Annotated in this window: 51 protein-coding genes and 15 pseudogenes; 44 read left to right on the forward strand and 22 right to left on the reverse strand. The window is 55.8% G+C overall.

Features of this window, described 5'->3' with window-relative positions:
* Positions 1-358 (forward strand): serine hydrolase (locus JCM13995_RS02150; RefSeq protein ID WP_156314285.1); only part of this gene is annotated, 358 nt, incomplete at its 5' end.
* Positions 359-426: 68 nt separating this feature from the next.
* Positions 427-1,398: pseudogene (gene manA / locus JCM13995_RS02155) on the forward strand (mannose-6-phosphate isomerase, class I).
* An 89-nt stretch (positions 1,399-1,487) separates the two neighbouring features.
* On the opposite strand, the pseudogene JCM13995_RS02160 reads toward manA, so the two are convergent.
* A pseudogene (locus JCM13995_RS02160) lies at positions 1,488-2,840 on the reverse strand (MurT ligase domain-containing protein).
* A gap of 153 nt (positions 2,841-2,993) precedes the next feature.
* Here JCM13995_RS02160 and JCM13995_RS02165 point away from each other — a divergent pair.
* The 31 genes and pseudogenes from JCM13995_RS02165 to JCM13995_RS02310 all read left to right on the forward strand — a co-directional run bounded on the left by JCM13995_RS02165 (position 2,994) and on the right by JCM13995_RS02310 (position 29,616).
* Positions 2,994-3,577, forward strand: a pseudogene (locus JCM13995_RS02165) (thymidine kinase).
* A 51-nt stretch (positions 3,578-3,628) separates the two neighbouring features.
* On the forward strand, positions 3,629-4,708 hold the full coding sequence (prfA, locus tag JCM13995_RS02170) for a peptide chain release factor 1 (protein ID WP_054662004.1): 1,080 nt from the start codon (positions 3,629-3,631) through the stop codon (positions 4,706-4,708).
* Positions 4,701-5,533, forward strand: a pseudogene (prmC, locus tag JCM13995_RS02175) (peptide chain release factor N(5)-glutamine methyltransferase). Before prfA ends, prmC begins: the two are co-directional and overlap by 8 nt.
* A gap of 22 nt (positions 5,534-5,555) precedes the next feature.
* Positions 5,556-6,571 (forward strand): annotated as a pseudogene (locus tag JCM13995_RS02180) (L-threonylcarbamoyladenylate synthase).
* A 175-nt stretch (positions 6,572-6,746) separates the two neighbouring features.
* Positions 6,747-7,977, forward strand: a pseudogene (gene glyA / locus JCM13995_RS02185) (serine hydroxymethyltransferase).
* Between the two features lie 118 nt (positions 7,978-8,095).
* On the forward strand, positions 8,096-8,725 hold the full coding sequence (gene upp, locus JCM13995_RS02190; RefSeq protein ID WP_054662007.1) for a uracil phosphoribosyltransferase: 630 nt from the start codon (positions 8,096-8,098) through the stop codon (positions 8,723-8,725).
* A gap of 352 nt (positions 8,726-9,077) precedes the next feature.
* On the forward strand, positions 9,078-9,800 hold the full coding sequence (atpB, locus tag JCM13995_RS02195) for a F0F1 ATP synthase subunit A (RefSeq protein WP_054662010.1): 723 nt from the start codon (positions 9,078-9,080) through the stop codon (positions 9,798-9,800).
* A gap of 14 nt (positions 9,801-9,814) precedes the next feature.
* On the forward strand, positions 9,815-10,027 hold the full coding sequence (atpE, locus tag JCM13995_RS02200) for a F0F1 ATP synthase subunit C (RefSeq protein WP_054662014.1): 213 nt from the start codon (positions 9,815-9,817) through the stop codon (positions 10,025-10,027).
* Between the two features lie 33 nt (positions 10,028-10,060).
* Positions 10,061-10,552, forward strand: a complete 492-nt coding sequence (atpF, locus tag JCM13995_RS02205) for a F0F1 ATP synthase subunit B (RefSeq protein WP_054662017.1) — start codon at positions 10,061-10,063, stop codon at positions 10,550-10,552.
* Positions 10,539-11,084: an ATP synthase F1 subunit delta gene (gene atpH / locus JCM13995_RS02210; protein WP_054662020.1), complete on the forward strand. Its 546-nt coding sequence runs from the start codon at positions 10,539-10,541 to the stop codon at positions 11,082-11,084. The genes atpF and atpH overlap by 14 nt, the downstream gene beginning before the upstream one ends.
* An 18-nt stretch (positions 11,085-11,102) precedes the next feature.
* Positions 11,103-12,617 carry a F0F1 ATP synthase subunit alpha gene (gene atpA, locus JCM13995_RS02215; protein ID WP_054662023.1) on the forward strand — a complete coding sequence of 505 codons (1,515 nt, stop codon included), beginning with the start codon at positions 11,103-11,105 and terminating at the stop codon, positions 12,615-12,617.
* Positions 12,618-12,628: 11 nt separating this feature from the next.
* Positions 12,629-13,559: pseudogene (locus tag JCM13995_RS02220) on the forward strand (F0F1 ATP synthase subunit gamma).
* Between the two features lie 24 nt (positions 13,560-13,583).
* Positions 13,584-15,086: a F0F1 ATP synthase subunit beta gene (gene atpD / locus JCM13995_RS02225; protein WP_225350652.1), complete on the forward strand. Its 1,503-nt coding sequence runs from the start codon at positions 13,584-13,586 to the stop codon at positions 15,084-15,086.
* Positions 15,062-15,502, forward strand: coding sequence for a F0F1 ATP synthase subunit epsilon (locus JCM13995_RS02230; RefSeq protein WP_420843305.1), 441 nt, complete (start codon positions 15,062-15,064; stop codon positions 15,500-15,502). The genes atpD and JCM13995_RS02230 overlap by 25 nt, the downstream gene beginning before the upstream one ends.
* Positions 15,503-15,651: 149 nt before the next feature.
* Positions 15,652-15,882 carry a DUF1146 family protein gene (locus JCM13995_RS02235; RefSeq protein WP_054662028.1) on the forward strand — a complete coding sequence of 77 codons (231 nt, stop codon included), beginning with the start codon at positions 15,652-15,654 and terminating at the stop codon, positions 15,880-15,882.
* A gap of 60 nt (positions 15,883-15,942) precedes the next feature.
* The gene (locus tag JCM13995_RS02240) at positions 15,943-16,932 is read left to right on the forward strand and encodes a rod shape-determining protein (protein WP_054662031.1); all 990 of its coding nucleotides are present in this window, start codon (positions 15,943-15,945) and stop codon (positions 16,930-16,932) included.
* Positions 16,933-17,025: 93 nt separating this feature from the next.
* Positions 17,026-17,112, forward strand: a complete 87-nt coding sequence (locus JCM13995_RS15470; RefSeq protein ID WP_082397673.1) for a DNA-directed RNA polymerase subunit beta — start codon at positions 17,026-17,028, stop codon at positions 17,110-17,112.
* Between the two features lie 24 nt (positions 17,113-17,136).
* A complete protein-coding gene (yidD, locus tag JCM13995_RS02245; RefSeq protein ID WP_420843304.1) occupies positions 17,137-17,406 on the forward strand; it encodes a membrane protein insertion efficiency factor YidD in 270 nt (89 codons plus the stop codon).
* Positions 17,407-17,415: 9 nt separating this feature from the next.
* A pseudogene (locus JCM13995_RS02250) lies at positions 17,416-17,644 on the forward strand (DUF2969 family protein).
* Positions 17,645-17,698: 54 nt separating this feature from the next.
* Positions 17,699-18,913: an FtsW/RodA/SpoVE family cell cycle protein gene (locus JCM13995_RS02255; RefSeq protein WP_054662037.1), complete on the forward strand. Its 1,215-nt coding sequence runs from the start codon at positions 17,699-17,701 to the stop codon at positions 18,911-18,913.
* Positions 18,914-19,309: 396 nt separating this feature from the next.
* Positions 19,310-20,146 carry a MetQ/NlpA family ABC transporter substrate-binding protein gene (locus tag JCM13995_RS02260; RefSeq protein ID WP_054662039.1) on the forward strand — a complete coding sequence of 279 codons (837 nt, stop codon included), beginning with the start codon at positions 19,310-19,312 and terminating at the stop codon, positions 20,144-20,146.
* A 26-nt stretch (positions 20,147-20,172) separates the two neighbouring features.
* Complete coding sequence (locus tag JCM13995_RS02265) at positions 20,173-21,285, forward strand: methionine ABC transporter ATP-binding protein (protein WP_054662042.1); 1,113 nt, start codon at positions 20,173-20,175, stop codon at positions 21,283-21,285.
* Positions 21,282-21,968, forward strand: a complete 687-nt coding sequence (locus tag JCM13995_RS02270; RefSeq protein WP_054662045.1) for a methionine ABC transporter permease — start codon at positions 21,282-21,284, stop codon at positions 21,966-21,968. The genes JCM13995_RS02265 and JCM13995_RS02270 overlap by 4 nt, the downstream gene beginning before the upstream one ends.
* A gap of 179 nt (positions 21,969-22,147) precedes the next feature.
* A pseudogene (gene sufC / locus JCM13995_RS02275) lies at positions 22,148-22,914 on the forward strand (Fe-S cluster assembly ATPase SufC).
* Positions 22,907-23,928: pseudogene (locus tag JCM13995_RS02280) on the forward strand (SufD family Fe-S cluster assembly protein). The pseudogenes sufC and JCM13995_RS02280 overlap by 8 nt, the downstream one beginning before the upstream one ends.
* Positions 23,921-25,117, forward strand: coding sequence for an aminotransferase class V-fold PLP-dependent enzyme (locus JCM13995_RS02285; protein ID WP_054662048.1), 1,197 nt, complete (start codon positions 23,921-23,923; stop codon positions 25,115-25,117). Before JCM13995_RS02280 ends, JCM13995_RS02285 begins: the two are co-directional and overlap by 8 nt.
* Complete coding sequence (gene sufU, locus JCM13995_RS02290; protein WP_054662051.1) at positions 25,104-25,547, forward strand: Fe-S cluster assembly sulfur transfer protein SufU; 444 nt, start codon at positions 25,104-25,106, stop codon at positions 25,545-25,547. The genes JCM13995_RS02285 and sufU overlap by 14 nt, the downstream gene beginning before the upstream one ends.
* Positions 25,540-26,976 (forward strand): Fe-S cluster assembly protein SufB, encoded by a 1,437-nt coding sequence (sufB, locus tag JCM13995_RS02295; RefSeq protein ID WP_054662054.1) that lies wholly within the window; start codon positions 25,540-25,542, stop codon positions 26,974-26,976. The genes sufU and sufB overlap by 8 nt, the downstream gene beginning before the upstream one ends.
* A gap of 133 nt (positions 26,977-27,109) precedes the next feature.
* Positions 27,110-27,492: pseudogene (locus JCM13995_RS02300) on the forward strand (DUF1694 domain-containing protein).
* A gap of 80 nt (positions 27,493-27,572) precedes the next feature.
* Positions 27,573-28,466, forward strand: a complete 894-nt coding sequence (locus tag JCM13995_RS02305) for a DUF2785 domain-containing protein (RefSeq protein WP_225350654.1) — start codon at positions 27,573-27,575, stop codon at positions 28,464-28,466.
* Between the two features lie 277 nt (positions 28,467-28,743).
* Entirely contained in the window at positions 28,744-29,616 is an 873-nt protein-coding gene (locus JCM13995_RS02310) for a helix-turn-helix domain-containing protein (RefSeq protein ID WP_054662057.1), read from the forward strand.
* Positions 29,617-29,674: 58 nt separating this feature from the next.
* On the opposite strand, the gene JCM13995_RS02315 is transcribed toward JCM13995_RS02310, so the two are convergent.
* The 6 genes and pseudogenes from JCM13995_RS02315 to JCM13995_RS02340 form a co-directional block, all read right to left on the reverse strand.
* Positions 29,675-30,175, reverse strand: a complete 501-nt coding sequence (locus JCM13995_RS02315) for a universal stress protein (protein ID WP_054662060.1) — start codon at positions 30,173-30,175, stop codon at positions 29,675-29,677.
* Between the two features lie 74 nt (positions 30,176-30,249).
* The gene (locus JCM13995_RS02320) at positions 30,250-30,528 is read right to left on the reverse strand and encodes a hypothetical protein (RefSeq protein WP_054662063.1); all 279 of its coding nucleotides are present in this window, start codon (positions 30,526-30,528) and stop codon (positions 30,250-30,252) included.
* A 421-nt stretch (positions 30,529-30,949) separates the two neighbouring features.
* Positions 30,950-32,231, reverse strand: a pseudogene (locus JCM13995_RS02325) (replication-associated recombination protein A).
* 78 nt (positions 32,232-32,309) lie between these two features.
* A complete protein-coding gene (locus tag JCM13995_RS02330; protein ID WP_054662066.1) occupies positions 32,310-32,768 on the reverse strand; it encodes a hypothetical protein in 459 nt (152 codons plus the stop codon).
* A gap of 115 nt (positions 32,769-32,883) precedes the next feature.
* Entirely contained in the window at positions 32,884-33,345 is a 462-nt protein-coding gene (locus tag JCM13995_RS02335; protein ID WP_054662069.1) for a TMEM175 family protein, read from the reverse strand.
* A 183-nt stretch (positions 33,346-33,528) separates the two neighbouring features.
* Positions 33,529-33,984: a YueI family protein gene (locus JCM13995_RS02340; RefSeq protein WP_054662072.1), complete on the reverse strand. Its 456-nt coding sequence runs from the start codon at positions 33,982-33,984 to the stop codon at positions 33,529-33,531.
* A 65-nt stretch (positions 33,985-34,049) separates the two neighbouring features.
* On the opposite strand from JCM13995_RS02340, the gene JCM13995_RS02345 reads away from it, so the two are divergent.
* Complete coding sequence (locus tag JCM13995_RS02345; protein ID WP_054662075.1) at positions 34,050-34,661, forward strand: DUF1054 family protein; 612 nt, start codon at positions 34,050-34,052, stop codon at positions 34,659-34,661.
* A 100-nt stretch (positions 34,662-34,761) separates the two neighbouring features.
* Here JCM13995_RS02345 and JCM13995_RS02350 read toward each other — a convergent pair whose 3' ends face one another.
* Both JCM13995_RS02350 and JCM13995_RS02355 read right to left on the reverse strand, forming a co-directional pair.
* The gene (locus JCM13995_RS02350) at positions 34,762-35,778 is read right to left on the reverse strand and encodes a helix-turn-helix domain-containing protein (RefSeq protein ID WP_156314287.1); all 1,017 of its coding nucleotides are present in this window, start codon (positions 35,776-35,778) and stop codon (positions 34,762-34,764) included.
* Positions 35,709-36,461: a hypothetical protein gene (locus tag JCM13995_RS02355; RefSeq protein ID WP_156314288.1), complete on the reverse strand. Its 753-nt coding sequence runs from the start codon at positions 36,459-36,461 to the stop codon at positions 35,709-35,711. Before JCM13995_RS02355 ends, JCM13995_RS02350 begins: the two co-directional genes overlap by 70 nt.
* A gap of 323 nt (positions 36,462-36,784) precedes the next feature.
* Between JCM13995_RS02355 and arsC the strand changes: the two genes are divergently transcribed.
* Positions 36,785-37,198, forward strand: coding sequence for an arsenate reductase (thioredoxin) (arsC, locus tag JCM13995_RS02360; protein ID WP_054662084.1), 414 nt, complete (start codon positions 36,785-36,787; stop codon positions 37,196-37,198).
* A gap of 462 nt (positions 37,199-37,660) precedes the next feature.
* Here arsC and JCM13995_RS02365 read toward each other — a convergent pair whose 3' ends face one another.
* The 3 genes and pseudogenes from JCM13995_RS02365 to JCM13995_RS02375 all read right to left on the reverse strand — a co-directional run bounded on the left by JCM13995_RS02365 (position 37,661) and on the right by JCM13995_RS02375 (position 39,634).
* A complete protein-coding gene (locus JCM13995_RS02365) occupies positions 37,661-37,993 on the reverse strand; it encodes a hypothetical protein (RefSeq protein WP_054662087.1) in 333 nt (110 codons plus the stop codon).
* Positions 37,994-38,103: 110 nt separating this feature from the next.
* Positions 38,104-38,882, reverse strand: a pseudogene (locus tag JCM13995_RS02370) (gamma-glutamyl-gamma-aminobutyrate hydrolase family protein).
* Between the two features lie 131 nt (positions 38,883-39,013).
* A complete protein-coding gene (locus JCM13995_RS02375; RefSeq protein ID WP_054662090.1) occupies positions 39,014-39,634 on the reverse strand; it encodes a hydrolase in 621 nt (206 codons plus the stop codon).
* 103 nt (positions 39,635-39,737) lie between these two features.
* Here JCM13995_RS02375 and JCM13995_RS14255 point away from each other — a divergent pair, with 103 nt between their 5' ends.
* From JCM13995_RS14255 to JCM13995_RS02390, 4 genes are all read left to right on the forward strand, one after another.
* Entirely contained in the window at positions 39,738-39,884 is a 147-nt protein-coding gene (locus JCM13995_RS14255; protein ID WP_156314289.1) for a hypothetical protein, read from the forward strand.
* Between the two features lie 45 nt (positions 39,885-39,929).
* The gene (locus tag JCM13995_RS14260) at positions 39,930-40,328 is read left to right on the forward strand and encodes a hypothetical protein (RefSeq protein ID WP_156314290.1); all 399 of its coding nucleotides are present in this window, start codon (positions 39,930-39,932) and stop codon (positions 40,326-40,328) included.
* Complete coding sequence (locus JCM13995_RS02385) at positions 40,285-40,596, forward strand: hypothetical protein (protein WP_054662096.1); 312 nt, start codon at positions 40,285-40,287, stop codon at positions 40,594-40,596. The genes JCM13995_RS14260 and JCM13995_RS02385 overlap by 44 nt, the downstream gene beginning before the upstream one ends.
* 130 nt (positions 40,597-40,726) lie before the next feature.
* Positions 40,727-41,362 (forward strand): NAD(P)-dependent oxidoreductase, encoded by a 636-nt coding sequence (locus JCM13995_RS02390; RefSeq protein WP_054662099.1) that lies wholly within the window; start codon positions 40,727-40,729, stop codon positions 41,360-41,362.
* A gap of 147 nt (positions 41,363-41,509) precedes the next feature.
* On the opposite strand, the pseudogene JCM13995_RS02395 reads toward JCM13995_RS02390, so the two are convergent.
* From JCM13995_RS02395 to JCM13995_RS14835, 4 genes and pseudogenes are all read right to left on the reverse strand, one after another.
* A pseudogene (locus JCM13995_RS02395) lies at positions 41,510-42,503 on the reverse strand (aldo/keto reductase).
* A gap of 124 nt (positions 42,504-42,627) precedes the next feature.
* On the reverse strand, positions 42,628-43,473 hold the full coding sequence (locus JCM13995_RS02400; protein ID WP_225350655.1) for an alpha/beta fold hydrolase: 846 nt from the start codon (positions 43,471-43,473) through the stop codon (positions 42,628-42,630).
* Between the two features lie 36 nt (positions 43,474-43,509).
* Positions 43,510-44,319, reverse strand: coding sequence for an acyltransferase family protein (locus JCM13995_RS02405; protein ID WP_156314291.1), 810 nt, complete (start codon positions 44,317-44,319; stop codon positions 43,510-43,512).
* On the reverse strand, positions 44,240-44,437 hold the full coding sequence (locus tag JCM13995_RS14835) for a hypothetical protein (protein WP_162230896.1): 198 nt from the start codon (positions 44,435-44,437) through the stop codon (positions 44,240-44,242). The genes JCM13995_RS02405 and JCM13995_RS14835 overlap by 80 nt, the downstream gene beginning before the upstream one ends.
* Positions 44,438-44,688: 251 nt before the next feature.
* Here JCM13995_RS14835 and JCM13995_RS02410 point away from each other — a divergent pair, with 251 nt between their 5' ends.
* Positions 44,689-45,138, forward strand: a complete 450-nt coding sequence (locus tag JCM13995_RS02410; protein WP_054662105.1) for an NUDIX hydrolase — start codon at positions 44,689-44,691, stop codon at positions 45,136-45,138.
* A 96-nt stretch (positions 45,139-45,234) separates the two neighbouring features.
* Here the strand turns inward: JCM13995_RS02410 and JCM13995_RS02415 are convergent, their stop codons facing one another.
* The 3 genes from JCM13995_RS02415 to JCM13995_RS02425 form a co-directional block, all read right to left on the reverse strand.
* Positions 45,235-46,368, reverse strand: a complete 1,134-nt coding sequence (locus JCM13995_RS02415) for an NADH-dependent flavin oxidoreductase (RefSeq protein ID WP_054662108.1) — start codon at positions 46,366-46,368, stop codon at positions 45,235-45,237.
* Positions 46,369-46,598: 230 nt separating this feature from the next.
* Entirely contained in the window at positions 46,599-47,045 is a 447-nt protein-coding gene (locus tag JCM13995_RS02420; RefSeq protein ID WP_054662110.1) for a hypothetical protein, read from the reverse strand.
* A 69-nt stretch (positions 47,046-47,114) separates the two neighbouring features.
* Positions 47,115-47,504, reverse strand: coding sequence for a DUF3232 domain-containing protein (locus tag JCM13995_RS02425; RefSeq protein WP_054662113.1), 390 nt, complete (start codon positions 47,502-47,504; stop codon positions 47,115-47,117).
* Positions 47,505-47,723: 219 nt separating this feature from the next.
* On the opposite strand from JCM13995_RS02425, the gene yaaA reads away from it, so the two are divergent.
* Positions 47,724-48,386, forward strand: coding sequence for a peroxide stress protein YaaA (yaaA, locus tag JCM13995_RS02430; protein ID WP_369385586.1), 663 nt, complete (start codon positions 47,724-47,726; stop codon positions 48,384-48,386).
* 255 nt (positions 48,387-48,641) lie between these two features.
* Here the strand turns inward: yaaA and JCM13995_RS02435 are convergent, their stop codons facing one another.
* Together JCM13995_RS02435 and JCM13995_RS02440 are read right to left on the reverse strand one after the other, a co-directional pair.
* Complete coding sequence (locus JCM13995_RS02435) at positions 48,642-49,163, reverse strand: hypothetical protein (protein ID WP_054662116.1); 522 nt, start codon at positions 49,161-49,163, stop codon at positions 48,642-48,644.
* A 27-nt stretch (positions 49,164-49,190) separates the two neighbouring features.
* Positions 49,191-49,988, reverse strand: a complete 798-nt coding sequence (locus JCM13995_RS02440) for an SDR family NAD(P)-dependent oxidoreductase (protein WP_082397676.1) — start codon at positions 49,986-49,988, stop codon at positions 49,191-49,193.
* A gap of 173 nt (positions 49,989-50,161) precedes the next feature.
* Between JCM13995_RS02440 and JCM13995_RS02445 the strand changes: the two are divergent.
* Both JCM13995_RS02445 and JCM13995_RS02450 read left to right on the forward strand, forming a co-directional pair.
* Positions 50,162-52,337: pseudogene (locus JCM13995_RS02445) on the forward strand (Tex family protein).
* A 111-nt stretch (positions 52,338-52,448) separates the two neighbouring features.
* Positions 52,449-53,468: an LLM class flavin-dependent oxidoreductase gene (locus JCM13995_RS02450; RefSeq protein ID WP_054662119.1), complete on the forward strand. Its 1,020-nt coding sequence runs from the start codon at positions 52,449-52,451 to the stop codon at positions 53,466-53,468.
* 639 nt (positions 53,469-54,107) lie between these two features.
* Here the strand turns inward: JCM13995_RS02450 and JCM13995_RS02455 are convergent.
* The gene (locus JCM13995_RS02455; RefSeq protein WP_054662122.1) at positions 54,108-54,479 is read right to left on the reverse strand and encodes a hypothetical protein; all 372 of its coding nucleotides are present in this window, start codon (positions 54,477-54,479) and stop codon (positions 54,108-54,110) included.
* A 446-nt stretch (positions 54,480-54,925) separates the two neighbouring features.
* On the opposite strand from JCM13995_RS02455, the gene JCM13995_RS02465 reads away from it, so the two are divergent.
* Positions 54,926-56,047, forward strand: coding sequence for a glycosyltransferase (locus tag JCM13995_RS02465; RefSeq protein WP_054662127.1), 1,122 nt, complete (start codon positions 54,926-54,928; stop codon positions 56,045-56,047).
* Positions 56,048-56,172: the final 125 nt, after the last annotated feature.

The raw sequence follows: 56,172 nt of genomic DNA on the forward strand, positions 1-56,172 counted from the left end.
CCTGCGCGAGCACAGTGGCGCCGCCGGGTTGTTTGCGGGCTTGGATGACCTGATCTGCTTCAGTGAATTTGCCTTTGCCCGGCGCCACGCCGATGCCTGGCCTCAAAGCTTTGCCACAATTTTGCGGGATGAAACGACCAATCAGTTGGGCCGCAGCCTTGGGTGGGACCTGCGCCGCGATGCTGGTGGCCGGCTGTGGCTTTATCACACCGGGTACACCGGGACGTTCTGGCTGATCCAACCGCAACTGCAGGAATCCCTGATCGTGTTGACCAACCGCGTGCACCCCAAACCGAATATGGCATTTTTGGCCAAGCGCGACGAATTGATCACGAATTTCATGGCGGCGCATTCATGACCCTGGCGGCTGTGTTAAACTTGATTCGATAAATGGATCTATAGAAAAGTAATGGGGAGGAAATTTCATTGACGGAACCAATTTTTTCTGGAACCCGTATTTCACGAAAAGATCTGGGGCGGCCGTAAGCTCGAAACCGAGTTCGGTTACAAGATCCCGGACGGTAGGATCGGCGAGCTGTGGGCCATTTCGGCGCACCCGAACGGTCCTGATGTCATCGCCAACGGGCCGCTGAAGGGCAAGACCCTGGATGTCGCCTGGAAGGAAGACCAGGACTACTTCGGTCATCAAAAGGCCAAGGTCTTTCCGCTGCTGACCAAGATCTTGGATGCCAACGACAGTCTGTCGGTGCAGGTGCACCCGGACGATGCCTACGCCGCAGCGCATGAGCGTCCCGGTGAGCTGGGCAAGACGGAGTGCTGGTATGTGATTTCCGCGGAACCTGGTTCCTATCTGATTTACGGCCACCACGCCAAGACGCGTGAAGAGCTTGCGACATGATCCACAAGGGTGAGTGGGACAAGTTACTCCGGAAGGTACCAGTCAAAACCGGCGACTTTGTTTACGTGCCAAGTGGCACCATTCACGCGCTGAACAAGGGCATCATGGTCCTTGAAACCCAGCAAAGCTCCGACACGACATACCGGCTGTATGACTATGACCGGGTCGGCAAGGACGGCAAGAAGCGCGAACTGCACCTGCAGCAAAGCATTGACACCACGACGGTGCCGAGCCAGGATCCTAAGCTCAATATCACCAGCGAGCAAAAGGATGACGCCACTATCACGACATTCGTGACAGCCCCGATTTCCAAGTTCTTCTCGGTTTACAAGATCGATTTGGACGGCAAGCTGACTCAGACGCCAACCGCACCGTACACGCTGGTTTCGGTGCTGGACGGCGAAGGGACGATCGAAGCGGATGGCCAGTCCTATCCGATCAAGAAGGGGACTCACTTCATCATTCCTAACCAGATCAAGTCTTGGACCTTCACCGGCAAGATGATGATGATCACCTCGACCCCAGGTGACGAAGAATAACTGAAACTAAAATAACCCGCTGGCTCATCGTTTCTCAGTTGAGAAATGGTCAGTCAGCGGGTTTTCTGTTCCCTTGAATGGTGATCAGTCTAGAAACCGGCTTTAATGAATCCGGCCTGACTGAATTTTTGGCGCATCTGGAGGACCGCAGTGTACGTGGCCAGCAGGTAGATCTGGTCTTCTTGGACGCCCTTGAGGTAGGGGATCACATCGTCAAGGTTGGGCTTAGTGGCCAAATCGCTTTGCGGCACACCGGCCACCTGCATGCGGAAGGCGATATCTTTGTAGCGCTCGCCGCCCACCATGTACGACGTGGCCAGGCCGCTTTGAACCAGTTGCTCCAAGTTGCCGTCCCAGATCCATGACGTGTCCGTTCCGTCTGCGTAGTTGGCGTTCAGCAGCATTGCGAAGGCAAACGGCTGCTTTTGGCGCTGGATCATGCTGAGGACCTCGTTGAGACCGACCGGGTTTTTGACCAGGATCAAGGTGACGTTCTTGGTGCCGATCTTGATTTGTTCCTGGCGCCCGAAGACCTTTTCATCATAGCTGAAGGCCTTGGCGATCTGCTCAGGCGTGATGCCGAACTCCGCGCCCACCGCGTAGGCTGCTAAGGCGTTGTAAATGTTGTAAGTGCCGCCGACCGACAGGCTGTAGGGATGGCCGTCGATTTCAAACCTGGATGAAGTCGGGGTCTGCTCGGTGACGCTGGTGACCTGATGATTCAGGACCGGCCGCTTGAACCCACAATTCGGGCAGAAGAAGCTGCGAGGTTTGAGTAAGTGATGCCGTGGTAGTGGAGGATGTGCTCACACACTGGGCACAGCACGCCGTCCGTGTTCGCCGGGGCCTTGATGTCGTTGCCCGCCTCCGCCGCTAAGGCAAAACCGTAGTATCGCAGCGGATTTTTCAGCTCACGCGAAGAGAAAATCGGGGCGTCCCCGTTGGCGATGACCAGCGCGTCTGGGTTGCTTTGACGCCGCGCAGGATTTTGGCATAGGTGGTGTAAAACTCGCCGTAGCGGTCCATTTGGTCGCGGAAAATGTTGGTCATCACAAAGGCCTTGGGGTGCAGGTAGCGCGCCACCGGCGCGACATTGGCCTCGTCGACCTCGAGCACGGCGATCTTGCGCTTGGCGCCTGGCTTGGTCTTGTGCGCGAAGTAGCGCCGATGATGCCCTGAAGCATGTTGGACCGGTGGGGTTGGTCAGAATATCGTCGTACTGCTGGGCCAAGACTTTGACGATCAGTGCGGTGGTCAGGGTCTTGCCGTTGGTGCCGGTGACGATGATGGTATCGCGGTCCTGGCCCAGGCTGGCAAGCACGTCGTCGATTTTTTTCCGCCAGCTTGCCCGGGTAGGCGGAGCCGCCGTGGCGGAACTTGTGCAGGTACCAGTAACTTAAGCGCCCGGCTGCGATGGCGAATTGGCTTTTCAAAGATGGCATGTAAACGGCCTCTCTCTATTAGTTTTGCAGCTACTATCATAGCATAGCCGCTCCGCGTTTCTGACCGGGAGCATGTTATTATGGTAAAGATTCCGTTATACTGGATAAGGTGAATTTTTTGCGGCAAGGCGCTTCTTGCCGAAGGAGGCCCTTATGGCACAATTGTTTTTCCGCTACGGCGCGATGAATTCGGGTAAAAGTATCGAGATCCTGAAGGTCGCGCATAATTACGAAGAGCAGCACAAGAACGTCATCATTTTGACCAGTGCGGTGGACGACCGCTCAGGGGTGGGCGTCATTTCCAGCCGCATCGGGCTGGAGCGGCCGGCCAAGGCCATCGATGATGAGACGAATATTTTCGATTTGGTGTCCAAGCTTGATCCGCATGCTTACTGCGTGCTGATCGACGAGGCGCAGTTTTTGAAGAAGCACCACGTCTTCGAGTGCGCGCGGGTGGTCGACGAGCTGCACATTCCGGTGATGGCGTTCGGCCTGAAGAATGATTTTCGCAATGAGCTTTTCGAGGGTTCGAAGTACCTGCTGACGTATGCGGACAAGATTGAGGAAATGAAAACAATCTGCTGGTTCTGCGCGAAAAAAAAGCGACGATGAATCTGCGGGTTCACGATGGCAAGCCCGTTTATGAAGGCGAGCAGATCATGATCGGCGGCAATGAGGCTTATTTTCCCGTTTGCCGGCATCATTACTACTTCCCGCCTAAACGCTTAAAGGCTTGATAGTCTCTGCGGGTGTGCGGCAGTTAACGGCAACATTAATGGAGGATTTTTATGGATAAGATTTTTACCCAGTTAGACGGGCTGATCGGTCGCTATGAGGAGCTGGAAGAGCTGCTCTCCGACCCTGAGGTCATCAACGACACCAAGCGTTACCTTGAGCTTTCCAAAGAGGAAGGCGGCATGCGCGACGTGGTGGCGGCCTACAAGAAGTACAAGCAAGTGAAGCAGGACATCAGCGAAAGCGAGGAAGTGCTGCGCGAAAGCAAGGACGACGACCTCACGGAGCTGGCCAAAGAGGATCTGAACAATCTTAATCCCCAGCTGGATCAGCTTGAGACCGAGATCAAAAAGCTGATGCTGCCGAAGGACCCCAATGACGACAAGAACATCATCATGGAGATCCGCGGGGCCGCCGGCGGGGATGAGGCGAGCCTGTTCGCCGGCGACCTGCTGTCCATGTACATGAAGTACGCCGAGCGGCAGGGTTGGACCACCGAAATTATCGACGAGAACCCTACCGAAGTCGGCGGCTACAAGGAAGTCTCCGTGCTGATCCAGGGGCAAAGCGTGTACTCAAAGCTGAAGTACGAAAACGGGGCGCACCGCGTGCAGCGGGTGCCCGTGACCGAAAGCGCCGGCCGGGTCCACACCTCGACGGCGACCGTGGGGGTCATGCCCGAGTACGATGAAGTCGACCTCGAGATTGACCCGAAGGACATTCGCACCGACGTCTACCGGTCCAGTGGTGCCGGTGGTCAGCACATTAACAAGACCAGTTCCGCGGTGCGCATGACGCATTTGCCGACCGGGATCGTGGTGACGATGCAGGATCAGCGCAGTCAGCAGCAAAACCGCGTCAAGGCCATGCAGATCCTGCGCTCACGGGTTTACGACTACTACGAAAGCCAAAACGAAAGCGAGTACGCCGCCAAACGTAAAACGGCGATTGGCTCCGGCGACCGGTCCGAACGCATTCGCACGTATAACTACCCGCAAAACCGCGTTACCGACCACCGCATCGGGCTGACCTTGAACAAGCTGGACCGGATCATGAACGGTGAGCTTGACGAGATCATCGATGCCCTGATCGTGCAGGATCAGACGAACAAGATGGAACAAATCGATGAGTAAGACTTACGGGGAGGCGCTCAGGTGGGCGTCTTCAGTGCTTTCACCGCTTGGGGTGGACCCGGACGGGGCGCGGTACGTCCTCGAAATGCGGGCAGACTTCACGCCCAGTCAGCTTCGACTGCATGACCGCGACGTGATGCCCGATTCGGCGTTGACTCAGTTTGAGCAAGACGTTGCGCGGCTTTCACACCATGAACCGGCCCAGTACATTGTGGGGGTTGCGCCATTTTACGGCGATCTGTTCAAAGTGACGCCGGCTGTCCTGATTCCCCGGTTTGAAACGGAGGAGCTGGTCGCCTGGGCGGCGGCGGAACAACCGGCCGCCCAAACCGGCCTGGATCTGGGCACGGGCTCTGGTGCCATCGGCCTGACGCTGGCCAAGCAGCTGCCAAGCACGGCAATGACGCTCAGCGATGTGTCGGCGGCGGCGCTGGCAGTCGCGCGGGAAAACGCCCGCCGGCTGGACCGGCGCGCGACGTTTGTCGAAAGTGATTTATTCGCGGCGATTCCCCAGCGCTTTGATTTCATCATCAGCAATCTGCCATACATCAGTAAGGCGGAAACCGACGTGATGGATGAAAGTACCCTGACCTATGAGCCGCCTCTCGCACTTTTTTGCGGCGCACGACGGGCTGGCACTTTTTTCAGCGCTTTGCCGCTGGCGTCGCCGCGCACGTGAATACTGGTGGTGCCGTGTACCTGGAGTTCGGCTACCGCCAGCAGCCTGCCTTGGCGAGGCTGTTTGCTGAGGCGCTGCCCCAAGCGCAAGTGACGTTTAAACGGGACATGGCAGATCACCCGCGCATGGTGAAGCTTCAATTTTAATTGGGATTAAAGGAGCACAAATATGGAAACCAAAGTGTTTAACAAGGATGAAGTCGCGCAGGCCGCTGCGCTGATCAAGGCTGGCGAGGTCGTGGCCTTTCCCACGGAGACCGTGTACGGACTTGGCGCTGACGCCACTGATCCCAAGGCCGCGGAAAAGGTGTTTCAGGCCAAGCACCGGCCGGCGGACAACCCGCTGATCGTCACGGTGGCAGGCCCGGACATGGTGGCTCAGTTTGCGACCATTACGCCTGCCGCGAAAAAGCTCATGGATGCCTTTTGGCCTGGCCCTTTGACCATCATTTTGAACATTTTACCCGGTAAACTTTCAATGGTGGTCACAGGCGGGCTGCAGACAGCGGCGTTTCGGATGCCGGCCAACTCGTTGACGCGGCAAATGATCAGCCTGGCGGGGCGGCCGATTGTCGGCCCTTCGGCGAATATTTCCGGCAAGCCCAGCGGCACGCGGCCGGAGCATGTGCTGCACGACTTTGACGGCGCCATTGCCGGGATTTTAGACGACGGGCCGACCACGGTCGCGTCGAGTCCACCGTGATCGACATGACGGTGACACCGCCGGCCATTTTACGGCCTGGCAAGATCACGCCGAAGCTGCTTGCGCCGGTGATCGGCGAGGTCCAGTCCGACCATCACAAAGTGGGCGCCAAGGAGACCCCGAAGGCGCCAGGCATGAAGTACAAGCATTACGCCCCTAGCGCACAAGTCGTCATCGTTGATCACCCGGCTGATTTTCCGGCCGCGCTGAAGTGGGCTGAGCAGAATGGGCAGCCGTTCGGGGTCTTAGCGACTGATGACCTGTTGACTGATGTCCCGTCTGCTGTGCCAACTTACAGTCTTGGCCGGGACCTCACGTCGGCCACTCACAACTTGTTCGCTGGGCTGCGCTGGTTCGACCTTCACCCAACCGTCACGGTCATCTTGGCCGAAGCGTTTGCGCAAGAAGGGCTGGGCGTCGCCTACATGAACCGGTTGAACAAGTCGGCCGGCAATGACCATTTTGATCCGGATCAGCACTGAGTTTGCAGCCGCTGCGTGCGGCTGTTTTGATATTCGGCTTTTTTTTGGCGAAACAACCATGAAAATTTCGAAATAGGCGGATTAAAGCTTAGGGCCCGAATGTTTACGGGCTGCTTTGGGGTTGGTATACTGGTCTTGACCAATCGCCGCTGACGCAATAAGGAGGATCCGCCACATGGATTTCAAGCAGTATGACCCCGCCGTTTTTGGTGCCATCGAAAATGAAGAACGGCGCCAACAACAAAACATTGAACTGATCGCCTCTGAAAATATTGTCAGCCCGGCCGTGCGCGCGGCCCAGGGCAGTGTGCTGACCAACAAGTACTCCGAAGTACCCAAAGCACCGCTATTACGGCGGAAATCAATACATCGATGAAATCGAGCAGTTGGCGATCGACCGCGCCAAGGAATTATTCGGCGCCGAATACGCCAACGTCCAGCCTCACTCCGGGTCGGGCGCCAACATGGCCGCTTACCGCGCGTTTCTAAAAGACGGTGATAAGGTGCTGGCGATGGATCTGACTGACGGCGGTCATTTGACTCACGGCAGTCCGGTCAGTTTCTCGGGGCAAACTTACCATTTTTATCACTATGGCTTGGATCCGGAAACCGAGCGCCTGAATTACGACCAGATTCTCGCTCAGGCCGAGGCGGTGCACCCGCGCCTGATCGTTGCCGGTGCGAGTGCGTACAGCCGGGCGATCGACTTTGCCAAGTTCCGGGACATCGCCGATCACGTGGGGGCGTTTCTCATGGTCGACATGGCCCACATCGCGGGCCTGGTGGCCGGTGGGGCGCACATGAATCCCGTCCCGTACGCGGACGTCGTGACGACGACCACGCACAAGACGCTGCGCGGACCGCGCGGCGGGATGATCCTCGCCAAGGCCGAGTACGGCAAGGCCATCAATTCCGCGGTGTTCCCGGGGATTCAGGGCGGCCCACTTGACCACGTGATTGCCGCCAAAGCGGTCGCGCTAGGGGAGGCGCTGCAGCCCGACTTCAAGCATTACGCGGCTCAGATCGTCAAGAATATGCAGGCGATGTGCGCCGGCTTTGCGGAAGATCCGCGGCTGAAAATGATCTCCGGCGGCTCGGACAACCACATGGTGCTGCTCGATGTTACCGGCTATGGCGTCACCGGCCGGGATGTGCAGGACCTGCTGGATGCCGTGATGATCACGGCTAACAAGAACCAGGTGCCAGGCGAGCAAAACGGGCCCTTCAAAACCTCTGGGCTACGGGTCGGCACGGCCGCGATCACCACGCGCGGCTTCAACGAGGAAGACTGCCGGGAGGTGGCGCATTTGATTTCCAGTGCCATCGCCAATCGGCACGACGAAGAAAAACTTGATGAGATTCGCCAATCTACCCTTGCACTAACAGGGCGTCATCCCTTATCATAGGAAAGGTTACGGCGAAAGCCGGAAAGCAAGCGGACAGCACTGTAATCACGACTCTATGAGTCGTGATTTTTTTAGGCAAGCAGCCGCCTGCGCCACATCAAAAGGAGGGCCTTTCTGCATGGGCAAATTTACTGTTTTGAATCACCCGTTGATTCAACACAAGCTGACCTTGATCCGCGATAAGAACGCGGGGACCAAGGAGTTCCGGGAGATCGCAAACGAGATCGCCGAACTGATGGTTTACGAGATCACACGTGACTTACCAATGAAGGACGTCGAGATCGAAACGCCAATGGGTAAGACAACACAAAAGGAACTGGCTGGCAAGAAGCTGGTCGTCGTGCCGATCCTGCGTGCGGGGTTGGGCATGGTTGATGGCGTCTTGCGCCTGATCCCTGCGGCCAAGGTTGGCCACGTCGGGATGTACCGCGATGAGAAGACCCTAAAGCCGCATGAATACTTCGTTAAAATGCCAGACGGGATCGACCAGCGCGACATGATCATTGTCGATCCGATGCTCGCCACCGGCGGTTCCGCCAACATGGCCATTGAGGCGTTGAAGAAGCGCGGTGCCCAAAGCATTCGGCTGGTTGTCCTGGTTGCTGCACCAGAAGGCGTCAAGGCGGTCCAAGAGGCCAACCCGGACGTTGACATTTACGCCGCGGCGCTTGATGATCACTTGAATGAAAATGGTTATATCGTGCCAGGGCTCGGCGATGCCGGGGACCGGTTGTTTGGCACAAAATAAGTTTTTCTAAAGGCGGCCACTAATGGGGGTCGCCCTTTTTGACTGTTCGGTTGTAAGACCGTGCCGGTCAGGCTGAAAAGTTTACTCAGTTGCCTGAGCGATCCGCGCTGACAAATTGGCAAATGTGGCAAAAATGAGACATGGCGGCGCTTTCCGTTTAAAAAAAATTATGAAAAACGGGTGTGAAAAGTCATGAAAAGTCTCGTTCTCTTTTTGTCTTTTGGGGGTAAAGGTGATAGAGTTATCTGTGTGTTTTGAAGGATGAGTATCCGGCAATTCCACATATTAGGCCCGCCTAATCCGCATGCATTCATACATACGTCTTTTTGCGAGTTGTAAGGAGGTGAATTCTGTGAACGAAAGCTATCCCATAGTAAGTTTCATGGGGCTGCGCTTTAACCCGGCGAATGACCTGGCAATCTTGGTTTCTTGCGTGATCATCTTTTTCCTCGTGTACTGGTTAGCTCGCAAGCCGTCAATTCGGCCGAACGGGCGTCAGAACGCGCTGGAGTACTTGATCGATTTCACCAACGGCATTGTCAAATCGGCAATGCCAGGCAAGGAAGGCAAGCGGTTTGGGCTGTTCGCTTTTACCTTGTTCCTATTCGTGTTTGTGAATAACCAGCTCGGACTGTTCTTTCAACTTGATATCGGGGGCAAAACATGGTTCCGGTCCGCGACCGCGGATCCAATTATTACCATGAGCCTGGCGATGATGATATTACTGATTTCTCACTTCTTTGGGGTCGTGTTTAACGGCTTCAAAGGCTACATGAAAGAGTACATCTCGCCAGTGTCGTTTCTGCTGCCAATCAATTTGATTGAGAACATTACGAACTTTGTGACATTAGCGCTACGGCTTTACGGGAACATCTATGCTGGTGAAGTGTTACTTCTGTTGATTAGAGAGTTGGCCTTTTCGGGTCACGGCTTACTTGGTGGGGTTTCCTTTATTGGGGGCTTCGCGATTGAAGTCATTTGGCAAGGGTTCTCAGTCTTCATTGGTACGATCCAAGCGTATATTTTTGTTACCTTGTCCTCAGTTTACATTTCGGAAAAGGTTATATCTGACTAATAGGAGGAAATATCATGCAATACATCGCTGCATCTATCGCCGCGGGGCTCGCCGCGCTGGCTGCTTCATACGGTAACGGTCAAGTTATTTCAAAGACTCTGGAAGGCATGGCTCGTCAGCCGGAAGCCTCAGGTACTCTGCGTTCGACCATGTTCATTGGTGTCGGCTTGATCGAAGCGGTTCCAATCATGTCAATCGTTGTTGCCTTCATGCTTGTCCTGAGCTAATCAGCACCAATATTAAAGAAGGGAGTGGCTTGAATGGCTACTTTTGGTGATACGCTCTTTCTTCTCGCCGCCTTCGCTGTTTTAGTGGTGCTCGTTGGGAAGTTTGCCTGGAAACCGGTCACGAAAATTATGGCCGATCGTCAGAACAAGATCGACTCCGACCTGGATTACGCCGATAACAAGCGTCAAGAGGCGCAAAAAATGGCGGACCAGCGCGAAGCCGAGCTGAAGAGTTCAAAGGAAGACGCTGTGAACATCGTCAACTCCGCCAAGGAGAACGGTGAAAAGCAGCGGGCCACGCTCGTCGCGCAGGCCCAATGCGAGGTCGCAACTTTAAAGGCGAACGCGAATAAGGACATCGCACAGCAACGTGCCGATGCCCTGGCGGCCGCGAAAAACGACGTTGCTGACCTTTCGTTGACAATCGCTGAAAAGCTGATTGCCAAGGAACTCGATCCCAGCACACAGCAGAACTTGATTGACCAGTACATCAACGAATTAGGTGACGCCAATGGCAGTCACTGATCGTGATGCGGCGCCGCGCTACGGCAAAGCCCTGTTCGAGGCGGCTCAAGACCAACAGGCCCTGAGCGCAGTTTCCGAACAGCTGGCCCAGGTCAACGCTGTGATCAAAGCAACGCCTGAGTTAATGCCGGCATTAGCCAGCAACAACCTGACCGAAGCGGATAAAACCGATTTAATGGGTCTGCTGACAAAAGACTCTGGTGAGTTGGTCAAAAATCTGGTCCAGATCCTGATGGCAAATGGCCGCATTCTTGGCCTGCCAGCAGTGATCGAAGACTTTTCAGACCGTTTCGATGAGGCGACAAGCCACGTGGAGGCAACAGTCACCACTGCTGTGCCGCTGACCGAGGGCCAAACTCAGGCAATGAATCAAGCACTTGCCAAGCAACTGAACGCCAAAACCGTTGGGATCACCTGTGTGGTGGACCCTGCAGTGATCGGCGGCGTCAAGGTGCAGTCGAATGACCTGGTCATCGATGGCACCGTGAAGACGCGGCTGGCGAAGTTGCGGCAGCAACTGCTCACCAATTAGCGAATAGAGGTGAACCGGATGAGCACCAAGACAGAGGAAATTAGTTCTCTGATCAAAAAGCAACTTGAAAATTACAAAGATAATCTGAACGTGGACGAAGTCGGTACTGTCACCTACGTTGGTGATGGGATCGCGCGCGCCACGGGGTTAAAAAACGCCATGGCGAGCGAACTGCTCGAGTTCAGCAACGGCTCATACGGGATGGCGCAAAACCTTGAGAGTAATGATGTTGGTATCATTATTTTAGGGGATTTTGATGGCATTCGTGAAGGCGACACGGTCAAACGCACCGGTCGTATCATGGAAGTGCCAGTCGGTGAAAATATGATCGGCCGCGTGGTCAATGCCCTTGGGCAGCCCGTCGACGGCAACGGTCCAATCAAAACCGAGCACACCCGTCCCATTGAAGTTAAGGCACCTGGCGTTATGCAGCGCCAGTCGGTTACGCAGCCACTGCAAACCGGGCTTAAGGCGGTTGACGCCTTGGTCCCGATTGGCCGGGGGCAGCGTGAACTGATCATCGGCGATCGCAAGACAGGGAAGACCTCAATCGCGATCGATACGATCATCAACCAAAAAGATCAAGATATGATCTGTGTGTACGTTGCGATCGGCCAAAAAGAGTCGACTGTGCGCGCGCAGGTTGAAACCTTGAAGCAGTACGGTGCGATGGATTACACCATCGTTTTGACTGCCGGCCCGTCAGAGCCAGCACCAATGTTGTACATCGCGCCTTATGCCGGTGCGGCAATGGGCGAAGAGTTCATGTACAATGGCAAGCACGTTCTCATCGTTTATGATGACCTGTCCAAACAGGCGAACGCCTACCGTGAACTTTCCTTGCTGCTGCGGCGGGCGCCAGGTCGTGAAGCTTACCCTGGCGATATTTTCTACACCCACTCACGCCTCTTGGAGCGGGCGGCCAAGCTGTCCGACAAGCTGGGCGGCGGTTCAATGACGGCGCTGCCGGTTATTGAGACCCAGGCTGGTGACATTTCGGCCTACATCCCGACTAACGTGATTTCAATCACCGATGGTCAGATTTTCCTGCAAAGCGATATGTTCTACTCAGGGGATCGGCCAGCGATCGATGCCGGGGCGTCTGTTTCCCGGGTCGGTGGCGATGCGCAGATCAAAGCGATGAAGAAGGTTGCCGGGACGCTGCGGTTGGACCTTGCGTCCTATCGTGAGCTGGAAGCCTTCACGCAGTTTGGTTCTGACTTGGATGCCGCGACGCAGGCCAAGTTGAACCGTGGTCGCCGGACGGTTGAAGTCCTGAAGCAGCCGGTGCACAAGCCGCTGGCAGTGCAGTATCAGGTTTTGATCCTGTACGCACTGACGCACGGTTATCTGGATGCCATCGCAATCGATGATATCGCGCAGTTCCAGAAGGAGCTGTTCGACTACGCCGATTCCAATGGTGCCGAGCTGTTGAAGACCATCAAAGACACTGGCAACCTGCCAGATACTGACAAACTTGATGCACTCATCAAAGGCTTTGCCGATGGGTTCACCAGCAGCACCAAGAAATAGGGAGGTGCCGCATGGCTGAATCATTGATGGATATCAAGCGCCAGATCACCTCGACGAAAAAGACGGGTCAGATCACGCACGCCATGCAGATGGTTTCGGGGGCGAAGCTGACCCAGATTGAGCGGCGTGCCGGCGCCTATCAGATATACGCCGACCGCGTTCGCAAGATCGTGACTCACCTGGCTGCCGCTCAGCTCCTTGAGCTCGAACGGCAGCAGATGGCCGAAATCACCTCTGGTAACGTGGACAAGAAGCGGCTTCAGGTTGCTTCCTTGCTGCAGCAACGGCCAGTGAAGAAGACTGGGTACCTTGTCATCACCAGTGACCGGGGCTTAGTCGGTGGCTACAACAGCACCATCCTCAAGGCCATGATGCAGATGATCCAGCAAGACCATAAGGCCGATTCCGACTATGTGATCATGGCAGTTGGCGGCGTTGGGGCCGACTTCTTCAAGAAGCGCGGCATCAACCTCGCCTATGAGTACCGCGGGGTGTCTGATATTCCGACCTTTAACGAGGTGCGGGAAATCGTCAAGACAGCGGTGACCATGTTCGATAACAAAGTGTTTGATGAGCTGTATGTGTGCTATAACCACCATGTCAACTCACTGACTTCTGCGTTCCGAGCTGAAAAAATGCTGCCGATCTCCGACCTCGACGCGAGTGAGGTCGCGGATCACCCAATCGAGTACCTGACCGAACCGGATCCGGATGCCGTGCTTGAGGCAATTTTGCCGCAGTACGCGGAGAGTCTGATTTTCGGGGCGATCATGGACGCGAAGACAGCGGAACACGCCGCTTCCACAACGGCGATGAAGAGTGCGACAGACAATGCCAACGATTTGATCGACAAGATGTCCACGACCTATAACCGGGCGCGGGCAGGCGGCGATCACGACGGAAATCACCGAAATCGTTGGCGGGGCCAACGCACTTGAGTAGTAATCAACAGGGAGGACGATTTCATTGAGTAATTCTACTGGTAAAATCGTGCAAGTGATCGGCCCTGTTGTCGATGTCGAGTTCCCACTCGACAAGGATTTACCTGAAATTAACAACGCGCTGACCGTCGACAAAGGTGATGGCAAACGGGCCTTGGTGCTCGAAGTTACCCTTGAACTCGGCGACGGTGTGTTGCGCACCATCGCGATGGACTCAACTGACGGGTTGCAGCGTGGGATGGTCGCCAAAGATACCGGCGGCTCCATCTCCGTTCCTGTTGGCAAGGATACATTGGGACGTGTGTTTAACGTTTTAGGCGATCCGATCGACGACGGTCCAGCTTTTGGACCCGATCATCGGCGCGACAGCATCCACAGAGATGCGCCTAAGTTCGAAGACCTGAGCACCAGTTCAGAGATCCTCGAAACCGGGATCAAAGTCATCGACCTGCTTGAACCCTACCTACGTGGGGGGAAAGTTGGGCTGTTCGGTGGTGCCGGGGTCGGCAAAACCGTTCTGATCCAGGAACTGATCCACAACATTGCCGAGGAACACGGCGGCATTTCAGTCTTCACCGGTGTCGGTGAACGGACCCGTGAAGGGAACGACCTGTACTTTGAAATGAAGGAGTCGGGCGTTCTGAAGAACACCGCCATGGTGTTTGGTCAGATGAACGAGCCGCCTGGTGCCCGGATGCGTGTGGCGCTGACCGGACTGACGATTGCGGAGTACTTCCGTGACGTCGAAGGTCAAGATGTGCTGCTCTTTATCGACAACATCTTCCGCTTCACGCAGGCTGGTTCTGAAGTTTCCGCGCTGCTTGGCCGGATTCCTTCTGCCGTTGGTTACCAGCCAACGCTGGCGACTGAAATGGGTCAGTTGCAGGAACGGATCACCTCGACTAAGAAGGGCTCTGTCACGTCAATTCAGGCCGTTTACGTGCCTGCCGATGACTACACTGACCCGGCGCCTGCCACGACCTTTGCCCATTTGGATGCCACCACTAACCTGGAGCGCAGCTTGACTGAGCAAGGCATTTACCCGGCCGTTGACCCGCTGGAATCTTCTTCCAGTGCCTTGACGCCGGAAATTGTTGGCGAAGAGCACTACGAAGTGGCGACCCACGTGCAGCAGATCCTGCAACGTTACCGTGAACTCCAAGACATCATTTCCATTCTTGGGATGGATGAGTTGTCCGACGACGAAAAGGTCACCGTTGCGCGTGCCCGGCGCATTCAGTTCTTCTTGTCTCAGAACTTCAGCGTGGCGGAACGGTTTACCGGGATGCCAGGGGCTTATGTCCCAGTTGAAGAGACGGTCAAGGGCTTCAAGATGATTTTGGACGGCAAGATGGATCAGTATCCAGAAGATGCGTTCCGTTCCGTTGGCAAGATCGAAGAAGTCGTTGAAAAGGCCAAGAAGATGGGTTTTGCTCCGGCAGATGACGCTTCTTCTGATGATGCTGCGCCGCTCAAGCCGCCGCAAACTAACAGAAGGGAGCGATCACCGTGGCAGACAATGTTCTGACGGTCAATATTGTGACCCCAGACGGGTTGGTCTATGATCACCATGCCACACTGGTCGTGGTCAAAACCACGACTGGCGATATGGGCCTCATGGCCAACCACGAACCCGTGGTCGCGCCTTTGATGATTGGGGAAGTGCGCGTTCGCCGCGTTGACAACCCTGGTCACGAAGACATGATCGCCGTTAACGGTGGGTTTATGGAGATGTCGGACAATACGTGTTCGATCGTCGCCGATTCCGCCGAACGTGCTCGCGACATCGACCTGACCCGGGCCGAAGCCGCTCGCAAGCGCGCCGAACGTCGAATCGAGGAAGCCAAGGCCAAACGTGACCAAGACGAACTCCAACGTGCTCAGGTCGCCTTGCAACGCGCGATCAACCGGATCAACGTCCGTCAGGGACGCTTCGGCAAGTAAGGGGTTTAAAAGCATCGCCGCTGGCGGTGCTTTTTTTGTACGGCGGACGGGGTGGCAGCCGCCACTGACAATAAACTGTTAATTTGCACTTAAGGCGCTCGCCGCTTTCAGTAAAAGCCGGTATAATTTAAATGCATGAGGAGGCCGCTATGACAGATTTAGGAATTACTGGCGCCGTAACGCTGGTTTCGCACTTTGTTTTTATCATGATCACTTTCAGGCTGCTGTTTGCGCTGCGCTTTGATAAGTTGCTCAAGGCGAACCACGTGCGCGACAGTCAGCTGCTGATGGTGTTTTTGGCAATCGCGATCGGCTACAACGTGAGTGAGTTCTTTCTGTCGTTGCTCACGGCCGCGCACAGTCTCACCTACCTTCTGTAAGCGGGGGCCTTGGCCCTGTGGTATAATCAATCGTTAGTAATCATTTGAGGAGAGAAATTCATGGCTAAAGATATTGGTATCGACCTCGGGACGGCCAACGTCCTGATCAACGTGAAAGGGAAGGGCATCGTGCTAAACGAACCTTCCGTCGTGGCGATCGATACGACCACTGGTAAGGTCCTCGCGGTTGGCACCGAGGCTTACAAGATGGTCGGCCGGACGCCGGGTAACATTAAGTCCATTCGGCCGCTCAAAGACGGGGTGATCGCCGACTTTGACATTACTGAAGCGATGCTTGAGTACTTCATCAACAAGCTTAACGTCAAGGGCTTCATGTCCAAACCGAACATTCTGATCTGCGCGCCGACCAACATTACGTCGATCGAGCAAAAGGCCATTATTGAGGCCGCTGAAAAGTCTGGCGGCGGCAAAGTTTACCTTGAGTTTGAGCCCAAGGTGGCCGCGGTTGGTGCGGGCCTCGACATCTTCCAACCGCAGGGCAACATGGTCATCGATATTGGCGGCGGCACGTCTGACGTTGCCGTGCTGTCGATGGGTGAAGTCGTCACCAGCCGCTCGCTGCGGCTCGCTGGCGACAAAATGGACGCGTCGATTGTTTCCTACGTCAAGAACAAGCACAAGCTGTTGATTGGCGAGCACACGGCCGAGCAGTTGAAGATCCAAATCGGTGCGGTTTACGAGGCTGATCCGAAGCAGACCATGGAAGTGCGCGGCCGTGATATTGCGACAGGGCTGCCACGCGAGGTCGAGGTCACCTCGGTCGAGGTCGAAGAGGCCTTGCACGACACCATGATGCAGGTGGTCGCCGCGGCCAAGGAAGTGTTGGAGAAAACACCTCCTGAGCTGTCTGCGGACATCATCGACCGCGGTGTGATGCTGACTGGTGGTGGTGCGCTGCTTAAGGGCATTAGCCAGCTGTTTGCCCATGAGTTGCGGGTGCCGGTCCTGCTGGCCGAAGAGCCGCTAGATGCCGTTGCCTTGGGTACAGGCGTCCTGCTCGACAACATTGCGCACCACAAGCAGTATTAGGAGGGTGCGCATGTCTTCCGAGTACGCCATGCGCGTGGTACGCAAGCTGCTGATCGGGTTGCTGCTAGTCATCGTGGCGCTGGTCGTTGGCGCATGGTGGGCTATGCGATCGATGGTGGTGACCCGCTGAGGGTGTTTTTGCCTTCCACGTGGACCCATATTTTTGATTTCTTGAAATAAGGTGACTTCTTGCGCAAAATCGCGATGTGGCTGGTCAAAGGGTACCAGCGCTTCATTTCGCCATTACTCCCGGCCAGTTGCCGGTATTACCCGACCTGTTCGACTTACATGATCCAGGCCTTGGCGAAACACGGCTTGATCAAGGGTCTGATCATGGGGGTGGCGCGGATCATTCGCTGCAACCCCTTCGTTAAAGGTGGGCTGGATCCGGTGCCTGACTTTTTTACGCTGCGGCGCAATCCGGATCCGCAGAAGAATCTTGACGAAAGTGCGCAGTTTGATTTTCATCGATAAGGAGAGAACATGCCAAAAGAACAGAAAATTACCGTTAATCAGGAGGACGTGACCCGCAACGGGCACACGGTGTCTGTCCTGACGCTGGGCAAAAACGAGATCGGCTACGTGGCCCCCGAGGAAGACGGCAAGCACTTCAATGCCTTTCTGGCCGGCGACGCGAAGCCGCACCGGCAAAAAAACCATGGATGCGGCGGTGGCCTTTCTCTTGTCTGAATATCATTTGCACCAAGGATAGGCCGCGCGCCACTTCGCACTTTGAAGTGGCGTTTTGACCAGTTAGGAGAGTTGTATGGCAAAAGACGTTTCGACGCGGCGCCGCAGTGAGGACCGCATCGACTACGGAATCATTTTGTCCGTGATGCTGCTGGCATTAATTGGCATGGCTGCGATCTATATGGCGGTTTCTCATGACACCAGTCCAAACGCCGGCAGCACGACGCACGCGCTATTCATGCAGGGCCTCTGGTACGTGATCGGGGGCATCGGAATCTTTGTGGTGATGCAGTTTGATGCTGAGCAGCTGTGGCGGGTGGCGCCGATTTTGTATGGCCTGGGCATTTTTCTGCTGATGGTCGTGCTCGTGGCGTATGATCGGTCGGTGTTCGTGAACACTGGGGCAAAAAGCTGGCTGGGGTTTGGCTCGTTCACCTTCCAGCCATCAGAAGTGATGAAGCCCGCCTACATTCTGATGCTGGGGCGGGTCGTGACCAACCACAACATTAAGTACACCCACAGCACCAGCAATGACTGGCACTTGATCGGCGAGATGTTCCTCTGGACGCTGCCGATCATTGTGCTGCTTAAGCTGCAGAATGACTTCGGGACGATGCTGGTCTTTCTGGCGATTTTTGCCGGGGTCGTACTGGTGTCGGGCATCACGTGGAAAATCATTGTCCCGATCGGCGCGGCGGCGGCGGCCCTGGGCAGTGCGGCCATTCTTCTGGTCACCCAGACTTGGGGGCGTGATCTGCTCGGCAAGCTAGGGTTTGCCGCGTACCAGTTCAAGCGGATCGACTCGTGGCTGAACCCGAGCGGGGCGGCGACGACGGATTCATACCAGCTGTGGCAGTCCATGAAAGCAATTGGGTCCGGCGAAATGACGGGCCGCGGGTTCAACAACCTGCACGTGACGGTGCCCGTGCGCGAATCCGACATGGCCTTTTCCACCATTGGCGAGGCGTTTGGCTTCATTGGTTGCGCAGTGGTGATCCTGCTCTACTTCCTGCTGATTTGGCAGATGTTGCGGGTCGTCTTTGACACGCAAAATGAGTTTTACGCGTACATTGCGACCGGCGTGATCATGATGATCGTCTTTCATATCTTCGAAAACATTGGGATGAACGTGGGCCTGCTGCCAATCACCGGGATCCCGCTGCCGTTCATCTCCCAAGGGGGGTCGTTCCTGCTGGCTGATATGCTGTCGGTGGGGATGATTCTGTCGATGCGGTACCACCACCAGTCCTACATGTTCAGCCAGGAAGGCGAGGAGTTCAACCAGCAGTAAGCTGACCAACCGGTGGCTTGCAGGTCATTGCCATCTCAATCTCATCTTTTTTTAACTTTAAGGGTTGACTTGGTTCGGCAAACTCGGTAGACTTGAGATAATTTAATTGAGCAAACGAACGATGTGAGAGAGAAATTGTTGCGGACTGCACAGAAAACCCGGTAAAGATGAGAGCGGGGTAGCAGCGACGATCGAGAATGGCTCACGGATCGGTGAGGCTGAGCTTCGGCAAGGCGTCAATGGCTGGCATCCATTATCTTGCACGCGGGTGATTGCCCGTTAGTGAGGCCGACGCGGTTGCGTTGGCGAATTAGAATGGTACCGCGGGATGACCGCTTCTAACTTAGGTTAGGAGCGGTTTTTGTTTGTTCAAGGAAAAAATTGGAGGGAATAGTTATGAAGTGGTTTAAGAAATTGGCTTTGACGGCAGCGTTGGCGTTGCCAGTCTTGGCGTTAGCGGCCTGTGGGAACAGCAGTAGCAGCGCGAGCACCGGCTCGGCCAGCAAGCCGGTCAAGGTCGGCATTATGAGTACCGATGTCGACATCTGGAAGGATATTCAAAAGCGCCTGAAGAAGGAAGACGTCAACATCAAGCTGGTTCAGTTCACCGATTACAACACCCCCAATAAGGCGCTGGAAGACGGTGACATCCAGCTGAACTCATTCCAGCACTACGAATTCTTGGGGACCTGGAACGAGAAGCACAACAACCACATTGTCTCCGTTGGGGATACTTATATCGGCCCAATGCGTGCCTACTCAAACAAAATCAAGTCCCTGAAGGACCTGAAGAAAGGCGACAGCGTCTCTCTGCCAAACGATGCGTCTAATGAAGGCCGGGCCCTAGATCTGCTAGCTGCCAATGGCATTATCAAGGTGAAGAACGTGGCCACCCCAACGATCCGTGACATCACGGCAAACAAGTTGAACCTCAAGTTCACCGAACTGGACGCGGCCCAAACCGCACGTTCTCTGAACGATGTGGACGCGGCGGTCGTCAACAACGACATTGCGGCGGCGGCGAACCTGAAGCCTAAGAACGCGATCGCAGTTGAAAAGATCGGCAAGAAGTCGCATCCTTGGATTAACATCATTGCCGCTAAGTCCAAGGCGGACAAAGACAACAAGACTTACAAGAAGATTGTGAAGGCTTACCAGAGCAAGCAAACCGAGAAACTGCTCAAGAAGGTTTACAAGGGTGCGGTCCTGCCGGCCTGGACGGGTAAGTACTAGAGGTTAAGAAAGAAAGGCGGTTGGTCATGGCAGAACCGGTGATCGAATTAAAACAGGTCGATGTGAACTTCAGTGAGAAGAACAAAAGTGTGCATGCGGTCGATCACGTTGACTTGACGGTTGAGCGCGGTGACATTTACGGGATCGTCGGTTATTCCGGCGCTGGTAAATCCACGCTGGTGCGGACTATCAACTTGCTGCAGCGCCCCACCAGCGGTCAGGTCACGGTCCTGGGCCAGGACATGCTCAGCCTCAGCGCTGCGGACCTGCGCGGCGAGCGGCGGCGGATCGGGATGATCTTTCAGCACTTTAACCTGATGAATTCGCTCACGATCGCAGGCAATGTCGCTTTTCCGTTGAAAGGCACTTATGTCAAGGATAAGGATAAGAACGGCAACGAGATCTCACGTAAAATCACCAAGCAGGAAATCAACAAAAAGGTTTCTGATCTGCTTGAACTGGTTGGGTTGAACGAGCGGGCCGCAGCTTACCCGACGGAATTGTCCGGCGGTCAAAAGCAGCGGGTCGGGATCGCGCGGGCGCTGGCTTCGGATCCCGAGATTCTCATTTCCGATGAAGCGACTTCTGCGCTGGATCCTAAAACCACCAGTTCGATCCTTGAACTGCTGGCCAGCTTGAACAAGCGGCTGGGCTTGACCATTGTCCTGATCACCCACGAAATGGAGGCCGTTAAACAGGTCTGCAACAAGGTGGCGGTCATGGACGACGGTCGCATCATCGAGCGCGGCGACCTGCTTCACATTTTTGCCGCCCCACAGCAGCAGCTGACCAAGGACTTCATCGACACGACGATTCAAATCGATGAGGCCATCGAAGCGGTACGGGATCAGCCGGCGGTCCGCAACTTGAAGGCGCCGGATCAGCTGGTGCGCCTGACTTATGTCGGGGCGTCCACCGATCAGCCGCTGGTCGCGACGCTGTTCAAGGAGTACAACGTCACGGCGAACATTTTGTTTGGCGACATTCAGATCCTGCAAGGCACGCCGTTTGGCAATTTGCTGGTCGTGCTGTCCGGAACCGCGGATGATTTAAACCGGGCGTTTGAGTATCTGAAGCAAAGCGACGTGACCGTTCAGCACCTGTCTGCGACCGCTGAGAAAGGAGCGACGAAAGCATGAATTTAATTGAAAAATTCTTCCCCAACGTTGTTCCGATTTGGAGTGGGGACGGCGGGGTCACCGAAGCCATCGGGCAAACGCTGTACATGACCTGGTGGACGACCGTGATCGCGTTTACCTTGGGTATCATCATCGGGATCGTCTTGGTGCTGACTGATGCACACGGGTTGACGGAGAACCATCCGGTGTACTGGGTCGTTGATAAGCTGGTCAACATCTTCCGAGCGATTCCCTTCATCATTTTGCTGGCCGTTCTGAATCCGGTGACGCGTGCCATTGTTGGCACTGGCATTGGGCCGCGTGCGGCCCTGGTGCCGTTGGTCCTTGGGACCACCCCGTTTTTTGCGCGGCAGGTGCAAAATGCGCTGCTCACCGTTGACCCAGGGGTGATCGAGGCGGCCGAGGCCATGGGCCTGTCGCCGCTGCAAATCGTTTTTCGCGTTTACTTGCGTGAAGGGCTCGGCGAGCTGGTTCGCGTTGGCGTTCTGACCATCATCTCGATCATCGGGTTGACCGCGATGGCCGGTGCGGTTGGCGGCGGCGGCCTGGGGAACCTGGCGATTGCCGTGGGGTACCAGCGCTTTGAAAACGATGTGATCTGGGTCGCGATGATCTTCATCCTGATCCTAGTGTTCATCGTTCAGTTTGTCGGTGACTGGCTGGCGCGGCGGCTGCAACACTAAACACTGACTCGAACAATTGGCCGGCGGCTCTTCATGAGGCGCCGGCTTTGTTGACCCTCGCCGGCGGTTGGCAATCCAGTTTGAAGTCGGCAGGGCCCAATTAGGTTGCATGAAAGCGGTTTGCGAGGGGCCGGCTCCTGCCGTACAATGGGAGTAGACAAAGTCCAGGAGGCGCTATCTTGAGCACACTAGAAATCAAAGATCTGCACGTTAAGGTAAAGGCTGAACCCGAGCATCCCGAAATTCTGAAGGGGGTCGATTTGACCATTCATGCCGGGGAGATCCACGCGCTGATGGGGCCTAACGGCAACGGCAAGTCCACCCTGGCCGAAACCATCATGGGCAATCCGCGGTACGTGGTCAGCAAGGGGACATTTTGATCGACGGGCAAAGCATTGTCGGCATGGCAGTCGATGAGCGCGCCCGCCTCGGCCTGTTTCTGGGCATGCAGTACCCAGCGGAAATCAACGGGGTCACCAACGCGGAATTCATTCGCGCGGCGATCAACGCGCGGCGGCCGGACGATGATCAGATCCCAATCATGGATTTTCTCCAACAGCTCGATGACACCATGGCCCAGCTGAAAATGCCCGAGGACATGGCCGACCGCTACCTGAACCAAGGCTTTTCAGGCGGTGAAAAAAAGCGCAATGAGATCCTGCAGCTGATGATGATCCACCCCCACTGGGCGCTGCTGGACGAAATTGACTCCGGCCTCGACATTGACGCCTTGCGCATTGTTGCCGACGGCGTGAATTCGATGCGGGGGGCCGACTTCTCCTCGCTGATCATCACCCATTACGAGCGGTTGCTGGATTACATCACCCCTGACGTGGTGCACGTCATGAAGGACGGCCGCATCATCGAATCCGGTGGGCCGGAGCTGGCGCACACCTTGGAAAAGACCGGTTATGAGCACCTCAAGGCGGGTGACGGGAATGATTAAACGGCTGCCTTTGGCCAACACGCCGAAAATCCCGCTTGCGCGCTACATGAAGGCGGCAAAGGACAGTACCCCGGTTGCTGGCATGACCGTGAACGCGCCAAGCGCGATCACGGTTTCGCACCCGACAGACGCCAACGCCTTTCCACGCCGCATTTCGCTGGACGAGTGGCTGACGGAAGCACCTCAGCAGATCACCGAAGTCACGGTACCGGCCGGTTATGCCAGTATGAGCCGTTTCGTCTCACCGGCCCGACTGACGGCGGCGGCCTGCTGCTCATTCATGTCGGTGCGCGGGCTCACGTGGCGTTTCAGGAGCGCTGGGCCAGCACCGGCACCTCGCTTGGCGTTGGCGTGCTGGTGGATATTGGTGAAGACGCGCAGGTCGACTGGCTCACATACGATGGCTTTCAGGCAGAGATGGTGCTGGCGTCGCGAACCGCAGAGCTGGCCGACCGTGCCACGCTGAATTGGACCTTGGCCGGGTTTGCTCAGAACTCAGGCGCCACGTTGATAAATGTCAACTTGCGCGGCACCGGCGCTTCGGCCACGGTCAACGTCGGCGTCCTGGCCAGTGGCCGGCAGCACGTCGGCTACACCACTGCCATGACGAATTACGGCCGCAAGACCCGTGGGCACATCAATCAGCGCGGCGTCATCGTCGGCAAGGCCCACCTGATCTTTAACGGGATCGGCCACATTATCAAAGGCGCGCGCGGCAGTGACAATCAGCAGGAAAATCGGGTGCTGATGCTTGGCAAGGATTCCCGCGGCGATGCGGATCCGATTTTGCTGATCGATGAAAACGACGTAACGGCTGGGCACGCGGCGTCTGTGACCCGGGTCGACAAGGCGCAGATGTACTACCTGATGAGTCGCGGCCTGCCAGAGGCGCTGGCGCAGCGGTTAGTGATCCGGGGCTTTCTTGAGGCCGGTCTGCTGGAAATTACGGACAAGGATCTGAAGGCAGATCTGTTTAAGCAGATCGATGAAACTTTGGTGAACACAGATGAATGATGAGTTTCCCTTTTTTAAGCGGCATCCAGCGTTGACTTATCTGGACAGTGCCGCCACTTCGCAAAAACCGCAGTCGGTGATCGACGCAGTCGTGGCGTACTACACGGAAGACAATGCGAATGTGCACCGCGGGCTATACAAACTTGCCTACAACACCACGGAGACCTATGAGGCGGTGCGCGCGCAGGCGGCGCGCTTCATCAACGCGCTGGCGGCTTCGCAAATCGTGTTCACCCGCAGCACGACCGACGGGTTGAACCTGGTGGCTTCAGGCTTTGGGCCCTTGGTCGTGCACGCCGGCGATGAGATTCTGGTGTCTGGCGCCGAGCATCACAGCAACTTCATTCCCTGGCAGCAGCTGGCCAAGCGCACCGGTGCCAAGTTTGTGGTTGCCCCAGTGACACAAGCCGGCAACACGGATCCGGCCGCCATCGGCAAACTCCTGACGCCTCGCACCAAGATCCTGGCCCTTGCGCAGGTGACCAACGTGGCCGGCGGCTCAGTTGACATTCGCCCGCTGGCGGACGAAGTGCATGCCAATGGCGGGTATATGGTCGTCGACGGCGCGCAGGCCGTGGCCCACATGAAGGTGGACGTGCAGGCGCTCGGTGCGGATTTTTACGCCTTCTCCGGCCACAAAATGTATGGGCCGACCGGCATCGGTGTGCTGTACGGCCGCTCTGAACTGCTCGCGCAAATGCCACCGGTGCAGTTTGGCGGCGAGATGATCGATGAGGTGCAGGACCAGTCAGCGACTTGGGCAGAAGTACCGCTCAAGTTTGAGGCAGGTACGCCGAACATTGCCGGGGTGTTCGGCCTGAAAGCTGCGCTGGATTATGTTTCAAGTCTGGACATGGCGGCGGTCGCCGACCATGACCACGCCCTGGTGACACAGCTGCGCACCGGGCTGGCCAAGATTCCTGGAATAACGCTGTACGGCGATGACCAAAGCATCGGGATTGTCTCGTTTAACCTGGCCGGGGTCCATCCGCACGACTTGGCCACCGTGCTCGACGAAGCCGATATCGCGGTCCGGGCGGGGCATCACTGCGCGCAGCCGCTGATGGCCCGGCTGGGGGTCCCGGCGACCGTGCGGGCCAGCTTTGGGGTGTATAATACCCCGCAAGACGTCGCCAAACTGATTGCCGGCGTCGATGAGGCAAGGAGGTTTTTCCATGAGTCTGACTAAGCTGGATCAGTTGTATCGTCAGGTGATCTTGGACGAGGCGAACCACCCGCGGCACCACGGCGTGCTGGCCAGTCCAACCAGCCAGGTGACGCTGCGCAATCCGAGCTGTGGGGATGTGCTGAAACTCCAGCTGCAGCTCAAGGATGGCAAGGTCGCAGACGCGGCGTTTTCCGGTTCCGGCTGCACGATTTCGCAGGCCTCCGGCAGTCTGATGACCGATCAGATCATCGGCAAAACGCCTGGCGAGGTTGAAACCATGGTTGAGACTTTTTCCGACTTGGTGATCAGCGGCAGCGTGCCAGACGAAAAAGTGCTGGGGCCGGCTGCGATCCTCAAGGGAGTCCACCAGTTCCCGGCGCGCATCAAGTGTGCCACGCTGGCGTGGAAGGCGGCCGCTCAGGCATTAACGGAAGGTGAACAACATGACTGAAACCAAGAACACCAAAAATAACGAAGCAGTGGCCTCGCAAGTCGATTTTCTCGATGACGAGAATCCTGGCGACTTCAAGGATGACGTCAAGCTGGTGTATTCGACCGGCCGCGGATTGACTGAGCAAAAGGTCCGGGAGATCTCTGCTGAAAAAGGTGAGCCGCAGTGGATGCTCGATTATCGGTTGGCCGCTTACAAGACCTATCAGAAACTGCCTTTTCCTAATTATGGTCCAGACCTGTCAGATCTGGAGCTGGATAAAATGCTGTACTTTCAAAAGGCGACCGATAAAACCTACCGCGATTGGGCCGACGTGCCAGATGACATCAAGCGCACCTTTGATCGCTTAGGGGTGCCGCAGGCCGAGCGCAAGTACCTGGCTGGGGCCTCAGCGCAGTACGAATCGGAAGTGGTGTATCACAACATTAAAAAAGAGTTCGACAAGCTGGGGATCATTTTCATGGACATGGACTCGGCGCTGAAGCAGTACCCTGACCTCGTCCACCAGTACTTCGGGACCCTCGTTCATCCGAGCGACAATAAATTTGCGGCCCTTAACGGCGCGGTCTGGTCCGGCGGCTCGTTCATCTACGTGCCCAAGGGCGTTCAAACTGATGTGCCGATCCAGGCGTACTTCCGGATCAACGCGGAGAATTCCGGGCAGTTCGAGCGGACACTGATCATTGTGGAACCCGGTGCGCACATCAACTACGTGGAAGGCTGCACCGCCCCGAACTACTCCAGCGACTCGCTGCACGCGGCAGTGGTCGAGGTGTTCGTCAAGGACGATGCCTACTGCCGTTACACGACCATTCAGAACTGGTCCAAAAACGTCTTTTCCCTTGAGACCAAACGGGCGCAGGCGATGAAAAATGCGACCATGGAGTGGGTCGACGGCAACCTTGGCAGTAAGACGACGATGAAGTACCCGTCTGTTTATCTGGATGGGGAAGGCGCGCGCGGGACCATGCTGTCCATCGCCGTCGCTGGTGCCGGGGTTGATCAGGATAACGGGGCACGAATGATCCACAATGCGCCGAATACGTCCTCAAACATCGTGTCCAAGTCCATTGCCAAGGACGGCGGGGCGGTCGATTACCGCGGCACCGTGCGCTTCACCAAAAAGGCGGACAACTCATTTTGCCACGTGGAGTGCGACACGATCTTGATGGATGAAAAGTCGACCTCAGACACGATCCCGTATACGGAGATCAAAAATTCCAATGTGGCGATGGAGCACGAGGCCAAGGTTTCCAAGGTTTCCGAGGAGCAGCTTTACTATTTGGAAAGCCGCGGGATTCCTGAAGCCAAGGCCACCGAAATGATCATCATGGGGTTTGTGGAGCCGTTTACCAAGGAACTGCCGATGGAGTACGCGGTGGAACTGAACCGGTTGATTTCCATGGAAATGGACGGCTCGGTCGGGTAAGTTTTCCTGGTTTGATTGAGCAAGAAAAGGCTGACTGCGGTCGGCTTTTTTTTCTTGGCTGGGCTTTGTCATTAGCTGCGTAGAGGTTTCGCAAGCAAGTGGCAATGGTATAATGACCGCAGGAGGCGGCGACATGAGCGAAGACTTAAATGACTTCATTAAAGCCAAGGCGCTGGGTCTTTCGACCATCAAGCCGGACGAAAAACGGGCTTTTTTTTGGGTAACTTTCGGGAGCGAGTGGCCATGGCGGTCACAATCCGGCAGCTGCACGATGAACGCATCGCGAGCCTGCTCGATGAGGTGTTAACGCGCTACCCGCAGTACCGGGTGTACATCAATGGCCGCATGTCTCAGGAGCTGGTTGCCTATTACATGAAGCAGGCACTGGCCCATGACATTCCGTTCACCATCATGGCGCAGCCTGGCACGCGGGTCAAAAAGGCCCCCAGTGCCGATGATTTTGGCTGGGTCTTGGCTGATCCCAAAAACAAGATCGAGCGACCGATTTTACTTTAAGGAGGGCGATTCGTGGATTCTCAAGTTGACAGCACCATCAAAAACATTAGAAGTTTGCGCCGACAGCTGCACCAAGCAAGGTGTTCCGCGGCCTGCCCAATGATCTTCACGAGCTGATTAAAAACGTCTCCGTCGATGCGGCCACTGCGGTCGCGCTGCCTGAAGATGACACTGAAGCCTTGGCCAAAATTGCGGCCATTGAGCTGCGCCTGAAAGCCGAAAAGAAAATGCAGGTGACCGACAGTGATCTGCGATACTTGATTGCGCACCTAGCGTCAACGAATCCCGAGGTCCGCGATAAGGGTGTGTTCTTTTTGCTGTCAGATTTGTTTCAGGCCGATGCGTTTACGGAAAAGCAGGTGACGTGGCTGTTCACCACGCTGCAGCGCAAGGACATCTTGTTTGCGCATATCACCGAACCGCAAAACGATGCGGTCTTTCTTCGCAGCTTTGCGGTGATGCTGCTTTCCGGCCTGGTGTACGCTGACTTGAACCGGTATCATCTGCTGACCCCACGACAGTTCGAAAATCTATTGGTCAACCTGTGCGCGTACATCGTCTTGGAGCGTGATGGACGCGGTTATGTGGCAGGCAAAGGCTGGGCCCATGCGTACACGCACATCGGCAATCTGGCGGACGAACTCAGTCAGGTGCCAAGTCTGATGCGCGGGGACAAGCTGCTGCTCATGGCGGCGGTGCTTGAGGGCTGGCAACGCAGCGAGGACTCGCTGGTGTTCGGCGAGGATCAGCGGGTGTCAGCGTACTTGGTCAACATTGCCACAAAAAATCAGTTTTATGCGGACGCCTTGGTCATGTGCCTCACCGCCTGGCAGACGCGGCTGCGCAACCTGAAACCGCAAGAAAACCTGGGCTTTTGGACGCGCTGGTACAATCGGTCGCGCTTGCTTGAGGCGTTGCTAATGCGGGCTGATTTACCCAAGGTTGTCGTCGACTATTTGCAAAAAAATCATTGACGCCTATTGATAAATTTAATGATAATAAGTTGCCTCTCATCAAAATATTTTGCGCGATAACAGCGGCCTGACAGCATCTCTGTCAGACCGCTGTTTTTATTTTAAAACCGCAGTTTAGAATATCTTCACTGTCTTATCATCATTACAATCGTTACATTAATAACGTTAAGCAGTCACAAATAGTTATAAGTAGTCAAAAACGATAATTTATAGTATAATGTGGGCATTGCAGAGGAGCGGCACGGGTTGCTCACTGGAAAGACAAAGGAGTGGAAGCATGAGTAAGTTGCAGCCGGCATTACGGATCAAAGGGGAAAACGTCCGGCGCTTTCGCAAACTGCGGGGATTGAGTCAGGCCGAGCTCGCTTCGGGCATTTGCACGCAGGCGACGATCAGCCTGATCGAAAAGCGCAACAAGGTCCCCAGCATGAATATCCTGGTCAGGTTAGTCAATCGGTTGGGCATCACGCTTGAGGATATTGTGGTGGAGAACCAGGACCGGATCCAACAGGCCCTCAGCGCGGTCGACCAGAAGGTGCGCCGCGGGGAGTACCGGGACGCAGCAGGTCTGCTCAAGAAAGTTAATGCCAGGCGGCTCACCCGCGAGCAGGATCTACGAAACTACAATTATTTCTCCGGGATGAGCGAGCTGTTTGTCACGCAAGATCTGGATGAGGCTATCTATTATTTCGGCCGCGTGCTCAACGGGGCGAGCGCGGCGGCCGCCGATGTGGCGGGGATCATGGCGACGCTCGGGTTGGCCCTGGCCTACGCAGAGAAAGGCACGACGGAGCGGGCACGGGTCTATGTCGAGCAGGCGATCAGTCTCTTCAACGCTCAGCCGCTGAACGAGCAGCGGTACCTTGATGTTGAACTCACCATTTACTGGCACATCAGCCGGATTTACTTTGAGTTAGGCGATGACGCGGCGACGTTGCAGCATGTTCAAAGTGACATTGCGATCGGGGTGCGCAACGAGAGCTTATTTCTGCTCCCTGAGTTGTACGCCTTGCAGGCACGCACTCAGGCGCGGCTGGAGGACGAGCAAGCGGCCCAGTCGCGAGCCATTGCACTGGCGCTGGCACGGGTCACTGACCGCACCTCACTGATCGCCGACTTGGTGCAGGGCGAGACTGCTGCTTCAGCCTAGGAATTTTGATTGGACAAAAAAAGCGCCCAGCGGACGAGTGGCCGTTGGGCGTGACGCGTTATGCCTTAGTTGGTTTATCCTTTGGCTTCTTAGTTGAAGACAGCGCCGGCTGATTGTTCAGATCAGTCCGCACGACCAAGACATCGCACTTGGCGTTTCTGGTGACATATTCAGTCACACTGCCGATCAGGAGCCGTTCAACAGCGTTCAGACCGGTCGCACCAATCATGATCAAATCAATATTTTTCTGTTTTGGAATGTCGCGGGCAATAATCGTCTTCGGCGCCCCGTACTCGATGGAGTAGGAGACCTTATCGAGCCCCGCCTTGTGGGCCTGCTCGATGTAGCCTTCCATGGTTTCCTTCGCGGTATCCGCAACTTGCTGAACCATGGCCGAGTCAAAACTCGAGACGTTGTTGAAGGCTCTGGTATCCACGATATGGATCAGGAACAATTCGCCACCATTGCGTTTGGTCACGGCGACGGCTTTTTGAAAAGCCAGCTCCGATTCATAGGAGCCATCGATCGCCACTAGAACGTGCTTGTATTGTTGTAACATGCCCATCACCTCTAAGTTCATTGTAGCTGAATGCCGGGGCAATGTGAAACGATTTCACACGAACACGCCCGCACTTAATCTTTCAGGTAGGTTGGCACGCGCAGGCCTAGAATTCCGGCAGCCAGTGCGCTGACGATCAAGGCCAGTGCCTCAAGCCAGCCTGTTAGCAGGATTCCTGCGGCCAAGGCCAACAAGCCGGCGATGATGAAGACCACGGCAAAGCGGCCAAGTTCACGCTGCGTGGCTTCAGACAGTTTTTCGATTCCAAGGAACCCTTGGTGCTGGTGCGTGGTGATATAAAACGCCAGGGTAAATAAAACGACAGCGAAGATGATGAAAACGACTCTAAACATGACCTACTCCTTCTGGTTGTTGATGCTACTATCCTAGCATATCTCATGCCGCACCGCTCGGGCCGTTTTACGAGGCCTTCGACGTAGAGCCCAAAAAAAAGACCGACATTTGCGTCGGCCAAAGTCCGAAGACTTTTGTGAAAGGCTAAATGGTGCCGTCGAGTACCCGAATTGTTGAAACCCGCGATTAGGCAAGTGGGCCCGGACGACAAATGCGTTAGCCATTCAGTGAGAGAACAGCACGGCACCTGCCACTTCTGGTTCCAAGGTATTGAGACTGTTCGGTCAACTAATAGATGGGGACCGCGAACACCTTAGGTACTTCCATGCTTTTACTCTATCACTGCCAGTTAAAACATGCAAGAATCTGCCCCCACTAAAAGCGCTGCAAAATGTGTCGTGGCGCGCTTGTGAGCGCTTGCTAGGATGGCTTTTGACTACGCTGCAGTGCTCGCAGGCGGGCGAGCTGCTGGCTGAGGGCTTGCTCATACTTGCCGGTCGTCTTTGGCTGGTAGTAATGGGTATTCTTCAGCTTAGCAGGCATGTAATTCTGCTTGACCCAGCCGCCTGGATAATTGTGCGGCAACTTGTAGCCGACGCCGTGGCCCAACGCCTTCGCGCCCTTGTAATGGGCGTCGCGGAGGTCGTCGGGAATGGCACCTGCCTTGCCCGCGTTCACATCGGCGATGGCCGCGTCGATGGCGCTGATCGCGGAGTTGGACTTGGGGGCGAGGCAAAGGTCGATCACCGCGTTGGCTAAGGGAATGCGTCCTTCCGGCAGGCCCAGCCGTTCGGCGGACTGAATCGCCGTGAGCGTCCGACTGGCGGTTTGCGGATTAGCCAGACCGACATCCTCGTAGGCAATGACCAACAGGCGGCGCAAAATGCTGGGCAGATCGCCGATGACGATGAGCCGCGCCAGGTAGTGCAACGCGGCGTCCACGTCCGAGCCGCGAATCGATTTTTGAAACGCGGAAATCAGGTCGTAGTGCGCATCACCGTCGGCGTCCCCGTCCAGGGCGCGCTGCTGCAAGGACTGGTGCATGACCTCAGCCGTCAGGTGAATCTGACCAGCGGTTTCGGGCGTGGACAGCGTGGCGAGTTCCAGGGCGTTCAGCGCCGAGCGGAGGTCGCCGTTGGTCGCCGTGGTCAGGTAGTCGCGGGCTTGGTCATCAAGCACCACTGGTATTTGCCCAACCCACGGTCTTGATCAGTCAGCGCGCGATCGATGGCAGTGCTGATGTCTGCGGCGTCAGTGGGTGGACCTGAAAGATTTGGGTGCGGCTGCGAATGGCCGGTTGAATACTCATGTAAGGATTCTCGGTTGTTGCCCCAATCATGACGATTCGGCCAGACTCAAGCATCGGCAGCAGAAAGTCCTGCTTGGTTTTATCGAGGCGGTGGATCTCGTCCAGCAGCAGGATCACCGTGCCACTCATTTTGGCTTCCTCGGCTACGATCTGCAGATCCTTCTTGGTGTCAGTTGCGGCGTTTAGCATGCGAAAGGCGTACTTAGTGGCGCCAGCGATGGCGCTGGCGATGCTGGTCTTGCCGGTGCCAGGGGGGCCGTACAAAATCATGGAACTGAGACGTTTAGCCACGACCATGCGCCGGATGATCTGGCCTTCGCCAACGAGGTGCTGCTGGCCGACAACCTCATCCAAATTGCGTGGCCGCATGCGATAAGCGAGCGGCTGCTGCATAACCATCCTTCTTTCTTCTAGTTCAGTCTAGCAGGCTCTTGGGGTCATGCCAAACGGCGAGCAAAAAAAAGCACCGTCTTAACGGTGCTGACTGGTGTCGTGCTGGGAATCGTCGTGCTCTGACGCATCTGATTGTTGTGCTTTTGGCGCATCATCGGTTGGGGCGGCTTGCTGCTTGCGCCTTTGGAGGATTTGGCGCCGCTGGTCAAACCAAGCGGCCATTTCGGCCTTTTGCTCAGGCGTGGCGGTTTCGAAGCGCTCATGAATGCGGTGGCGGCGCTGTGCGTCCAGACTCTGATCGAGCCATGCGGCCCAGGCGCCGGTCGAAAGCGGCGGCGCATTTTTTCCGCTTGGCGCTTTTGCCGTGGTTTGCGACTGGCGCGGTTGGGAAGCTGAGGCGGTGGCGCCGGTGGTTTTCTGATCGGACTGGTCGTGCCAGATCCGTCTTGCGGTTTTGCGCCAGTCCCCATAGTCAGACGCAGGGAGTTCGGCCAAATCTTTTTGTTCGTCCGCCGTGAGGGCATCCGCATCGTACATTTGCTGACGTGCATCGGCATTAAGCAGAAAACTGAGGACCGGGTAGGCTAGGTAAAAAGCCAGCGTGATGTGCGGGAAGAAGTACGCCGAGACGATGGCCGCGATGGACAGGCCATCAAGCCAGTGATTCGCGTTGCCATAGATTTTTTTGATAGACCTGCTGCATGTCGGCCTTGGTCGTGTACTGCAGGTGAATGATCGACTTGGCCAGGCCGCGAAACACCAAGTTGATGATGGCCTGCATCACCCCGTAAAGCATGACAGTGATCGAGGTCGTATTTTCGGCCATCATGTCCGTGAACAGAGGCATCAGGGATAAGACACCGAGAAAGGCCACTTCCCAGATCAGGATGCGGTAAGTCATTGTGTCGATCTCGGCGAAGGCCGTGCTGTGCTGATACCACATGTTGAAGACGAACACGAAGGTGATGAGATAAATGCCAATGTGTTTGCCCATGGTCAGATAATGGGGCCAGCTGTCTTGCAAAATCGGCGTGATGTCCAACACCATGATGGTAATGACGACCGCCATGATACCATCAGAAAAAGCATCGAGCCGGTTCTTCAGTTTTTCCATAATGGGCCTCCTTGCATTGCTGACCGTATTTTACGGTTTAACACAAGGTCTTGCAACCACGTCGGTGCCATTTCTGATGGCGAAAAAAACACCGACTGAGGCTGTCAGTCGGTTCAAAAAAAAGACGAGTGGCAGTGCCGGCGCTAATGCCAGTGAAGTGGGGAAAAATTGAACAGGAACGGGTTAGTTGAAGAGTCGGCCGAAAAAGCCCCGCTTTTTGTCGGTCTTTTGGGCTGGCGAGGTCACGTCTGAGGGTGTCGATAAATCGATGTCTTTGATGTTGATTGCCTGACTGGCCACCAGCAGGATGCCTGCAGCGGCCGAGGCCAGGCTGGCGGTACCATCATTAACCAGCGTGAATTGCACGTTTTTAGCGCTTGCCGCCTGCATGTAAGGGGCCGTGAGTTCGGGGTCCAGCTTGCCGTTGATCAGCAACTTGAACCCCGGTTGATCAGCGTACTTCGCCAGGGCGTTCTTAACTGCTGTTAGTGCACTTGGCTCTTCAACATCCTGATTCAACACCCGAATTGCCACGCGCTCGCGCAGAGAGCCCAAAAAGTGCCGACGTTCATCTGGATTGGTCTGCGGCGGGCCAAAAATGCTACTATTAAGGTGTTGTTGCAGATCATCGTCAGCCATGGTCAATTCCTCCTTGGTGGCGCTTGCAGCGCACGTATATTAAGTATAGCAGAAGGGGGCGTGTCATGTTCACCGATCAGGATTTTACCGTATTTGATGAGCCTACTTTGACGGGCCGGCTGGGGTTGATCCGCCGCGTCATCGACCCCAAGTTTGAGACGGCCGGCCTGCAGTTGGCGGCTTTGCTGGAAGACGAAGGGCTGCCGCCTTTGAGCCTGCACATCGCGAAGCACCAGCGGCGGCACAAGAACCCGCCGCCGGATACTTGGCTCGCGTTATCAGCCAATCAGCGTGGCTATAAGATGACGCCACACCTGGAATTGGGTCTGTGGGACGACCGGGTATTTCTCTGGCTTGCGCTGTTACAGGAGGCCAAAAAGGCGCACATTCGCGTGCCGTTTGACTCATTGCGGCCGCAAATGGTGCTACTGCCGACAGACATGGAGCTGGCCGAGGATCACACCAAAAAGGAAGTTCTGCCGCTGACCTTACCAAATTATGATCGTGTCAGCAGGCGGTACGATAACACCATCGCCGGTGAGTTCTTGGTGGGCAAGACCTACCTTCGCTCAGATCCGATTTTTGGTGAACCGGATGAGCTCTGGGCAGACATCCAAGAGCGCGTCGTGCGGCTGGCGCCGGTGTTCAAGACCCTGCTTGCGGCCAATCCCGGTTGAATCAAGCCTTTTGAAGCAATAAAAATCGTCTCCCGATGGGCTACCTGCATTTTTGCAAGTGACCGATTGGAAGACGATTTTTGCGTTTTGCTGGCATGCGTTATGATGTCTGCACATCGGTCCCCTTGCCGCGGTAGGTTGTCAGCCAGTGCGCTGATGAATCGGCGCTGTTATCGTAAGGGCAAAGTAGGCGGATATCCGCCACCAGTTGCTCAGCCTCACGGCGCGTTTGGGGCGTGTCCTGCTGATAACACTTCGCCAGCGTTTGCAGCTCGCTGACTTCGGCATTGGGCCACCATGAGATCAGCCACGGTTCATGCTTGAAGGCCGCGGTCAGCTTAGGGATCACGCTGGTGACGTGAAAATACACCGCGCCGTACATGAAATTGGTGCAGTTGTCGTAGAGCTGCGCGGCCACATTGGTTTGCGGCTTGAGGTGCGGGAGAATGACGGTGATGAGGTCATCGTAGTAGGTTTGGTCGATGCGGTTGATGTTCAGATTGAGGAGCTCGGTGTCCTGGGTGCTGAGGGCGCTCAGTGAGCGAAAATAATCCACGATGGCGCTTTGCTCATCGTGAGAGGGGCTGGCATATAACGCGTCACTATCCGGGAGAAAACCTGGGGCGGCCCAGTGGAGGACGGTGATCAGTCCGCCTTCATACATCACGCGCAAGCCTTTGGGCAGGTTTGGCGTGGTGTGGTGAAATTCTTTGAGCACCCTCTCGAAATCTTCGCGTGTGCGATGGGTTTCCTTAATATTTGAGGCCATATCGAATATTTTGAGCCGGTAGCGGCGGAAGGTGCTTGTTTCGTCAGTGGCAGTCTGCATCTGACTGGTGGGGATGATCATGCGCTGCATCAAGACAATCGTACTGCGAAAGCCGAGTTGTGTTTTGCCGTGCTCAAAACGCGACTGGGCCGAAGCTGACCAGTCGCCGAGGACATCGCTGACGGTCAATCCGCGTTGCTTGCGCAGGCGGCCCAAAGTCGGGCCGAACATCAGCTTCGCGTCCGGCGCGATGGCGAGCTTTGGATCGTGGTGATCCTTCAAGACCTGATTGTGCCAGCAGGGTTTGGTCCGCGCCTCTTGCGCCGCGCGGGCAAGGAAAGCAGCCAACTGGTCTGCGCCAAGGCGCCTAAGGCAGTCAATAGCGACGTCAGATCCTTATGCTTCGCAATGGCCACGACAGCCAAAAATTGCGGCATCACGTTGTTAAAGTGCAGTTGCAGTCCCGGAATTTTACTGATTGCGGCCATATCGGTGGCAATCTGTGCTGCCAATGGGGTGTCATCATGCAGCAGTGCGGTGAGTCCTAACCGCCATAAGGCCTCCCGCCGATAGCCCAAGGTTTGCCCAGTCAAGGCTGTCAGCCGCTGCCAGCACAAACTGGTCAGTTCGTGGCTGGCGTAAGGCAGGACACTGGTGATCAGGTAGTATTCAAAATTACCCCATTTTTCGGGATACGCGAGCATATCTGCGAGTTGCTGTTCCAAAGTGAGCGGCAGCCGGCAGTCCTCAGTCACTGACCGTTGAAGATAAGGCAGCGTCTGCCGAATCAGGGCGGCCAATGGTTTAGCGCAGATATCCTGTTGCAGGTAGGCAGTGATTTTGGCGGCGAGAGCTGGCCGTTGACCGTTGACGAGTTCTGCTAGTCCAAAGGGAAAGCCCTTTTTATCCGTGGCCAGCATTTCGCCCAAGTCATTGGCGCCCATGCCAAGATTGAACATCAATCGCCCAGCGATTTTCAGGCTGATGTCGCTTTGGTCGTGTTCGAATCGTGAAATAGTGGCGGTGTTCAAACCGCTTGCCGCCTGTGCCATTGAGATATGCCGTTGCGTGCGAAAAGCATGAAACATTTGACCCAGACTTTGCGCCATCCCGATTTCCCCCGTCCCTCTCGAATCCGTAATTGCTAATAGCATAGCACGATAAGGCGAAAAAAAGTGGGCCTAAATTCTGCTGTGTCGGCATTGAAACCGGTTTTGCTCAAGCGGCGCGGCCAGTTTTTATTTGGCAGGATGCCCGTTCATTCAGATAGAGCGGTGGCGTGGTCATGGGGAGTATCCGTAAAATTGGTGGCATAGTACAATAGAGATAAGCGTTTCTAGGGGTGGTGAAAATAGTGAGACAAATCTATTTTCTGTGCACTGGTAACTCCTGTCGCAGTCAAATGGCGGAAGGGTTTGCCAAGCAAATGCTGGGTCCGGCCTGGCGGGTGGCCAGTGCCGGCCTGCGTCAAGATGGCCTGAACCCGCTTGCGGTCAAAGTGATGGCCGAGCGAGGCATTGATATTAGCAAGCAATACTCGAAGCTGATCGACTTGCAGTATTTGCGGTCCTCTGACCTGGTGATCACGCTGTGCGGGGATGCGCGGGATCACTGCCCGGTGGTGCCGGCAACAGTGCGGCGGCAGCACTGGCCGCTGCCTGATCCCGCAGCGGCGACGGGGACTGCCGAAGAGATCCTGCTCGCATTTCGGAAGGTGCGAGACGAAATCGCGCAGCGGATGACGGCTTTGGCAGAAACAGCGGGTTAGACCGCATCAGGGTTAACTCAAAAAGCGGCGGCTCGCCATTTAATCGTGAGTCGCCGTTTTGTTTAGCTGCTAACAAAAAAACCACCATCGCTGGTGGAAAAGTTTGGGGGAACTTTTTAGGAGTGTTTCCATTCCGCTGGCAGTTGTTCGTATCTCTGCCTTTGGACAACTTCAGATTATCACATCTTATAAGCTTTGATAACAAAAAAAATTCAAATTTAGCCAAAAAAAATTTTTTTCTCACCAATTTTTTCTTCGCGAACCGGCGTGTTCTTAGCTTGTACGTTGTCTTTGGTATGCTTAAAAAGCCTATTTTCGTCCGTTGGAACATTCTTCGCTGAGAATGGTCCGCGTTTTCAAGCACAACGTCAAATATCGCAATCTGATGTCCACTGACACGGTTTGATCGCCTCAAAATAACTAATTTGCGGTGTGATCAGCCACCGGGGCAAGAAAAAAATGTCATAAACGCCCGCTATCGATGATTTTTCGCATTGCGGTTTGAACGTTCATCAGCGTCATGTGCGGGTCCTGTTTGAAGGCAGGCACGAGCTTGGCGGCCGTTAGCGTGTCAGTTTTCAGCAGCAGTTTGCCCGTGATGTCCAACACGGTCAGGCCTGAGTCAGTCAGTTGGGCCGTGAGGTAGCCGCCTTCGATCCCTTCATCGAGTAGTTCTTGCATCCAGTTTTGCAGGCCTCCTTGAATCACCTGCTCCTCTGTCAGCGGTTGCCCATTCTGCCGGCTTTGGTCGACCAGTGCGGTGACCTGGGCCATGGTTTCTGGAATTTCGTGCATGAGTGCCATCTCCTTTGTCTTTTCACCGGCATTGTACGCTTGCTGACCGGATAAAGGAACCAAAACGGCCCTAAAAAAACCAGCCGCTTGTGCGACTGGCAGGTAAACGATTAGCTGACTTTGGGCTGGGCGACAAAGGCTTGAGCGGTGCGCACCGCTGCGGCCCGCTTGACGAGGAGGGTGAAGGGCCGCAGCTGGGCCGCGTCTTGCTGCCACAGGTTTTCCGGGTGCCACTGCACGGCGAGGATCTGCTGATCGCGGGTATCGGCGACCGCCTCGATGACGCCGTCCGGCGCAGTGGCGATGATCTGCAGGCCTGGGGCGACCTTTTTGATGGCTTCGTGATGGCGCGAGTTGACGTAGGCATGCTCGCCCACCAGCTTGGCCAGCTGCGAGCCGGCCTTAACCGTTACGTGGTGGGTCGGGTACTGCCCCGGGGCAGCCTGGACGTGGCGAATCGTGGCATCAGGATCTTGACTGGCCAGATCCTGGTACAAGGTCCCACCCAGCGTCACGTTGAGGATCTGCAGCCCGCGGCAAATCGCAAAGATGGGTTTGCCAGCTGCAACCGTTGCTTGATCAGCGCCTGCTCAAAGCGGTCCTTTGGATAGGTGACACTGCCGATGTTTCGGCCGGGTTCCTCGCCGTACAGGGTCGGGTCAACGTCGGGACCACCTGGCAGCAGCAGACCGTCAAAGGTTGTCACAGCCGCTTCCGCCAGCTCTGCCGATAGTGTGACGTCATCGGGAAAAGGCAAGATGATCGGCGCACCGCCGGCCTTGATGATTGCCGTTTTGATGTCGCGTGGGGCAAAGTCCGCGTGGTTGAGATTCAGTTCAGCAGACGGCGTGTCTAAGGCATCGCCGGTCATGGCAATAATGGGACGCATGGGATCAATCCTTTCAGAAAATCATTGTCACCTACTTTAGGACTTTTTTCCCAGCAGTCAAGTAAAACTTGGTAAACTATCGACGCGAAAAAGCCGCCCGGCATTTGCTGGGCGGCAGAGTTGTCAGGCGCTTATTCAGCATGGAAGAAGTCGTCGTTCTCAAACATCAGCTTCACGAAATCATGGGCGTACTCTGCGCGGTTCCAGTCCCGTTGCCACTCGCAGGCCAACTGGGCGTTCGAGATCAGTTCGGCGCCGGCCTGTTCAACGCGGCGCAGCGCGGTTTCGTGGGCCAGCGTGGAGGTGCCACCAATCGCATCCACTACCGGGAAAACGTGGTAGCCTTCGCGCAGCGCGTCAAGCGTTGGAAACGCCATGCAAGCCTCGGTCCACAGGGCGCACATGATCAGATTTTGGCGACCGGTGGCGTGGACGGCTTTGTTGAAGTCCTGGTCCTCCCAGGCGTTGATGTTGGTGCGGTCAAACGTGGGCTGATCCGGCATCAGGTCGCGCAAGGCCTTTAACGTGTCGGCGTTGCGCCCGGTCGCGACATTCACGGTACTGAGGACAATGGGGACGTGATAGGCTTTCGCTAACTTAATGGTAAATGAAACATTTTTAATGAGTTGCGGGTGGCTGATCGACTGGATCGAGGAGACCTGGGTTGGTTGGTAGTCGATTACCAGCAGGACGGAATTTTCTGGGGTCAGCAGCGGATCTTCTTCTGGGTTGCGACGCGGATAACTGGTCATGGCGCTTACCTCCTAATTGTTGGATACGCTTGCATTGTAGCCTGCGGCGCGGATAATGACTAGTAAAGCGACTCGGCAGGCGAGACGCATCAAGGAGGGTGTCATGGCTCACTTCTTTCAATCCCTATTCAAGGGGATCGCCAACTTTTTCACGCTGCTGGCAGGAACTCTCAACCGGCCATTTTTGCCGCCGGATTCAGCACGTAAACGGGTGCCGCGTCAAGATGAGGACGATTGGCGCCACCGGTGAGTCTGGGTGGCGGCATTTGAGACGCACTCAAGGAGATGACAAAGAATGACGAAAATTACAGATCAACTGGCTTTGGAGTTTGGCCTCGCGCCGGCGGATTTTGCGCAGCCGTACAACCGGTTCATCACGGCGCCGCCAGTCAGTGGGGCGCGGTATTGGGCCCGCGACGCCGGCGACCTCGTCGTGTATCAGGATCATCTCTACGTCCGCACGACCAACCCACTGGTGACTGACGCATCGCGCTGGATTTCAACACGACGCCAGGCGAGTGGTTCTTCGCGTGGCCGCACCTGCGCGAACTGGAGCGGCTGCTGCACCGCTACGGCTGGCAGATCACCAACCACGCGCCGTTTTTTTTCTGCCGGCCGGACCAGTCCAGCCGCCAAGCGACTCGCACCTGATGCTCATCGAGCGAGCCGACATTCCGCTGTTCAAAAAGGATAAGCGGATCCACGAGGCTTTTGCCTACGATGACGTTGATCCCGACATGCTTGGGGTTGGCTATTTTGACGATGGCCAACTCAAGGTGGTAGCCGGGGCCAACCAAAATGGGCGCTACACCTGGGAAATTGGCGTCGAGGTGCTGGATCCGGCTTTCGCGCGCCAGGGACTGGCTGTCAAGGTGGTGCAGGCGCTGACCGCGAGATTCAACGGCGCGCGCCCGAGATGTTGGTGGTTTACGGCACACAATTTTCGCACATGCGGTCGATGAACGTTGCGATTCGCGCGGGCTTCAAAGTCGGTTGGACGGAGCTGACGTTTGCGCCGATCCGCAGCCATCATTGAGCAGTTAAGTCGACCAGCCGCATGGCGTGAATTTTTCGTTTTGAAGAAGGATAAAGATGAGAATCGGAATTATTGGGGCCACCGGCCATGTTGGGCAAGAAATGGTGAAAGCGGCATTGGCTAAAGACCACGAGGTCACGGCAATCGTCCGTAACCGAGCCAAAGTAGAAAAACTGTTCGGCAGCAAAGTCACGGTGCTGGCCAAGGACGCCTTGACGCTGGACCGGGTGGATCTTGATGGCCTGGATGCGGTGGTCGATGCGTTTGCGTCACCGAATGCGTTCCAGCACCTGGATCTGGCCACTCGACTGATCAGCATGTTCCGAGAGACGGAACGGCCGTATCTCTTGTTCGTCCTGGGGGCTAGTTCCTTACGCCTGGCTTCAGGCGAGCTGATGCTGACACAGGTGGAAAAGCAGGCCGCAGGGGCCCCGTGGGTCGCGACGCCAGAGCAGCAGGTTCACGAGTACCAGTACCTGCAGTGGATCAAGGACGTGGCGTGGACGGCAATTTCGCCGCAGGCCACCCTCACGGACGGTCCGCTCGGCGATTACCGGCTGGGTACCGATCAGGTGATGACGGCGCCAAGCGGGAAGTCCGAAGTATCCGCGGCAAATCTCGCGGCGGCAGCCATCGCCGAACTCGAAGCCAAAACCCATATGCGGCAGCGGTTTACGGTGGTGAACGCGTAGACCACGCAAAAAGCGCTGACTCAATCTGGCAATGACCGCCGGTTAGAGTCAGCGCTTTTTGCGGCTAGTGCGTGGTTGCGCTTTTCGCTTAAAAGGCAAAAAAAATGCCACCTCGTTTTGTGCAGACGAGGCGGCACGTGCTTGACGCTAGGCCAAAATTTGGTCGATGGCCTGTTCTTCTTCTTCGCTGAAGTTCAGGTTGTTCAGGGCCTTGACGTTGTCATCCAACTGGCTGACCCTGCTGGCGCCGATGATGACACTGGCGACGGCCGGCTGCCGCAGATCCCAGGCCAGGGCCATTTCGGCGAGGCTCTGGCCGCGTTTTTCCGCGATGGAATTCAGCGCCTTGATCTGGTCAAGCTTGCTTTCCACATCGGCCACGTGCAAGAACTTGCTGTCCTTGCGGGCGGCGCGGGAATCTTCCGGGATCCCGTGCAGGTACCGGCCAGTCAGCATTCCTTGTGCCAGTGGGCTGAAGACAACGGCGCCCGTGTGATCCTTGAGCAAGGTCGGGAACAGGTCTTTCTCTGGATCGCGCCCGAACATGTTGTAGCGGTCCTGGTGGATGATGTAAGGCGTCTTTAAATCCTTGAAAATCGCGGCAATTTTTTTCTGTGTTCTCGGCGTTATAATTCGAGATGCCGACGTATAAAGCTTTACCACTTTTGACCAGTTGATCAAGGGCCAGCGCCGTTTCCTCCAGCGGGGTGTCCGGATCAAACCGGTGGGAGTAGAAGATGTCAAAGTAGTCCAGGCCGGTGCGCCGCAGACTCTGGTCGCAGCTGGCGATAATGCTCTTGCGCGAGCCCCATTCCCCGTATGGGCCGGGCCACATGTAGTAGCCGGCCTTGGAGGTGATGACCAGCTCGTCACGGTAAGGCTGAAAGTCTGCTTTGAAAATCCGGCCAAAGTTGCTTTCGGCACTGCCGGCTTCCGGACCGTAATTGTTGGCAATATCAAAGCAAGTGATGCCTAGGTCAAAGGCGTGCCGCAGCAAGTGGCGCTGATTTTCCAGCGGATCGACACTGCCAAAGTTGTGCCACAGGCCTAGTGATAGTGCAGACAGCTTCAAGCCGCTGTTGCCCACGCGGCGGTACTGCATATTATCATAGCGAGTCTTTGATGCCAAATAATTTTCCATGAGCATACTCCTTTAGTGATTTTGAGATAGCGCTTTCGCGTTTACCTTCTCAGACTATCACTTATCGGAACATGGGGGCAAAATTTTTCTCCGGTGCAAGTGGGAATTTGCCGAAAAGGGTTTTCTAGCGAAGCTGGTCGCGCTGAGTCGGTGTCTGGCCCCAGAGAAATGCCGCAACGGCGTGATTGACCACCGGGTTATTGATATGCAGCAGGCTGTGCTGGGCGTGCGAGCCAACCACTGCCTTTTCCGCATACGGGCCGTGATACTCGCGCAACACATACCGGAGGCTGCGCGCCGAGGCGACTGTGACCACGGTGTCTGATGCGGAGCCGTCGTTGACGTCACCGTAAATGTTCAACACCGAACCGGCCTGAAAGGTGCGGCGATGGTTTAATAGCCGTTGATATTCCGGCCGAATTTGGCTGGGCTTGCCCAAGGCATTAAGCGTGACTTCGTGAGGGCGATCGTCCCAGTGCATGATGCCATTGTATGGGCCGGCAATCGCCACTAGGTGGTCAATGGTGACCGGCGACTTGGTCATGCCACAGGCGATCGCGGCATAGGCACCCATCGAATGGCCCACCAGATTCACAGAGGTGACCCCATAATCTCTGTGCAATGTCCGCATGACCTGGCGGAGCCACTGCGTGTATTTGGCTTCCCCGGCTATGTTGTTTTCGAATATCACGTTGATGAGGGGGTTGCGCTGATCGTTCAACCGGCCGTGAGTTGTGACTTGGCCATCACGCGACACCGTGATCGTCATCACTTGGCGGCCGGCCCCTTGAGCCTCCAAATGGTCGATCATATTGCCCAGGGACTGGGCGGTGCCCCGGTAGCCGTGCACAAATAAGGTCGGCGTTGGGCTGACCTTAAACTGATTATTTAGTTGGGTGCCGCCGCATAAAGCAAGCAGCGAAATCAGGCAGACAGCAAGAAGACGTTTAATCGGTCGCATATTTTTCATCTGTACTCCAATGCACCGTGACATATTGCCATAATCTTAGCATGCAATATGGCAATAAGACACCGGCAACCACCCATAAGACCAAATGCGGTGGGATGAATTTTTCCAGGCTGTAGCCGACTGCCTTATGCAGATACATGATCGGTACGGTGGCGCGCCTAGTGCGACCAACCCGCGGCTCAGTGATATGTGACTGAGTGCTTGCGCTAAGACAAAGATGCCGAGTGCTAAGGCCGGCGGCACAAGTAGCGCGAGCAGTGGATCCGTCAGATGATGGGACTTCATGAACAGGAGGAAATTTAGCTGCCCGCTGGCCTGCAGCACGTACAGCAGAACAAACAGGCCCAAGGCTGCAAGCCCCAGCCAGTGCCAGTGGATCAGTGGCCTTGCGTAATGGAAGAACCACCAACCGATAAACATGTAAGGCATTGCCAGCAGGACTAAATCCAGGTTGCCAGGAAGGGGAAAGCCAAATATTGCCGTCGCATTGGGGTAGCTGGTCCCCAGGCCAAATAGCGCGAGCATGATTCCCGCCTGGATGGCCACCGAGCTCACGTAACCTTTGATCAGTGAGAACAAAACTAAGCTGGCCAGATAAACCGTCATGAACCAAAAAGCCGAAAGGTAACCATTGAGCAAGGTGCCACCGTAAAGTAGCCGTGCCACATAGCGCAGCGAGAAGGTGACGGTGTGCCGCTCGACAAAGAAGCTGACCGTGATCAGGGCGAATCCATAGGCGAAGTATTGCTTGAGTTGCGGCCAAATTTTAGTTTTCAAGTAGTGCGGCAGCGCCCGTCGCGTTAATGGTTTGACGAAAAAGCCGCCGATCATAAAGAATAACGGCATGTGCCACCAGTAAATACTTTGGTAAAAAAGTCGTCCCTTTGGGCGCAAAATGGCCAATGACGACGGCGATAATGCCGAGACCCTTCGCAATGTCGATCCATGCCAGTCGTTTATTCACCAGATCCTCACTTTTCTTGCGGTAAACCGCGTTTAAATTTTTTCCGCGTGGTCCGTGTTTCCTCTCCACTATCGCAAAAAGGTGCGACCAGTTTATGACCAGCTGTGGCCAGTTGTGAAGATTTCTTGAGGCAAAGCGGAAAAGTTTTTGTCGGCCTCGGAATTGCGACGCAGGCGGGCAAAATGAGCAAAGCGCTGAGTCCCCTTCGTGGTATCGTGAGGATAGATAATAACGAGAAAAGGGGAAACACAATGGGCTATATCGAGGACTTGCGGCGCATCATCGGGCATCGCCGCGTGATCCTGAACGGCTGCTGCGCGGTGCTCGTCAATGAACAGGGTGCGCTGCTGATGCAGCAGCGCAACGAGCCGGCACGCCGGTGGGGACTGCCCGGGGGACTGATGGAGTTAGGTGAATCGACCCGAGAGACAGTCGTCCGCGAGGTGGCCGAAGAAAGTGGGCTGCGTCTTGATCCGGCTCAGTTGACCCTTCTCAATGTGTATTCCGGTGAGGGCACGAGTGTTGCGGAAAACGGCGATCAGTTCGACATTGTGAACACGGCTTATTACGCGGAGCACGTTAACGATGGCGAGTCACTTCAGTACCGCTGGGTACCTTTTTCACAGCTGCCGGAAAATGTTCCGCAAACGCACCGGCACGCGATTACGGACTACTTGGCCTTAAGGCATGCAAACAGTTGAACCGTGGGTGGGGGGTGACCAAACTACCAGCCGCCACGCAAAAAGCAGCGCCTCACATCAGGATTTCGATGCGAGACGCTGCCTGGTTTTTTTCGATCACGAAGGGTGAGGCGTGGTGACGTGCATGTCGGCATGCATGTGATCAGTCAGGAAATGCCACAGCGCCGGCGTGATGCCAAGCTCGTCCAGATCGGCGACTGACATGGTGTAGCGAATGGCCTGCTCGTCGCCACTTGCCACCTTTTGCACCCAATGTGGTTCGCGTAGCATTTCGCGCCCGATCGCCACGAAGTCGATGCCTGCCGCCATGACCTTTTCGGCATCAGCAGGGGTCTCGACGCTGCCCACGGCGATCAGCGGCAGACGGCCTGCAACCTGCTTGCGAATTTTGGTGATCACGGGCTCGGTGTCGGCATGATCGTTCAGCGAGGTCTGAAAGGCGTGGCCTTGAGAAATGTGCAGGTAATCGAGCGGCTGTTCTGCCAGCGTATCGATGAATTTAAGCGTGTCCGCGAGGCGGATGCCCGGGGTCTCGATTTCCTCCGGCGAAATGCGATAGCCAATTATAAATGGCTTGTCTGTGGTCGCCGCAACGACCTCGTGAACGCGTTTGATGATGGCCAAGGCGAAGCGCTCCCGATTGGTCAGACTGCCGCCCCACTGATCGGTGCGGCGGTTGCTGTGTGGGGAGAAGAATTGCTGGATGAGGTAGGTGTTGGCGCCGTGAAGCTCAACGCCGTCAAAGCCGGCCTGAATCGCACGGCGGGTGGCCTGCCCGAAGTCTTTGATCAGCACCTCGATTTCAGTTTCGGTCAACGCGCGTGGGGTTTCCGCGCCAGGGCGGAGTGCCGCGACCGCGCTTGCCGAAACTGGCTGCTCGCCGCGCAGGATTTTGCTGTTGGTCATCCGACCGGCGTGAAAAATCTGCAAGATGGCTTTTGTCCCGTTGAGCTTCATGGCACTAGCCATTTTGGCCAAACCGGGGAGAAACCTATCTTCGGCTACCGAGAGCTCCCCTTCGAAGCCTTTGCCGCTGGCCGCCACGTTGGCGACCGGGGAGATGAACATCCCAACACCACCACTGTGAAGCGAAAAGTAGCGCAGCTCGTCGGTAGTGACAGACCCTTCCTCAAACGCCGAGGTCTCGGTCATCGGCGGGATCACAACGCGATTTTTGACGGTGATGCCGTTTTTGAATGTGTATGGCTGCAGAAATTGATAGTTGGTCATGATTCGAGTTTCCTTCTTTCCGGGCACTGTGATTTGGTTTGAAACCAAATCAAGTTAAGTATAGCGCTAAGCTGATGCGGCGCCGGTTTTTGACTGGCTGACGCAAGGAAAATCAAGGGCCAAACCAAACTAAATGATAAGCCCGCAATCAGCCATTGGTGCTGGAATTGCGGGCTTTTGATTAGCATCCAGAACTGCATCGTGCCGTGAAAAAGGAAGGGACCAGTGGTCTAGCCGCGGAAAATGGCTTTTTGGTACTTCTCGAACCAGCCGCTAGCCAGACTTCGCTCAGCGGCAAAAACCAGCCGGCGACTCGGGTCCGCCTTGACTGACCAATTCGCTTTGGCGAAGCGCTCGCGGACCGCGTTGGCACCAGCCGTGCTTTTGGTCACGATAATGTACATCTTGGTGCCGTGGTCATTGGTAAATGACACTGCGCTAACAATATCGGCACCATATTGGCGCTTCAAGTCCGTCATCGCGGACCCGCTGATTTCCTGCTTGTTGGCAACGGGCAACCCACGATTTTCGACGTCTCGCAGGTGGCTGACTCCGGACCGATACGTGCACTCGCTCTGCGCAGGGCTTTGACTGCTTGGCTGGCCGATGCCACAGGCGGTTAGCAACGTCAGCGGAATCAGTGCAAGAAGGATTGCTTTGGAAAAGTTTGCGTTCATTTTTCTCACTCCTGTTCGGTGACTCCCATCAACGCAAAAAGTGGGGACTGGGCGCATCAGGCGCGAGTCTTATCTTCCTTTTAACACCCCAAAAAGGACAATATAACCGGCAAAATCGCCGATCCGCTTGCGGTCGGTGACCGGGGTGCCAAGTTGCGACAGCCACTCGGCGTCGTAATGGGTTGCGGTGTAGCGATTCAGAATTTTCAGGCTTGATATGAAGGCATTGTGGCGTCTGGTGCGCCCTGCATCGACTGCCGCACGCTCCTGCGTGTTTTGGTCGTTCCATCTCACGCGGATCGGGACATAATCCAAGGCGGCGTCGATTATATCCTGCCACAGTTCCTTAAAATCCCCGTCGTTCTGCGCTTGTTCGTAGGGAATCTGGTTATAAATTGCCAGCGCCTGGTCCAGTGACAGGGCGTCTGGCCGCTTTAAGTAGTTGTCCAAGTTAAACATTCTAACCCCTCCTAATGATTTCATCATACCCGTTTGCCCCAGGGGATGGCTTGCTTTTGCGGCAATTATTTTGGCCATCGCAGCGACACTGAGCAGGTGATACACGGCTTCGGGACGATCTAGTTTACCTTCGCCTGTTGGGGATGAAAACTTGGAACGGTTTTGTATAATACAAGCAGTGCGTTAACTCTAATTAGTTTACGAAAAGAGGCCAAGACCATGCAACTCATCATCGCGCCGGCAAAGAAGATGCAAGTGGATCATGACAGTTTTGCCCCGACGACCTGGCCGCAATACTTGGCTGAGGCCCAGGTGCTGCTGAACGCGTTGCGCCGGTTGTCCTATGATGAGGTAAAAGCGGTTTGGCGGTGCAGCGAGCAGCTTGCCAAGCCGAACTACGCGTGGCTGCATCACATGGCTCTGCAAAAAGAAGTCAGCCCGGCGGTGATGAGCTATGTCGGCATTCAGTACCAAAGCATGGCGCCTGGGCTGTTAACTGAAGCTGGGCTGACCTATCTGAGCGCTCACCTGCGGATCCTCTCCGGTTTTTACGGGGTGCTGCGGCCGTTTGACGCGGTCGTGCCATACCGCCTCGAGCTCGGCAGTCGCCTCCCGGTTGGTCGGGCCAAGAACCTTTACGACTTCTGGGGTGATCGCCTTTATCGCGCATTAGACTGGACCGGGCCGGTTGTGAACCTAGCGTCTAACGAATACGCCAAGGCAGTCACCCCGTATCTGCAGCCGACTGATCGGTTTGTGACCGTGGTTTTCGGCACGCTCAAGGACGGGAAAATCAAAACGCGGGCCACGTATGCCAAACAGGCCCGAGGCGCGATGGTGCGCTTTGCTGCCGAACATCAACTCACCACGCCGGCAGGCTGAAGGCCTTTGACGACCCGCGTTACCGGTATGCAGCCACTTATTCCACACGCGACCGGCTCGTCTTTTTGAGCACTGAAAAGACGCGTCGCAAAGGCGGGTGAGCTGACTGGCAGGGTTAGGGCACTTCAGCCGGCTGTACGAGTCCTTTTGGGGTGCACAATGAATTACTGCGCCTGCGGATCGTTCTTCGTCTGATTGGATGGCGCGGTCGGTGACTTTTTGGTTTTACGGTGCGGCAGCTGGTTGCCCACGGCTTTAGGAATGCCCGTCACCAGGTGGGCGACAGTCTGGGCGCGCGCCTGCCGCAGCGCGTGCCTGCTTGCCTTCACCATCTTTTTTTTCCGCGTGACGCGAGGCCAATAGTTGCCGGCTGGCCTCGATGGTGTCCTCGTCAGCGTATTCGGCGCGCACAAAACTGTTTGGCGCGACCTTGGCGTTGGCCTTGGGCGTCGTGTCAAGAACCACATTGGCGCGCCGGCCCGCGTACTTTTCCGCCGGGGTGACTTGGATCAGTGAGTACTGCAGGTGGTAAAAGTGCATGACGCGCTCGGCCTCCGCCAGCGGCAGATCGATTAACCCAGGCATTTTAAAATCTTTCTTGTGTTTATCCAGGTGCGCATCGATCACCTTGGCGCCTTCATCCACGACGCTCGGGGCGACTTTGCCGATCGCGTCCGCCACCGCGCCGGCACCGGTCAGCAGTTTATCGGCAACATTGAAGGTTTTGCCGGCCAGCTTTTTGAGCCCACCGGTGGTGCTGCGTTTCGAATTGGCCAATGACGTTTCCCCCTTTGTAGAAAGCCGTTACTGACTTAAATATACCAGGTTCACGTGAACGGCGGCCACTGCGTTAGCCATTACTTTTGGGCGATTGTTTGGAATGGGCACTGACCATCCGCTTGACCAGTTTGCCCAGCCCGTAGTCGTTGACAATTTTGCCTGGTGGTGGTGCCCGTCTGTCACAATTTTGACGACAATCGCCGCGCCTTCTTCAACTGTGTGGATGAACGGATTCGTCATGTGGTGGTTAAGGTCTGTCGAGACGCCGCCGGGCATGATGCCAAAGATGTCGACGGGGATGTGCTGGCGCTTAAAGCTCTGGCCGAACATTTCGATCATTTTGTCGAGCGCTGATTTGCTGGTGACATAACTGAACGGGTGCCAGAAGCCGCTCGGATTAACGGGAATGGTCATGTTCGCGATGCGGCCGTGATTCTTGCGCAGAATCGGGGTGAAGGCCTTGATCATCTCAAACGACCCGATGACGTTGACGGTCAGCGTCTCCCTGAGGTCATCGGTCTTGACCGTCAGCGGTTCCGCGGCCATGTCGCCGGCGATCCCCGCGTTGTTGATCAGCAAGTTGAGATCGGGATGGCGTTCGGCCACGTCAGCCGCCGCGGCGTGCACCGTGTTCAAGTCATCGAGGTCAATCTTGAGCCACTCGGCTTGGATGCCCTGCTTTTCCAATTCATGGACTGCGGCCAGTCCGCGCTGCTCGTTGCGTGCCCCCAGCAGAATGGACCACCCTTGCGCACCAAGCTGTTTGGCGACTTCAAACCCGATGCCCTTATTGGCCCCGGTGATTAAAACTTTATTTGTCATGCAAGTGACCTCCAGTCTGTACTTCGCTTTCCATTGTAGCATTTACACCGGTCGGCCTGATGGTGTTGGCCAATCACCTGCATTGCCTATTGGCGAGTCCACTTGTATGATAAGTGGACAGCAGATACAGTTTCGAACCAGGATCAGCACACAGAAATTGTGAGGGGAAAGCATTGATTGACAGCCAAACCGTTCAAATCGTAGAAAAAGAATTAACTGGGATCTCGCAGCACCAGGTCAGCGCAGTCTTAAACCTGATGCAGGATGGCAACACCGTCCCGTTTATTGCGCGCTACCGCAAGGAAATGACCGGCAGTCTGGATGAGGTGCAGATTCAGTCAATCGAGGAAGCCTACAACCGGGCCACGGCGCTTCAGGACCGGAAGACTGCCGTGCTTAAGAGCATCGACGAGTTGGGCAAACTGAGCCCTAAATTGAGTCAACAGATCCACGCCGCCACTAAGTTGCAAACGGTTGAGGACTTGTACCTGCCGTATAAGCAGAAGCGGCAGACCAAAGCGAGCATTGCCAAGAAGCAAGGCCTGGAACCATTTGCCAACTGGCTCATGAAATTCCCGACTGCGCCGCTGGACGAGCAGGCCCGACGCTACGTGAACCCCGCCAAGCAGGTAAAAAAAATCCGCAAGCAGTGCTGGACGGGGCTCACGAGATCTTGGCCGAGCGCTTCAGCGAAAAGGCGGACATTCGCAATTGGCTGCGCGACTTCACCCAGCGCACTGGGGTTGTGACTTCAACGGTTAAGGCCAAGGGCAAGGACTTGGACGAAAAAGGCGTCTATCAGCAGTACTACGATTTTTCCGAAAAGGTCAAACACATGACGGCGACGCGAACGCTTGCGCTCAATCGCGGGGAAAAGGAAAAAGTCTTGACGGTGAAGGTCACAGTTGATCAGGACGCCGTGCTGCTTTTCTTGCACGACCGGCTGATTGGCAGTCGCCTGCGGACGCCGGCGACTGCGTTCATTGAAGACGCGTATGCAGACAGTTACAAACGCTTCATCGGGCCGGCAATTGAACGGGAGGTGCGCGGCGAGTTGACCGACACCGCAGCGACCAAATCGGTCAAGGTGTTCGGTCAGAATCTCTACAACCTGCTGATGCAGGCGCCGTCAAGGGAAAAGTGGTGCTGGGCTTCGACCCTGCCTACCGCACCGGCTGCAAGCTGGCGGTGGTCGACGAAAACGGCAAGCTTCTGGCGACTGCGGTGATTTATCCCCACAAGCCTGCTCCGGCGGCCAAGCGCCAGGCGGCGGGTCCCGAGTTTCAGGCCCTGCTGGAAAAATACCAGGTGACCATGATCGCAATTGGCAACGGGACTGCCAGCCGTGAATCCGAGCAGTTCGTTGCGCAGACGCTCAAACACCTGCACCGCGAGATTTTTTTATGTGATCGTGAATGAGGCCGGGGCATCGGTGTACTCTGCCAGTCAAACCGCGCGGGATGAGTTTCCTCAGCTGCCGGTGGAAAAGCGCAGCGCCATCAGCATCGCGCGCCGCCTGCAGGATCCGTTGGCCGAGCTGGTCAAAATTGACCCGGAGCGATCGGCGTGGGTCAGTACCAGCACGATCTGCCGGCCAAGGCGATGGCCAGTGAAGTTGATGCGGTCGTCGAGCGCGCGGTCAATCAGGTCGGTGTGAACCTCAACACGGCCAGCGCGCCGCTGCTTGCCCGCATCTCGGGGCTGTCCAGCACAATTGCGCAGAACATTGTCGCTTACCGCGATGAAAACGGTCGCTACACCAGCCGCCCGCAGCTGAAAAAAGTGCCGCGGCTGGGTCCGAAAGCCTATGAACAGGCCGTGGGCTTCCTGCGCATTATTGACGGCAAACAGCCGCTGGACAACACCGACATTCACCCGGAAAGCTATCCGGTGGCCAAAAAAATTCTGGCGGCCGCAGGGGTGACCACCGCTGAACTGGGCGAGCCTGCTGCTGCCGCTAAACTTCGGCAGTTGGATCTGGCGCCTTTTATCACTGAGTCTGTGGGTGAGGCCACCCTCAAGGACATCGCCACCAGCTTGCAGAGCCCGGGACGTGATTTGCGCGACAGCATGCCGGCCCCTTTGCTGCGGCGGGACGTTTTGACAATGGCAGACTTGCAGCCTGGGATGAAGCTGCAAGGGACGGTCCGCAACGTCGTCGACTTTGGCGCGTTTGTGGATATCGGCGTCAAATACGATGGGCTGGTTCACTTGTCGCGAATGGGGCCGAAGTTTGTCCGCGACCCCAACACGGTCGTGGCAGTGGGTGACATCGTCGACGTGTGGATCGTTTCGGTGGATGAGCAGCGTGAACGCATTGCGTTGAGCATGGTAGCGCCGAGAGAATGAACTGGAACAGGCCGAGCGAACGGCCTGTTTTTTTTCAATGCTTTTGCTTGTATTTAGTAAGTGAATGGATTATATTGCTCTTGTTCGAATGAATCGAAGGAGGCAAGCAAAATGAAAAACATTGGGTTTCTAAGTTTTGGCTTCTGGCAAAAGAACAATTCGCTGGTGACCACGGCGCAGCAGAGCTACGACGAGTCGGTTCAGCTGGCGGTCGAGGCCGAGAAAATCGGGATCGACGGGGCGTGGTTTCGTGTCCACCACTTTGCCGACCAAATTGGCACGCCGTACCCACTGATGGCGGCCATTGCCGCGAAGACCTCGAAAATCGAGATCGGGACCGGCCTGGTCGACATGCGCTACGAGAATCCCTTCATGATGGCAGAAAACGTCATGGCCACCGACGTGCTGTCGAAGAATCGGGTGCAGCTTGGTGTGGGTCGGGGGTCGCCGGAGCAGGTTCAAGACGGCTGGCAATACTTCGGCTATGATTACACCGAAGAAGAGATCAAGAACATTGCGCGCGCCCGGGCACTGAAGTTCCTCGACTTGCTGAAAGGCGAGCGGTTTGCCGAACCCAACGCCCAGCCGATGTTCCCCCAGGAGCCGGGCCTTCGCCGGCTTGAGCCTTTTTCGCCGACGCTGCAACACCGCATCTGGTGGGGTGCCGGAAGCCAAGCCACCGCAATCTGGGCCGCTGAGCACGGGATGAACCTGATGTCGTCGACACTGGTGAATTACGAATCTAACGAGCCGTTCCACGTCCAGCAGGCCAAGCAGCTGCGTGCCTTCAAAGACGCTTGGAAGAAGGCGGGCCATGACTTTGAACCGCGAACGCTGGTGACGCGGTCAATCATGCCAATCGTGAACGACCTGGACCGCCAGTACTTTGCGGCAGGCACCCAAACCCAAGACGAGGTGGGGTACTTGGCCTACCATCAGAACCCGACGATCTTTGGCAAAATGTTTGTTGGCGAACCGGACCAGCTGATTAAAGAGCTGGGCGAAGACGAGGCCATTCAGGAGGCGGACACGATTTTGATCACCGTGCCGTCCACACTGGGCGTTGACTACAATGTCCACCTGCTTAAAACCATCATGACCGACATTGCGCCGGCTTTGGGTTGGAAGTGATTGATCGAAAAGAGCGAGAGAGTCGCTCTTTTCTTTTACCCTTTGGCCGGCCAATACTTGCGTCCGATTGTGGTCAAAAATATTTTGCACATTTTCATTGACAGCGGTTACATGACGTGGTATCTTGTTGTTGGATGATGGGAGGGCGAGGAAGGAACAACCTCGTCAGAACCACCCGGAAACTTCCTGGCGATCCGACCTGTACTTCAGGGTTGACCAGGCATGCTGAGCCTTCCGATCGGTTTGGCGATGAAGACTGCGTGAGAAGCGCAGGGCCTTCCAGGGCGCATGGCAGGATGCTGCTATCACTTTTCCTAACTTAATAAAGCGACTCAAAGCGGTGACGTGGCGAGGATAGCAGGCAGGGGTAACCCTGCAATAAAGGCCACCGGGGTACACTCGGTGGCAGGGGACACCATTTCGAAAGGAATGGTGCCCTTGTTGTGCGGTTAAATAGTGCGGTGGCGTCTTCCCGGATTTTCTGGAAATTTCAGGAAAATTCGGAAGGCGTTTTTTTCTTTGGCGCCGACGAGAGATGGTGACGTTCAGAGTGATGTTGTGGCCGTGAGAATTGGCGACCAGGAGGATTTAAGCATAAAAATAGCGTTCCTCTGCAGGGACGCCATGTGCGAGCAGCGATTAGTTGGCAGCCGGTGTGCCGAAGTGCTTCAAATTAGCGAGCGCAATGCCGCCGCCCACAATGATGACGATCCCGCCGACCCAGCCCAGCAAGGGAATCAGCGCGACACCGCCACCGACAATAAGCAAGATCGCGGCCGCCGGCTTCACCAGTTCGGAATTCTTATAGTAAATCAGGGAATATATCCCCAGCGCCAGGGCAGCAAGTTTCAGTAAGAAAAAGAGGATCCCCCAGACGGAGGTGGTGTTGGTGTTCCCGTTGGCGACGTCCCCAATGGCCGAGGCGGTGATCACGAGCGGTGCAATCAGCAGGATCACACCGGCCACCAGACCGTAGATGCCGTCAGCCAGGATCAGTGATTTAGTTTTCATCTTTCTTCCTCCAGAATATGATAATGGCGTTAACAAAGGCCAGAGTCATTATCACCCCGCCTGTGCGACGGGTCAAAGATTTTGCCTTGAGGGCCAGCGCTGTGGCTCAAGTCGCGTCGGCAGCGGGTGAGGCAGGTAAGACCGAAGATGAGGCGGCACTTGTGACTCGGGTGATCGACGTTTCACCACATTTTTACGTTAGCAGTCTTCAGAGAAACCTAAATCATAATGGTTCAAGCGCCCTGTACCAGCATGATGCCGGTGCAGGCGGCCAAAATATATAATAGGCGATTGACAATTAGGCACCTAACATATAAACTGGTCTTAATGATAAGCCATAGGCACTGGTTATCTATTTTGAATATTCTCATGTGGGTATGCCGGCGCAATGAATGAGGTCATGACCAGCGAGTGGCCAGAGCAAGCGTTAGAAGGGGGAAATTGATATGCATGTCATGATGACGATGGAAAATGTAAAGATGGACGGTGTCAAGCGGGCGTCAACGGTTTTGGGTAATGCGTTGGCCGCAGAGTCTGAGATAGACCTGTGGTACTATTCGCTCGCCGAGACGACCCCCTTTTTCGAACTGGACGCACCGCTGATTGTTGCGCAACCCGCTGCTGATCCTTCCTTGGCGAACTTTTTCGGAGCTGATCCTTACGCCGTCTATCGGGATCAGATCACGGATTTAGTTTTTCAAATCAAGCGGCTGGCAATCGATGTGGTGATTTTGCCAGCTGGACTTTTGAACAGCTTCGCGCCACTTCTCAAGGCACAATGTCCGAATGTGCGCTTGATTGGATGGATGCACAACAATTTCAACACTTACATGAATGACTATTACCAGGAGATGCAGGCCGAGTTTGTCGCCGGGCTCAAGGCAGTGGATGAGTTGATCGTCCTGACCGACGCGGATTACGATGAGTATCGCCGCTACAATGAGCATATTGTCAAAATTTACAACCCGCTGACGATCGACGCGGCCCAGTCGGATTTGAGTCAACCAATCGTGGCCTTTACCGGCCGAATCGCAATTCAGCACAAGGGTATCGATCTGCTGCTGCGGGCCGCGCCGACCCTGACGCCGGGGTGGCGGATCGCGATCGCCGGTGATGGGGCCCCTGAAGACATGGCGCGCTTCCAGGCCCTGGTGGCCGAGCTGGGCGTGGCAGATCGAATCATTTACCGTGGCGCCCTGAAGGATGATGCGCTCAAGCGCCATTATCAAGACGCTTCCGTGTTCGTTTCAACCTCGCGCTGGGAGGGAATGCCGCTGGTGATCGGCGAAGCGATGGCCAGTGGGTTGCCCGTTGTCGCCATGTCAAACTCCGGTTCTGATGAGTTTCTTCAGAATGGTCGCTATGGCTATCTCACTGCGCCGGCAGATGTTGCCGACTTCAGCCAACACCTGAATTTGATGACGCGCAATGCAAGCCTAAGACAGCATTTTTCACGGCGTTCGCTGAAACGTGCTCAGGATTTTGGCATTGATCAAATTGTCTCCGAATGGCTGCCGCTGCTGGGGGTCACTCAATGGAACGATAATTATGACGCGATGATGGGGTAGCCCGCGCAGGAATGCTTTTTTTCATGCATCACGGTTTGCTAGGCTTTTGACTATTCACTATCTAGTAAAGTCTTTGGTATACTGGGCACGGAGGATCATGATGAATAAAAAATGTCGAGAGTATC

Origin of the sequence: Lacticaseibacillus camelliae DSM 22697 = JCM 13995, assembly GCF_001311195.1 — a bacterium.
Classification (GTDB): Bacteria; Bacillota; Bacilli; order Lactobacillales; family Lactobacillaceae; genus Lacticaseibacillus; species Lacticaseibacillus camelliae.

What these genes read in the sequence shown, in the direction of transcription:
- atpF (WP_054662017.1), top strand. Translation starts at nt 10,061, where the DNA reads ATGGCTACTTTTGGTGATACGCTCTTTCTTCTCGCCGCCTTCGCTGTT.
- JCM13995_RS02340 (WP_054662072.1), bottom strand. Translation starts at nt 33,984, where the DNA reads ATGGCTGACGATGATCTGCAACAACACCTTAATAGTAGCATTTTTGGC.
- JCM13995_RS02345 (WP_054662075.1), top strand. Translation starts at nt 34,050, where the DNA reads ATGTTCACCGATCAGGATTTTACCGTATTTGATGAGCCTACTTTGACG.
- JCM13995_RS02425 (WP_054662113.1), bottom strand. Translation starts at nt 47,504, where the DNA reads ATGTTTAACTTGGACAACTACTTAAAGCGGCCAGACGCCCTGTCACTG.
- prfA (WP_054662004.1), top strand. Translation starts at nt 3,629, where the DNA reads ATGGATAAGATTTTTACCCAGTTAGACGGGCTGATCGGTCGCTATGAG.
- JCM13995_RS02285 (WP_054662048.1), top strand. Translation starts at nt 23,921, where the DNA reads ATGAATGATGAGTTTCCCTTTTTTAAGCGGCATCCAGCGTTGACTTAT.
- JCM13995_RS02420 (WP_054662110.1), bottom strand. Translation starts at nt 47,045, where the DNA reads ATGAACGCAAACTTTTCCAAAGCAATCCTTCTTGCACTGATTCCGCTG.
- JCM13995_RS02365 (WP_054662087.1), bottom strand. Translation starts at nt 37,993, where the DNA reads ATGCACGAAATTCCAGAAACCATGGCCCAGGTCACCGCACTGGTCGAC.
- JCM13995_RS02405 (WP_156314291.1), bottom strand. Translation starts at nt 44,319, where the DNA reads ATGCCGTTATTCTTTATGATCGGCGGCTTTTTCGTCAAACCATTAACG.
- JCM13995_RS02235 (WP_054662028.1), top strand. Translation starts at nt 15,652, where the DNA reads ATGACAGATTTAGGAATTACTGGCGCCGTAACGCTGGTTTCGCACTTT.
- JCM13995_RS02410 (WP_054662105.1), top strand. Translation starts at nt 44,689, where the DNA reads ATGGGCTATATCGAGGACTTGCGGCGCATCATCGGGCATCGCCGCGTG.
- JCM13995_RS02260 (WP_054662039.1), top strand. Translation starts at nt 19,310, where the DNA reads ATGAAGTGGTTTAAGAAATTGGCTTTGACGGCAGCGTTGGCGTTGCCA.
- atpA (WP_054662023.1), top strand. Translation starts at nt 11,103, where the DNA reads ATGAGCACCAAGACAGAGGAAATTAGTTCTCTGATCAAAAAGCAACTT.
- sufB (WP_054662054.1), top strand. Translation starts at nt 25,540, where the DNA reads ATGACTGAAACCAAGAACACCAAAAATAACGAAGCAGTGGCCTCGCAA.
- JCM13995_RS02320 (WP_054662063.1), bottom strand. Translation starts at nt 30,528, where the DNA reads ATGTTTAGAGTCGTTTTCATCATCTTCGCTGTCGTTTTATTTACCCTG.
- JCM13995_RS02240 (WP_054662031.1), top strand. Translation starts at nt 15,943, where the DNA reads ATGGCTAAAGATATTGGTATCGACCTCGGGACGGCCAACGTCCTGATC.
- JCM13995_RS02375 (WP_054662090.1), bottom strand. Translation starts at nt 39,634, where the DNA reads ATGACCAGTTATCCGCGTCGCAACCCAGAAGAAGATCCGCTGCTGACC.
- JCM13995_RS15470 (WP_082397673.1), top strand. Translation starts at nt 17,026, where the DNA reads ATGGTGGGCTATGCGATCGATGGTGGTGACCCGCTGAGGGTGTTTTTG.
- yidD (WP_420843304.1), top strand. Translation starts at nt 17,137, where the DNA reads ATGTGGCTGGTCAAAGGGTACCAGCGCTTCATTTCGCCATTACTCCCG.
- JCM13995_RS02310 (WP_054662057.1), top strand. Translation starts at nt 28,744, where the DNA reads ATGAGTAAGTTGCAGCCGGCATTACGGATCAAAGGGGAAAACGTCCGG.
- JCM13995_RS14260 (WP_156314290.1), top strand. Translation starts at nt 39,930, where the DNA reads ATGACGAAAATTACAGATCAACTGGCTTTGGAGTTTGGCCTCGCGCCG.
- JCM13995_RS02450 (WP_054662119.1), top strand. Translation starts at nt 52,449, where the DNA reads ATGAAAAACATTGGGTTTCTAAGTTTTGGCTTCTGGCAAAAGAACAAT.
- atpH (WP_054662020.1), top strand. Translation starts at nt 10,539, where the DNA reads ATGGCAGTCACTGATCGTGATGCGGCGCCGCGCTACGGCAAAGCCCTG.
- JCM13995_RS02390 (WP_054662099.1), top strand. Translation starts at nt 40,727, where the DNA reads ATGAGAATCGGAATTATTGGGGCCACCGGCCATGTTGGGCAAGAAATG.
- atpE (WP_054662014.1), top strand. Translation starts at nt 9,815, where the DNA reads ATGCAATACATCGCTGCATCTATCGCCGCGGGGCTCGCCGCGCTGGCT.
- JCM13995_RS02465 (WP_054662127.1), top strand. Translation starts at nt 54,926, where the DNA reads ATGCATGTCATGATGACGATGGAAAATGTAAAGATGGACGGTGTCAAG.
- JCM13995_RS02385 (WP_054662096.1), top strand. Translation starts at nt 40,285, where the DNA reads ATGCTCATCGAGCGAGCCGACATTCCGCTGTTCAAAAAGGATAAGCGG.
- JCM13995_RS02265 (WP_054662042.1), top strand. Translation starts at nt 20,173, where the DNA reads ATGGCAGAACCGGTGATCGAATTAAAACAGGTCGATGTGAACTTCAGT.
- JCM13995_RS02270 (WP_054662045.1), top strand. Translation starts at nt 21,282, where the DNA reads ATGAATTTAATTGAAAAATTCTTCCCCAACGTTGTTCCGATTTGGAGT.
- JCM13995_RS02315 (WP_054662060.1), bottom strand. Translation starts at nt 30,175, where the DNA reads ATGTTACAACAATACAAGCACGTTCTAGTGGCGATCGATGGCTCCTAT.
- sufU (WP_054662051.1), top strand. Translation starts at nt 25,104, where the DNA reads ATGAGTCTGACTAAGCTGGATCAGTTGTATCGTCAGGTGATCTTGGAC.
- upp (WP_054662007.1), top strand. Translation starts at nt 8,096, where the DNA reads ATGGGCAAATTTACTGTTTTGAATCACCCGTTGATTCAACACAAGCTG.
- JCM13995_RS02330 (WP_054662066.1), bottom strand. Translation starts at nt 32,768, where the DNA reads ATGTACGATGCGGATGCCCTCACGGCGGACGAACAAAAAGATTTGGCC.
- JCM13995_RS02400 (WP_225350655.1), bottom strand. Translation starts at nt 43,473, where the DNA reads ATGAAAAATATGCGACCGATTAAACGTCTTCTTGCTGTCTGCCTGATT.
- JCM13995_RS02440 (WP_082397676.1), bottom strand. Translation starts at nt 49,988, where the DNA reads ATGACAAATAAAGTTTTAATCACCGGGGCCAATAAGGGCATCGGGTTT.
- JCM13995_RS02415 (WP_054662108.1), bottom strand. Translation starts at nt 46,368, where the DNA reads ATGACCAACTATCAATTTCTGCAGCCATACACATTCAAAAACGGCATC.
- JCM13995_RS02455 (WP_054662122.1), bottom strand. Translation starts at nt 54,479, where the DNA reads ATGAAAACTAAATCACTGATCCTGGCTGACGGCATCTACGGTCTGGTG.
- JCM13995_RS14255 (WP_156314289.1), top strand. Translation starts at nt 39,738, where the DNA reads ATGGCTCACTTCTTTCAATCCCTATTCAAGGGGATCGCCAACTTTTTC.
- JCM13995_RS02255 (WP_054662037.1), top strand. Translation starts at nt 17,699, where the DNA reads ATGGCAAAAGACGTTTCGACGCGGCGCCGCAGTGAGGACCGCATCGAC.
- yaaA (WP_369385586.1), top strand. Translation starts at nt 47,724, where the DNA reads ATGCAACTCATCATCGCGCCGGCAAAGAAGATGCAAGTGGATCATGAC.
- JCM13995_RS02335 (WP_054662069.1), bottom strand. Translation starts at nt 33,345, where the DNA reads ATGGAAAAACTGAAGAACCGGCTCGATGCTTTTTCTGATGGTATCATG.